This is a genomic window from Streptococcus sp. SS4, from assembly GCF_030440125.1.
Lineage (GTDB): Bacteria > Bacillota > Bacilli > Lactobacillales > Streptococcaceae > Streptococcus.
On sequence record NZ_JAQFJM010000014.1, the window covers coordinates 1 to 42095 of the forward strand.

37 protein-coding genes, 13 tRNA genes and 1 pseudogene are annotated in these 42095 nt (G+C 41.0%); 47 read left to right on the forward strand and 4 right to left on the reverse strand.

The window, feature by feature from the left end; genetic code table 11:
- The first annotated feature begins 50 nt into the window (after positions 1-50).
- The 27 genes from PCY16_RS10615 to purH all read left to right on the forward strand — a co-directional run bounded on the left by PCY16_RS10615 (position 51) and on the right by purH (position 18631).
- Positions 51-123: transfer RNA gene (locus PCY16_RS10615), tRNA-Thr, on the forward strand.
- A 6-nt stretch (positions 124-129) separates the two neighbouring features.
- A tRNA-Gly gene (locus PCY16_RS10620) sits at positions 130-201 on the forward strand.
- Positions 202-207: 6 nt separating this feature from the next.
- Positions 208-293, forward strand: a tRNA-Leu gene (locus PCY16_RS10625).
- Positions 294-307: 14 nt separating this feature from the next.
- Positions 308-381: transfer RNA gene (locus PCY16_RS10630), tRNA-Arg, on the forward strand.
- Between the two features lie 6 nt (positions 382-387).
- Positions 388-461 (forward strand) — tRNA-Pro (locus PCY16_RS10635).
- 5 nt (positions 462-466) lie between these two features.
- Positions 467-540: transfer RNA gene (locus PCY16_RS10640), tRNA-Met, on the forward strand.
- A 16-nt stretch (positions 541-556) separates the two neighbouring features.
- Positions 557-630, forward strand: a tRNA-Ile gene (locus tag PCY16_RS10645).
- Positions 631-649: 19 nt separating this feature from the next.
- Positions 650-739 (forward strand) — tRNA-Ser (locus PCY16_RS10650).
- A gap of 9 nt (positions 740-748) precedes the next feature.
- Positions 749-822, forward strand: a tRNA-Met gene (locus PCY16_RS10655).
- A 3-nt stretch (positions 823-825) separates the two neighbouring features.
- Positions 826-898 (forward strand) — tRNA-Phe (locus tag PCY16_RS10660).
- Positions 899-907: 9 nt separating this feature from the next.
- Positions 908-978: transfer RNA gene (locus tag PCY16_RS10665), tRNA-Gly, on the forward strand.
- 31 nt (positions 979-1009) lie between these two features.
- Positions 1010-1083, forward strand: a tRNA-Ile gene (locus tag PCY16_RS10670).
- Between the two features lie 4 nt (positions 1084-1087).
- Positions 1088-1175: transfer RNA gene (locus PCY16_RS10675), tRNA-Ser, on the forward strand.
- A 57-nt stretch (positions 1176-1232) separates the two neighbouring features.
- On the forward strand, positions 1233-2063 hold the full coding sequence (gene mreC, locus PCY16_RS10680) for a rod shape-determining protein MreC (protein WP_049545166.1): 831 nt from the start codon (positions 1233-1235) through the stop codon (positions 2061-2063).
- Position 2064: 1 nt separating this feature from the next.
- A complete protein-coding gene (gene mreD, locus PCY16_RS10685; protein WP_195414039.1) occupies positions 2065-2589 on the forward strand; it encodes a rod shape-determining protein MreD in 525 nt (174 codons plus the stop codon).
- Between the two features lie 84 nt (positions 2590-2673).
- On the forward strand, positions 2674-4200 hold the full coding sequence (locus PCY16_RS10690; RefSeq protein WP_195414038.1) for a CHAP domain-containing protein: 1527 nt from the start codon (positions 2674-2676) through the stop codon (positions 4198-4200).
- Positions 4201-4411: 211 nt separating this feature from the next.
- The gene (locus PCY16_RS10695; RefSeq protein ID WP_002886286.1) at positions 4412-5377 is read left to right on the forward strand and encodes a ribose-phosphate diphosphokinase; all 966 of its coding nucleotides are present in this window, start codon (positions 4412-4414) and stop codon (positions 5375-5377) included.
- Positions 5378-5468: 91 nt separating this feature from the next.
- Positions 5469-6644 (forward strand): pyridoxal phosphate-dependent aminotransferase, encoded by a 1176-nt coding sequence (locus PCY16_RS10700; protein ID WP_073685338.1) that lies wholly within the window; start codon positions 5469-5471, stop codon positions 6642-6644.
- Entirely contained in the window at positions 6631-7404 is a 774-nt protein-coding gene (recO, locus tag PCY16_RS10705; RefSeq protein WP_195414037.1) for a DNA repair protein RecO, read from the forward strand. The genes PCY16_RS10700 and recO overlap by 14 nt, the downstream gene beginning before the upstream one ends.
- A gap of 211 nt (positions 7405-7615) precedes the next feature.
- A complete protein-coding gene (gene plsX / locus PCY16_RS10710; RefSeq protein WP_195414036.1) occupies positions 7616-8620 on the forward strand; it encodes a phosphate acyltransferase PlsX in 1005 nt (334 codons plus the stop codon).
- Positions 8620-8865, forward strand: a complete 246-nt coding sequence (locus PCY16_RS10715) for a phosphopantetheine-binding protein (protein WP_002889565.1) — start codon at positions 8620-8622, stop codon at positions 8863-8865. The genes plsX and PCY16_RS10715 overlap by 1 nt, the downstream gene beginning before the upstream one ends.
- 262 nt (positions 8866-9127) lie before the next feature.
- Positions 9128-9835, forward strand: coding sequence for a phosphoribosylaminoimidazolesuccinocarboxamide synthase (gene purC, locus PCY16_RS10720; RefSeq protein ID WP_195414035.1), 708 nt, complete (start codon positions 9128-9130; stop codon positions 9833-9835).
- 66 nt (positions 9836-9901) lie between these two features.
- Complete coding sequence (locus tag PCY16_RS10725) at positions 9902-13627, forward strand: phosphoribosylformylglycinamidine synthase (protein ID WP_195414034.1); 3726 nt, start codon at positions 9902-9904, stop codon at positions 13625-13627.
- Positions 13628-13781: 154 nt separating this feature from the next.
- The gene (gene purF, locus PCY16_RS10730) at positions 13782-15221 is read left to right on the forward strand and encodes an amidophosphoribosyltransferase (protein ID WP_073951187.1); all 1440 of its coding nucleotides are present in this window, start codon (positions 13782-13784) and stop codon (positions 15219-15221) included.
- A gap of 210 nt (positions 15222-15431) precedes the next feature.
- A complete protein-coding gene (purM, locus tag PCY16_RS10735; protein WP_013989890.1) occupies positions 15432-16454 on the forward strand; it encodes a phosphoribosylformylglycinamidine cyclo-ligase in 1023 nt (340 codons plus the stop codon).
- Positions 16454-17008, forward strand: a complete 555-nt coding sequence (gene purN / locus PCY16_RS10740; protein ID WP_195414033.1) for a phosphoribosylglycinamide formyltransferase — start codon at positions 16454-16456, stop codon at positions 17006-17008. Before purM ends, purN begins: the two co-directional genes overlap by 1 nt.
- 75 nt (positions 17009-17083) lie before the next feature.
- A complete protein-coding gene (purH, locus tag PCY16_RS10745; protein WP_002889572.1) occupies positions 17084-18631 on the forward strand; it encodes a bifunctional phosphoribosylaminoimidazolecarboxamide formyltransferase/IMP cyclohydrolase in 1548 nt (515 codons plus the stop codon).
- Positions 18632-18823: 192 nt separating this feature from the next.
- Here the strand turns inward: purH and PCY16_RS10750 are convergent, their stop codons facing one another.
- Complete coding sequence (locus PCY16_RS10750) at positions 18824-19663, reverse strand: CHAP domain-containing protein (RefSeq protein ID WP_195414032.1); 840 nt, start codon at positions 19661-19663, stop codon at positions 18824-18826.
- Positions 19664-19969: 306 nt separating this feature from the next.
- On the opposite strand from PCY16_RS10750, the gene purD reads away from it, so the two are divergent.
- The 8 genes from purD to purB all read left to right on the forward strand — a co-directional run bounded on the left by purD (position 19970) and on the right by purB (position 26829).
- On the forward strand, positions 19970-21232 hold the full coding sequence (gene purD, locus PCY16_RS10755) for a phosphoribosylamine--glycine ligase (RefSeq protein WP_195414031.1): 1263 nt from the start codon (positions 19970-19972) through the stop codon (positions 21230-21232).
- A gap of 100 nt (positions 21233-21332) precedes the next feature.
- Entirely contained in the window at positions 21333-21824 is a 492-nt protein-coding gene (purE, locus tag PCY16_RS10760) for a 5-(carboxyamino)imidazole ribonucleotide mutase (RefSeq protein WP_006150912.1), read from the forward strand.
- Positions 21811-22902: a 5-(carboxyamino)imidazole ribonucleotide synthase gene (gene purK, locus PCY16_RS10765; RefSeq protein WP_195414030.1), complete on the forward strand. Its 1092-nt coding sequence runs from the start codon at positions 21811-21813 to the stop codon at positions 22900-22902. The genes purE and purK overlap by 14 nt, the downstream gene beginning before the upstream one ends.
- Positions 22903-23853 (forward strand): ketopantoate reductase family protein, encoded by a 951-nt coding sequence (locus PCY16_RS10770; protein WP_195414029.1) that lies wholly within the window; start codon positions 22903-22905, stop codon positions 23851-23853.
- An 8-nt stretch (positions 23854-23861) separates the two neighbouring features.
- Entirely contained in the window at positions 23862-24089 is a 228-nt protein-coding gene (locus PCY16_RS10775) for a phosphoribosylaminoimidazole carboxylase (RefSeq protein WP_195414028.1), read from the forward strand.
- A 125-nt stretch (positions 24090-24214) separates the two neighbouring features.
- Positions 24215-24463: a cell division protein MraZ gene (locus PCY16_RS10780; RefSeq protein ID WP_195414027.1), complete on the forward strand. Its 249-nt coding sequence runs from the start codon at positions 24215-24217 to the stop codon at positions 24461-24463.
- A 98-nt stretch (positions 24464-24561) separates the two neighbouring features.
- Complete coding sequence (locus PCY16_RS10785; protein ID WP_195414026.1) at positions 24562-25317, forward strand: DUF6710 family protein; 756 nt, start codon at positions 24562-24564, stop codon at positions 25315-25317.
- A 213-nt stretch (positions 25318-25530) separates the two neighbouring features.
- A complete protein-coding gene (purB, locus tag PCY16_RS10790) occupies positions 25531-26829 on the forward strand; it encodes an adenylosuccinate lyase (protein ID WP_195414025.1) in 1299 nt (432 codons plus the stop codon).
- Positions 26830-27705: 876 nt separating this feature from the next.
- Here the strand turns inward: purB and argS are convergent.
- Positions 27706-29397, reverse strand: a complete 1692-nt coding sequence (argS, locus tag PCY16_RS10795) for an arginine--tRNA ligase (RefSeq protein ID WP_195414024.1) — start codon at positions 29395-29397, stop codon at positions 27706-27708.
- Between the two features lie 154 nt (positions 29398-29551).
- Between argS and argR the strand changes: the two genes are divergently transcribed.
- The 3 genes from argR to mutS are packed head-to-tail and all read left to right on the forward strand — an operon-like array spanning position 29552 to position 32890.
- Entirely contained in the window at positions 29552-29980 is a 429-nt protein-coding gene (gene argR, locus PCY16_RS10800) for an arginine repressor (RefSeq protein ID WP_171963598.1), read from the forward strand.
- Positions 29980-30339, forward strand: a complete 360-nt coding sequence (locus PCY16_RS10805) for a YlbF family regulator (protein ID WP_195414023.1) — start codon at positions 29980-29982, stop codon at positions 30337-30339. The genes argR and PCY16_RS10805 overlap by 1 nt, the downstream gene beginning before the upstream one ends.
- Complete coding sequence (gene mutS / locus PCY16_RS10810; RefSeq protein ID WP_195414022.1) at positions 30332-32890, forward strand: DNA mismatch repair protein MutS; 2559 nt, start codon at positions 30332-30334, stop codon at positions 32888-32890. Before PCY16_RS10805 ends, mutS begins: the two co-directional genes overlap by 8 nt.
- 33 nt (positions 32891-32923) lie before the next feature.
- On the opposite strand, the gene PCY16_RS10815 is transcribed toward mutS, so the two are convergent.
- The gene (locus tag PCY16_RS10815; protein WP_060972120.1) at positions 32924-33379 is read right to left on the reverse strand and encodes a DUF3021 domain-containing protein; all 456 of its coding nucleotides are present in this window, start codon (positions 33377-33379) and stop codon (positions 32924-32926) included.
- The gene (locus PCY16_RS10820) at positions 33376-33813 is read right to left on the reverse strand and encodes a LytTR family DNA-binding domain-containing protein (RefSeq protein WP_013989911.1); all 438 of its coding nucleotides are present in this window, start codon (positions 33811-33813) and stop codon (positions 33376-33378) included. The genes PCY16_RS10815 and PCY16_RS10820 overlap by 4 nt, the downstream gene beginning before the upstream one ends.
- A 178-nt stretch (positions 33814-33991) precedes the next feature.
- Between PCY16_RS10820 and PCY16_RS10825 the strand changes: the two genes are divergently transcribed.
- The 9 genes and pseudogenes from PCY16_RS10825 to spx all read left to right on the forward strand — a co-directional run bounded on the left by PCY16_RS10825 (position 33992) and on the right by spx (position 41828).
- Positions 33992-34297: a hypothetical protein gene (locus PCY16_RS10825; protein ID WP_037603797.1), complete on the forward strand. Its 306-nt coding sequence runs from the start codon at positions 33992-33994 to the stop codon at positions 34295-34297.
- 51 nt (positions 34298-34348) lie between these two features.
- Positions 34349-36292 carry a DNA mismatch repair endonuclease MutL gene (gene mutL, locus PCY16_RS10830; RefSeq protein WP_195414021.1) on the forward strand — a complete coding sequence of 648 codons (1944 nt, stop codon included), beginning with the start codon at positions 34349-34351 and terminating at the stop codon, positions 36290-36292.
- 130 nt (positions 36293-36422) lie between these two features.
- On the forward strand, positions 36423-36644 hold the full coding sequence (locus PCY16_RS10835; protein WP_037597288.1) for a hypothetical protein: 222 nt from the start codon (positions 36423-36425) through the stop codon (positions 36642-36644).
- 156 nt (positions 36645-36800) lie between these two features.
- Positions 36801-37391: a Holliday junction branch migration protein RuvA gene (ruvA, locus tag PCY16_RS10840; RefSeq protein WP_195414020.1), complete on the forward strand. Its 591-nt coding sequence runs from the start codon at positions 36801-36803 to the stop codon at positions 37389-37391.
- Between the two features lie 8 nt (positions 37392-37399).
- Complete coding sequence (locus PCY16_RS10845; RefSeq protein WP_145517477.1) at positions 37400-37954, forward strand: DNA-3-methyladenine glycosylase I; 555 nt, start codon at positions 37400-37402, stop codon at positions 37952-37954.
- Between the two features lie 96 nt (positions 37955-38050).
- Entirely contained in the window at positions 38051-39316 is a 1266-nt protein-coding gene (locus PCY16_RS10850; RefSeq protein WP_195414019.1) for a competence/damage-inducible protein A, read from the forward strand.
- Between the two features lie 40 nt (positions 39317-39356).
- Positions 39357-40496, forward strand: coding sequence for a recombinase RecA (recA, locus tag PCY16_RS10855; RefSeq protein WP_002889600.1), 1140 nt, complete (start codon positions 39357-39359; stop codon positions 40494-40496).
- 195 nt (positions 40497-40691) lie between these two features.
- Positions 40692-41154, forward strand: a pseudogene (gene tnpA / locus PCY16_RS10860) (IS200/IS605 family transposase).
- A gap of 275 nt (positions 41155-41429) precedes the next feature.
- Positions 41430-41828 carry a transcriptional regulator Spx gene (gene spx, locus PCY16_RS10865; RefSeq protein WP_002886328.1) on the forward strand — a complete coding sequence of 133 codons (399 nt, stop codon included), beginning with the start codon at positions 41430-41432 and terminating at the stop codon, positions 41826-41828.
- Positions 41829-42095 lie beyond the last annotated feature (267 nt).

Sequence of the window (42095 nt, forward strand, 5' to 3'; positions counted from 1 at the left end):
CGCTTAACGGCGTGGGGGTTCAAGTCCCTTCACCCGCATTAGAAAAGTTAGCCGGCTTAGCTCAGTTGGTAGAGCATCTGATTTGTAATCAGAGGGTCGCGTGTTCAAGTCATGTAGCCGGCATAAAATGCGAACGTAGTTCAGTGGTAGAACATCACCTTGCCAAGGTGGGGGTCGCGGGTTCGAATCCCGTCGTTCGCTTGAGGAGCCGGGGTGGCGGAACTGGCAGACGCACAGGACTTAAAATCCTGCGAAAGGAAACTTTCGTACCGGTTCGATCCCGGTCCTCGGCATAATATAATAATGAGCACCCTTAGCTCAACTGGATAGAGTACCTGACTACGAATCAGGCGGTTAGAGGTTCGACTCCTCTAGGGTGCATTTTATCGGGAAGTAGCTCAGCTTGGTAGAGCACTTGGTTTGGGACCAAGGGGTCGCAGGTTCGAATCCTGTCTTCCCGATTTATGGCGGTGTAGCTCAGCTGGCTAGAGCGTCCGGTTCATACCCGGGAGGTCGGGGGTTCGATCCCCTTCGCCGCTATATATATGGATTTCTTGGACCTTTAGCTCAACTGGTTAGAGCACTCGGCTCATAACCGAGCGGTCGTAGGTTCGAGTCCTACAAGGTCCATATATTAATTATAATATTTGGAGGATTACCCAAGTCCGGCTGAAGGGAACGGTCTTGAAAACCGTCAGGCGTGTAAAAGCGTGCGTGGGTTCGAATCCCACATCCTCCTTATAATTAACGCGGGATGGAGCAGCTAGGTAGCTCGTCGGGCTCATAACCCGAAGGTCGTAGGTTCAAATCCTGCTCCCGCAATATGGCTCGGTAGCTCAGTTGGTAGAGCAATGGATTGAAGCTCCATGTGTCGGCGGTTCGATTCCGTCTCGCGCCATTTTATTAAGCGGGTGTAGTTTAGTGGTAAAACTACAGCCTTCCAAGCTGTTGTCGCGAGTTCGATTCTCGTCACCCGCTTTATTTGGATATTATAGCCAAGCATTTGCTTGGGCGCGTAGCTCAGATGGTTAGAGCGCACGCCTGATAAGCGTGAGGTCGGTGGTTCGATTCCACTCGTGCCCATATTGGAGAATTACTCAAGAGGCTGAAGAGGACGGTTTGCTAAATCGTTAGGTCGGGTAACTGGCGCGGGGGTTCGAATCCCCCATTCTCCGTAGTATTATGACGAATTATCTTTTAGATAATTCGTTTTCTTTTTTTGAGGTGACAAAATGAAAAATAGTTTTTATCGATTTCTTCTTTATGGGTTTATTATTATTCTATTTTTTGTAATGCTTTTTTCTTTTGTCTTTACTAATAAAAAATTAACGAAGGATATCTCTTTTAATGTATCTGGTTTAGTTACAAAAGTAGACTCTGTGGTTTCAGTTCCATTTACTGCACTATCAAAATCTCACAATGTTCTTTCTGATCTTTTATCAACTTATTCTGAGAATCGTGATTTAAAAAAATCTTTATCAAATTTAGAAAATCAATCGGCTATTATTTCTAACTTGCAAGAAGAGAATGATTCTTTAAGAGCATCGCTTAATCTTTCGGACAAGCTAAGTCGTGATAATGTTCTCACTGCTGAAGTTTCTATGAGACCTTCTGTGACTTGGTTAAAAGAGTTAACTATTAATGTGGGTAAGTCTAAGAATGTTAGTAAATCTATGCTAGCAACTTCTAATGGTGGAGTTATTGGCTTTGTAACTAAAGTTTATGATGATACAACAACTATTTCTTTACTTTCTAGTAGTTCTAGTGATAGCTACCTTGCATCTAGTGTTAAATCAGAGGACGATAATCAGATTTTCGGGATTATATCACGTTATGATAATAAAAAGAAGCTATTAGAGATGACACAACTCAATTCATCTTCTAACGTTAAGGTTGGCACTGAAGTAGTCACAAGTGGTCTTGATGATGTATCAGTAAAGGATGTTCCAATTGGTACTGTAGACTCTGTTATTGATTATGAAGGAAATCGTACGATTTTGGTAAAACCTTATGCTGATTTTGATAAAATTTCTTATGTTACTTTAGTTGGAGATGGTAAATAATATGAAATTATCCAAGTATTCTATTATTCCTTTCTTACTGAGTATTGTCCCTTTTCTATGGGATGGTCATATTTCTATGATACTTAATCATTATTTATCCCCTGAATTTTTTCTATCATCTCATCTTTTTATTATTTATATTTTCATCTTAACTCTTGATTTTCCAAATAAGTATGCATTTCTTTACCTTATTTGTTTTGGATTTCTTTATGATACCTATTATTTCAAAACAGTTGGTATAGTGATTCTAACTCTGCCACTGTTATGCTATCTGTTAACTCAGCTAGGACGAATTGTTAAGAGAAATACCTATGTTGATTTTTTGTTAATGTTTTTATTCTTATTTCTCTTTGATACCATAAATTTTGGCTTTGCCTTATTCTATGGTTTCTCCAATGAGTCTGTGACTGATTTTATTATTTATCAACTAAGTCCTAGTATAGTGTTTAATCTTTTGATCTTTATCTTTATTAAACCTATTCTTGAAAAATTATTTTTGTATATGTCAGTTGATAGATTTAAATAGAACTGTAATATTGGCGTAACAAAGTTTGCGCCATTTTTTGATACAATAAAAAGGTCTTATCGAAAAGGAGTAGTATTTTATATTATGAAAAAACGTATTCTTTCAGCAGTGTTGGTAAGTGGTGTAACCTTATCAGCAGCTGCATCAGTACATGCAGAGGATTATGATTCGCAAATCGCTGCTGCAGATAACGCAATTAGTAACCTTGCTTCTCAACAAGAGACTGCACAAGCGCAAGTTGCTACAATCCAATCTCAAGTATCTACACTTAGAACACAAAAATCAGAGTTGGAAACTAAAAATGCTGAACTTGAAAAAGTGTCAGCAGATTTGGAATCTGAAATTCAAGAATTATCAAGTAAAATTGTAGCTCGTCAAGATTCTTTGGCGAAACAAGCTCGTAGTGCTCAACAAAATAATACTGCGACTAGCTATATCAACTCTATCTTGAACTCTAAGTCAATCTCTGAAGCTATTACTCGTATCACAGCTATTTCAAAAGTTGTTACAGCTAATAATGACATGTTGACAAAACAAGAGTCTGATCAAAAAGAGCTTGCTGCAAAGCAAGAACAAAACCAAGCTGCTATTAATGAAATTGCAACTAATAAAGCTGAGCTTGAAACAACAGAAGCTGGTTTGACAACTCAACAAGCTGAACTAGAAGCAGCACAAGTTACTTTGGCTGCAGAATTGGCTACAGCACAAGATGAAAAAACATCACTTGTTTCTGCTAAATCAACTGCAGAAGCTGTGGCAGCTTCAACTGCAGCATCAGTTGCTCAGTCTCAAGCAATTGCAGAATCAGAGGCAGCAGCACAAGCAGTAGCATCTTCAGAAGCGGCAGCATTTGTAGCTCAATCAGAGGCGGCAGCAACTTCAGAAGCTGTAGCTCAACCTTCTGAAGCTACTGTTTCAGAAACAGCGACAGCCTCAGAAGTAGCACAAGAACCGGTTTCATCAGAAACTTCAGAAACTACTCAAGAGCCAACTGTTGCAACTTCAGAAGCAACACAAGAGCCTGCTGCTCCAGCAACATCTGAAGCACAACCAGAATCAGCTACGTCAGAGGCACAACAAGAGCCTGCTGCTCCAGTAACATCTGAAGTACAACCAGAATCAGCTGCTCCAGCTGCTCCAGCAGCTTCAGAAGCTCCTGCTCCTGCTAGCGAAGCACCTGCGGCAACTTCAGAAGCACCTGCAAGTCAAGCGCCAGCAGCTTCAGAAGCTCCAGCCCCTGCAGCTGAAACTCCTAAAGTATCAGCTGCATCAACTCCTAATACATATCCTGTTGGTCAATGTACTTGGGGTGCTAAATCATTAGCTTCATGGGTTGGTAATTACTGGGGTAATGCTAAAAACTGGATTGCTAGCGCACAAGCAGCTGGTCACTCAGTTGGTACAACTCCTGTAGCCGGTGCAATTGCGGTTTGGCCAAATGATGGTGGTGGTTATGGTCACGTAGCTTACGTCACATCAGCATCAGGTGCAAATTCAATTCAAGTTATGGAATCAAACTATGCTGGTAACATGTCAATCGGTAACTACCGTGGTACATTTGATCCAACATCATCAGCTCATGGTGGTTCTGTATACTATATTTACCCATAATGAATACAAAAAGGCGATTCGAATTTTCTCGAATCGTTTTTATTTTATGGCAAAATGTCTTTACTTTCTGGAACTGCTTTTAGACGGGAAAATGTCGAGGTTAAGGTTAAATCTTTTTAGTCTTGTTAAGTTACTGTGACACCATTTATTTTGCATTGAAAATCAATCTAAAAAAAGGTAGAATGGTTTAGTAGATATTTTGGAGGAAATCATGTCTTATACGAATTTGAAGTTGTTTGCTTTATCGTCTAACCAGGAATTAGCAGCAAAAGTTGCTGATAAAATGGGTATTGAACTCGGAAAATCAAGTGTTCGTGAATTTTCAGATGGTGAGATTCAAGTTAATATTGAAGAATCTATCCGTGGTCATCACGTTTTTATTCTTCAATCTACAAGCTCCCCTGTAAATGATAACTTGATGGAAATCTTGATTATGGTTGATGCACTAAAACGTGCAAGTGCAGAAACAATCAGTGTTGTTATGCCTTATTATGGTTATGCACGTCAAGACCGTAAGGCACGTTCACGTGAACCAATCACATCTAAGTTGGTTGCTAATATGCTTGAGGTTGCAGGTGTTGATCGACTTTTGACAGTTGACCTCCATGCTTCTCAAATTCAAGGATTCTTTGATATTCCTGTAGACCATTTGATGGGTGCACCACTTATCGCAGATTACTTTGATCGTGCTGGTCTTACTGGAGATGATGTTGTTGTTGTTTCTCCAGACCATGGTGGTGTGACTCGTGCACGAAAACTTGCTCAATGTTTGAAAACACCAATTGCAATCATTGATAAGCGTCGTAGTGTTGATAAAATGAACACTTCTGAGGTTATGAATATTATTGGTAACGTTGAAGGTAAAACATGTATCTTGATTGATGATATGATTGATACTGCGGGTACAATCTGTCATGCGGCGGATGCGCTTGCTGAAGCTGGTGCAACTCATGTTTATGCTTCATGTACTCACCCTGTATTGTCAGGTCCAGCACTTGATAATATTCAAAAATCTGCTATTGAGAAGCTTGTCGTATTGGACACGATTTATCTTCCAGAAGAACGTTTGATTGATAAAATTGAACAAATTTCAATTGCTGATTTGATTTCAGAGGCAATTATTCGTATTCATGAAAAACGTCCATTGTCACCTTTGTTTGAAATGGGCCATAAATAGACTAAAGCTAGCCTAGGCTAGCTTTTTTGGTGTTTAAATGAGTTTGAGTTTTTGATATAATGTAAGGCATAATTGCAAAGAGGTGACCGTGATGGATTTAACGCAACGTTTTAATAAAAATTTAGATAAGATTGAAGTTTCAATGATTCGTCAGTTTGACCAATCAATTTCAGATGTACCAGGGATCAAAAAGTTGACACTTGGTGAACCTGATTTTACAACTCCAGATCATGTAAAAGAGGCTGCTAAAGCTGCTATCGATGCTAACCAGTCGCACTATACAGGTATGGCAGGGCTTCCTGCCTTACGTCAGGCAGCTGCGGAGTTTGTTAAGGAAAAATACAATCTTACTTATAACCCAGAAAATGAAATATTGGTGACTATTGGAGCTACAGAAGCCCTTTCTGCAACTTTGACAGCGATTTTGGAGCCAGGTGATACGATTCTTTTACCTGCACCAGCCTATCCAGGATATGAGCCGATTGCAAATCTAGTTGGTGCTGAAATTGTCGAAATTGATACAACAGCTAATGATTTTGTTTTGACTCCGGAGATGTTAGAAAAGGCAATTTTGGAGCAGGGAGATAAGCTCAAAGCCGTTTTGCTTAACTACCCAACCAACCCAACTGGTGTGACCTACTCACGTCAACAGATTAAAGATCTGGCTGAAGTTCTGAAAAAATACGATATTTTTGTTGTTAGTGATGAAGTTTACTCTGAGCTAACTTATGTGGATCACCATGTATCTATTGCTGAGTATTTGCCGGAACAAACGATTTTGATTAATGGTTTGTCTAAATCTCATGCGATGACAGGGTGGCGTATTGGTTTGATTTTCGCACCTGCAGTCTTGACGGCTCAGTTGATTAAGAGTCACCAATATTTGGTAACAGCTGCAGCTACTATGGCACAATTTGCAGCTATTGAAGCCTTATCTGCTGGTAAGGATGATGCACAGCCAATGAAAGTTGAGTACTTGAAGCGTCGTGATTATATTCTTGAAAAAATGACTGAACTTGGTTTCAGAATTATTAAACCTGATGGTGCTTTCTACATCTTTGCTAAGATTCCTGAAGGGTATACTCAAGACTCCTTTAAGTTCTGCCAAGACTTTGCTCGTGAAAAAGCTATTGCGATTATCCCAGGGGTCGCTTTCGGGAAGTATGGCGAAGGCTTTGTTCGCTTGTCGTATGCGGCTAGCATGGATACTATTGAAACAGCTATGACTCGTTTGAAAGAGTTTATGGAAGAACATGCAGAAGCTTGAGAGTAGAGGGCTTGTCCTCTTCAATCGTAATTATCGTGAGAATGATAAACTAGTTAAAATTTTTACCGAGCAAGCTGGTAAACGGATGTTTTTTGTTAGAGGTGGTGGGGCAGGTAAATTAAGTGCTGTCATTCAACCTTTGACCATCGCTGAATTCATGATGACTGTAAATGATGAAGGTCTATCTTTCATAGAAGATTATAGCCAGGTAGAGTCCTTCAAGGAAATTACAAGCGATATTTTCAAGCTGTCTTATGCGACTTATTTGGCTGCATTGACAGATGCTACTATTGCTGATGGTGTGACAGATGCGCAATTATTTGTATTCTTGGAGAAGACGCTTGAATTAATGGAAGAAGGCTTGGATCATGAAATATTGACTAATATCTTTGAGATTCAGGTTTTAGACCGTTTCGGCGTACGCTTGAATTTTCACGAGTGTGTCTTTTGTCATCGTGTAGGCCTTCCTTTTGATTTCTCGTTTAAGTTCTCGGGGCTACTTTGTCCAAATCACTATGCAGAGGATGAAAGGCGTAGTCACTTGGACCCTAATGTGCCTTATCTTTTAGATCGTTTTCAGGGGCTTTCCTTTGAAGAATTGAGAAGCATATCTGTTAAGGATGACATGAAACGAAAGCTACGATATTTTATCGATGACCTCTATGATAATTATGTTGGAATACATCTTAAAAGTAAGAAGTTTATTGATAATCTAAATTCTTGGGGCCATATTATGAATAAAGAAGATAGTGCTGACTAGACATTATCTTCTTTTTGTTTCACGTGAAACAGGAAAGTAATGGTTTTCAGTCTCAGGGGTTAAAATGCAGGTCAGTTCGTGCTATAATAATAAGATAATAAGCTGAAAGACTCTGCTAGAAACAGTGAACTAGTCTATTTTAGTTACCTAATATTTTATTGAAAGAAATCTGAGTTTGTTTTTTATGGCAGAGGACGAGAGGGAGAATGCTATGCATGTAATTGCAGTAGATGCTATGGGTGGCGATAATGCGCCACAAGCAATTGTAGAGGGAGTCAACCAAGCTATAGCAGATTTCAAAGATATTGAAATCCAGCTTTATGGTGATGAAGCTAAAATCAAGACTTATTTGACAGCGAATGAACGTGTGAGCATTGTGCATACTGATGAAAAGATAAATTCGGATGATGAGCCAGCTAAAGCTATTCGCAAGAAGAAAAAAGCTTCAATGGTCTTAGGTGCACAAGCCGTTAAGGAGAAAAAAGCAGGTGCCGTGATTTCTGCGGGAAATACAGGTGCTCTTCTTGCCGCAGGTCTCTTCGTGGTCGGACGTATTAAGGGAGTTGAGCGTCCAGGTCTTATGTCAACAATGCCAAGTTTTACTGGTCAACCCTTTGATATGCTTGATTTAGGTGCAAATGCGGAAAATACAGCTAGTCATTTGCATCAATATGCTATTTTAGGCTCTTTCTATGCTAAAAATGTGCGTGGCATTGCCAACCCTCGTGTAGGTCTCCTTAATAATGGGACTGAGGAAACAAAGGGGGATAGTCTTCGTAAGGAGGCTTTTGAACTCCTATCTAAGGAGCCAAGTATTAACTTTGTTGGTAATGTTGAGGCGCGTGAAATTATGTCAGGAGCTGCTGATGTAGTAGTCGCTGATGGTTTCACAGGAAATGCAGTTCTTAAGGCAATTGAAGGAACGGGACTTGGTGCCATGAAGACTCTTAAGTTAGCTATCATGAATGGTGGTCTTAAAGCTAAGTTAGGTGCCTTCCTATTGAAGGATAGTCTAAAAGGTATGAAAGAGACTATGGATTACTCTAGCGCCGGAGGTGCGGTTCTCTTTGGTCTTAAAGCTCCCGTAGTAAAATGTCATGGATCTAGTGATGCTAAGGCAGTTTACTACACTATTAAGCAGGTTCGTACGATGCTTGATACTAAGGTTGTTGAGCAGCTAGTTGAAGCCTTTAGTCCGAAAGAGGAGGCTAACTGATGAGTAGAGTAGAAATTCTTCAGAAAATGCAGCTCGTGATTCAAGAGCAGATGGGTAAAGAGGATATTGTTTTAACCGAAGACACCAAATTAGATGACTTGGGTGTAGATTCAATAGAGCTTATGGAATTCATTATTAATTTGGAGGATGAGTTTGCTCTTGAGATTTCCGATGATACTATTGACCATATGGTTAAGGTAGCTGATTTGTTGGACTATTTGTCTGAGGAATTGAATAAAGAATAAGAAAGCTAGAGTTAGATAAGAGTATAATAGTTGTGTATTATATGATTGTTATTTTGTGGGAGTGAGGCAAGAAACTAAATGTTATATGGATTTAGTTCTGTCACACTCCTTTTTTCTATACATTTTTTATTAGGGAACTCTAAAAAAGAATCAAAAGACGAACGTTGTTTTTTTACTAAAGTAATAAAGTTTGCTATATATTGGTTTTTGGATTCTGGTGTGGTATAATTAGGAAGAATAAACTTGAAAGGCGAACAATACCATGTCAAACCAACTAATTTATACTGGTAAAGCTAAAGATATTTATAGTACAGAAGACGAAAATGTGATTAAGTCGGTCTATAAGGACCAAGCAACTATGCTTAATGGTGCTCGTAAGGAGACTATTAAGGGAAAGGGTGTGCTAAATAATCAGATTTCGTCTCTTATTTTTGAAAAATTGAATGCTGCGGGTGTAGCTACTCACTTTATCGAACGTATTTCTGACACAGAACAACTCAACAAGAAAGTGAAAATCATTCCTTTGGAGGTTGTTCTTCGTAACGTGACTGCGGGTTCTTTTTCTAAACGTTTTGGCGTGGAAGAAGGTTTGGACTTGAAAACTCCTATCGTTGAATTTTACTATAAGAACGATGATTTGGATGATCCATTCATCAATGATGAGCATGTGAAGTTCTTGGATATTGCCAATGATGAACAAATTGCTTATATCAAGGAAGAAACGCGTCGTATCAATGAATTGCTGAAAGATTGGTTTGCACAAATTGGTCTTCGTTTGATTGACTTCAAATTGGAATTCGGTTTTGATAAGGATAGCAAAATTATCTTGGCAGATGAATTTTCACCAGATAACTGCCGCCTTTGGGATGCTGAGGGGCACCATATGGACAAGGATGTCTTCCGCCGTGATCTTGGTAGCTTGACAGATGTTTATGAAGTTGTATTGGAAAAATTGCAAGGATTGAAGTAGCCTTTTACAAATAGAATACTTGGTCTTCACTACAATCTTTAAGTAGAAATAGATAAAGGAAATAAAATGGATAAACGTATTTTCGTTGAGAAAAAAGCTGATTTTCGTGTGAAATCTCACTCTTTAGTAAAAGAATTAAAGCATAATCTTCAGTTGAAAACTTTGAATGATCTTCGTATTGTTCAAGTTTACGATGTCTTTAATTTGGCAGAGGACTTGTTTGCACGTGCGGAAAAACACATCTTCTCTGAGCAAGTGACCGATACTGTTTTGGATGAAGCTGCGGTTAAGGCTGATCTTGAGAAGTGTGCTTTCTTTGCTATCGAAAGTTTGCCTGGTCAATTTGACCAACGTGCGGCATCTTCACAGGAAGCTTTGCTTTTGCTTGGTAGTTCAAATGATGTAACGGTGAACACAGCGCAACTTTACTTGGTTAACAAGGATATTGATGCGAATGAGTTGGAAGCTGTCAAAAACTACCTCTTGAACCCAGTGGATTCTCGTTTCAAAGACATCACTGTTGGCATTGCTAAACAGGATTTCTCTGAGTCTGACAAGACCATTCCAAGTTTGGATTTCTTTGAAACTTATACGGCAGAAGATTTTGCTAAGTATAAGGCAGAGCAAGGATTGGCAATGGAAGTGGATGACCTTCTATTCATTCAAGATTACTTCAAGTCTATTGGTCGTGTGCCAACTGAGACTGAGCTTAAGGTGTTGGATACTTACTGGTCTGACCACTGTCGTCACACAACTTTCGAGACTGAGTTGAAAAACATCGACTTCTCTGCTTCTAAATTTGAAAAACAATTGCAAGCGACTTATGACAAGTATATTGCCATGCGTGATGAGTTGGGACGTACCGAAAAACCTCAAACCTTGATGGATATGGCGACTATTTTTGGTCGTTATGAGCGTGCCAATGGTCGTTTGGACGACATGGAAGTGTCTGATGAAATCAATGCCTGCTCTGTTGAAATTGAAGTGGATGTCAATGGTGTCAAAGAGCCATGGCTTCTCATGTTCAAGAACGAAACCCACAACCACCCAACGGAGATTGAACCATTTGGTGGTGCAGCTACTTGTATTGGTGGAGCCATTCGTGACCCATTGTCAGGTCGTTCATACGTTTACCAAGCCATGCGTATCTCAGGTGCTGGTGATATTACAACACCAATTGCTGAAACTCGTGCTGGTAAATTACCACAACAAGTGATTTCTAAAACAGCAGCTCACGGTTATTCTTCATACGGTAACCAAATTGGTCTTGCAACAACCTATGTTCGTGAATACTTCCACCCAGGTTTCGTTGCTAAGCGTATGGAGCTAGGTGCCGTGGTTGGTGCGGCTCCTAAAGAAAATGTTGTCCGTGAAAAACCTGAAGCAGGTGATGTGATTATCTTGCTCGGAGGTAAGACTGGACGTGATGGTGTCGGTGGTGCGACAGGTTCTTCTAAAGTTCAAACGGTTGAATCTGTTGAAACAGCTGGTGCTGAGGTTCAAAAAGGGAATGCCATCGAAGAACGTAAGATTCAACGTCTTTTCCGTAATGGGGAAGTGACACGTCTTATCAAGAAATCAAATGACTTTGGTGCTGGTGGTGTCTGTGTGGCTATCGGTGAATTGGCAGATGGTCTTGAAATTGATCTAGACAAAGTGCCATTGAAATATCAAGGCTTGAACGGTACAGAAATTGCCATCTCTGAATCTCAAGAACGTATGGCCGTGGTGGTTCGTCCGGAAGATGTAGATGCCTTCGTTGCTGAATGTAATAAAGAAAATATTGATGCTGTTGTCGTTGCGACAGTGACTGAAAAACCAAATCTTGTTATGCACTGGAATGGCGAAACCATCGTTGATTTGGAACGTCGTTTCCTTGATACAAACGGTGTACGTGTAGTTGTGGATGCTAAGGTAGTTGACAAGGATGTCAAGCTTCCAGAAGAACGCCAAACATCTGCCGAAACCCTTGAAGCTGATACTATTGAAGTCTTGACTGACCTTAACCATGCCAGTCAAAAAGGGTTGCAAACTATCTTTGATAGCTCAGTTGGTCGTTCAACAGTCAATCACCCACTTGGTGGTCGCTACCAAATTACACCAACTGAAGCTTCTGTACAGAAATTGCCAGTCCAACATGGTGTGACAACAACTGCTTCTGTTATGGCGCAAGGGTTCAACCCTTATGTAGCAGAATGGTCTCCATATCATGGTGCTGCTTATGCGGTCATCGAAGCAACCGCTCGTTTGGTTGCTGCTGGTGCAAACTGGTCTAAGGCTCGTTTCTCTTATCAAGAATACTTCGAGCGTATGGATAAACAAGCAGAGCGTTTTGGTCAACCAGTATCAGCTCTTCTTGGATCAATTGAAGCTCAGATTCAACTTGGGTTGCCATCTATCGGTGGTAAAGACTCTATGTCTGGTACCTTTGAAGAATTGACAGTACCACCAACCTTGGTTGCTTTTGGTGTCACAACTGCAGATAGCCGTAAGGTCCTTTCTCCAGAATTTAAAGCTGCTGGTGAAAATATCTATTACATCCCAGGTCAAACTTTGGCACAAGAAATTGACTTTGATCTTATCAAGTCTAACTTTGCTAAGTTTGAAGGCATCCAAGCTGATTATAAAGTCACATCTGCATCAGCTGTCAAATATGGTGGTGTCCTTGAAGCTCTTGCCCTTGCAACATTTGGTAACCATATTGGTGCCACTGTAACCCTTGAAAATCTTGAGACTGCCTTGACAGCTCAATTGGGTGGATTCGTCTTCACATCTCCGGAAGATATTGCAGGGGTTGCCAAGATTGGACAAACAGCAGCTGACTTTACACTTACTGTCAATGGTGTAACGCTTGATGGACACAAACTTGACAGTGCCTTCCAAGGTAAATTGGAAGAGGTTTACCCAACGGAATTTGCACAAGCAACTGAGTTGGAAGAAGTACCTGCTGTGGCATCAGATGCTGTTATCAAAGCTAAAGAAACAGTTGAGACACCAGTGGTTTACATCCCAGTGTTCCCAGGTACTAACTCTGAGTACGATTCAGCTAAGGCCTTTGAAAAAGAAGGTGCAAAAGTCAACTTAGTACCATTTGTAACACTTAACGAAGAAGCTATTGTCAAGTCTGTTGACACCATGGTTGACAATATCGAAAAAGCCAACATTATCTTCTTTGCAGGTGGCTTCTCAGCAGCCGATGAACCAGATGGATCAGCTAAATTTATCGTTAACATCTTGCTCAATGAAAAAGTACGTGCAGCCATTGATCACTTCATCGAACGTGGTGGTTTGATTATCGGTATCTGTAACGGATTCCAAGCTCTTGTCAAATCAGGTCTTCTTCCATATGGTAACTTTGAAGATGCAAGCAGTACTAGTCCAACACTCTTCTACAATGATGCCAATCAACACGTGGCTAAGATGGTTGAAACACGTATTGCCAACACGAACTCACCATGGCTTGCTGGAGTAGAAGTTGGTGACATCCATGCCATCCCAGTATCACATGGTGAAGGTAAATTTGTCGTGACAGCTGAAGAATTTGCAGAGCTTCGTGACAATGGTCAAATCTTTACCCAATATGTTGACTTCGAAGGTAAACCAAGCATGGATTCAAAATACAATCCTAACGGATCTGTGAATGCTATCGAAGGTATCACAAGCAAGAATGGTCAAATTATTGGTAAGATGGGTCACTCAGAACGTTTCGAAGACGGTCTCTTCCAAAATATTCCAGGAAATAAAGACCAACACCTCTTTGCGTCAGCGGTTAAATACTTTACTGGAAAATAATAGAGTGCCAAGTGCACTCAGCAATGATATTTTTCTATATGCAGTGGTTATAAAGAGCTTGAAAACTTGAGTTCCAATTAGTGAAATGAGAGGGTAGAAACAGTTTTTCGTTCGCCTTGCATAAGGAAAATATCAAAAATAAAAGGTATAAAAAATGACATACGAAGTTAAATCTCTTAATGAAGAATGTGGTGTTTTTGGTATCTGGGGTCACCCAGATGCTGCAAAATTAACTTATTTCGGACTTCACAGTCTCCAACACCGTGGTCAAGAGGGAGCAGGAATTCTCTCAAATGATGCGGGTCAATTGAAGCGTCATCGTGATATGGGGCTTCTCTCAGAAGTTTTTCGTGATCCAGCCAACTTGGACAAGCTAACTGGAACGGCTGCTATCGGTCATGTTCGTTATGCGACTGCTGGTGAAGCTTCTGTAGACAATATTCAACCTTTCTTGTTTAAGTTTTATGACAATCAGTTTGGACTTGCCCACAACGGGAACTTGACTAATGCAGAGTCACTTAGACGTGAGTTGGAAAAAAATGGTGCAATCTTTAACTCGACTTCTGACTCAGAAATTTTGGCCCACTTGATTCGTCGTAGCCATAACCCATCCTTCATGGGTAAGGTGAAAGAAGCCTTGAACACTGTTAAAGGTGGATTTGCTTACCTCCTCATGCTTGAGGACAAGCTCATTGCAGCCTTGGATCCAAATGGTTTCCGTCCCCTTTCTATTGGTAAGATGGCCAATGGAGCTATTGTGGTTTCATCTGAAACCTGTGCCTTTGAAGTGGTTGGAGCAGAGTGGATTCGCGATGTGAATCCAGGTGAGGTTGTTATCATCGATGATAATGGCATTACTTACGATAACTATACAACGGACACCCAATTGGCTGTTTGCTCAATGGAGTATATTTACTTTGCTCGTCCTGATTCAAATATCCAAGGGGTCAATGTCCATACAGCTCGTAAACGTATGGGTGCTCAATTGGCACGTGAATTCAAACATGAAGCAGATATTGTAGTTGGTGTGCCTAATTCATCACTTAGCGCAGCCATGGGATTTGCAGAAGAATCAGGCTTGCCAAATGAAATGGGCTTGATTAAAAACCAATACACTCAACGTACCTTTATCCAACCAACACAAGAATTACGTGAGCAAGGGGTTCGTATGAAGCTCTCTGCCGTATCAGGTGTTGTTAAAGGCAAACGTGTGGTTATGATTGACGATTCTATTGTACGTGGGACGACCTCACGTCGTATCGTTAATTTGCTAAAAGAAGCAGGAGCAACAGAGGTTCACGTAGCAATCGGTAGTCCAGCCCTTGCCTATCCATGTTTCTACGGTATCGATATTCAAACACGTAAGGAATTGATTGCGGCCAATCATACAGTTGAGGAAACACGCGAAATCATTGGCGCGGATAGCTTGACTTACTTGTCTATTGATGGCTTGATTGATTCTATTGGAATTGACACAGATGCACCGAACGGTGGCCTTTGTGTGGCTTACTTTGATGGTGAATATCCAACACCATTGTATGACTACGAAGAACGCTATTTGGAAAGTTTGAAAGAACACACTTCTTTCTATTAAGAGCAGTGCAGAAGAAAAAAGAGGAAAAAATTATGTCTAAAAATGCTTACGCGCCACGTCTCACTACTGACTAAAAGCTAAAGCATTTGTCAGTAGACGCTTTTCCCTATGAGGCCAAAGCTAGGAACCTGACTAGTATTTTTAGATAAAAAGGTGGTTTATCTAAAAATACGTCGCAATCTTTCTCGAAAAAAGAAAAGGAATAAACAAATGACAAATAAAAATGCGTATGCCCAATCGGGTGTGGATGTTGAAGCAGGTTATGAAGTTGTTGAACGTATCAAAAAACACGTTGCCCGTACAGAGCGTGCAGGTGTCATGGGAGCTCTCGGTGGCTTCGGTGGTATGTTTGACCTTTCAAAAACAGGTGTCAAAGAGCCCGTTTTGATTTCAGGTACAGATGGTGTCGGGACTAAACTCATGCTTGCTATCAAGTACGATAAACACGATACTATCGGTCAAGACTGTGTGGCTATGTGTGTTAACGATATCATCGCTGCAGGTGCTGAGCCCCTTTACTTCCTTGACTACGTAGCAACTGGTAAAAATGAACCAGCTAAATTGGAACAGGTCGTTGCTGGTGTGGCTGAAGGTTGTGTGCAAGCTGGTGCTGCCCTCATTGGTGGTGAAACTGCTGAAATGCCTGGTATGTATGGAGAAGACGACTATGATTTGGCAGGTTTCGCGGTAGGTATCGCAGAAAAATCTCAAATCATTGACGGTTCAAAAGTGGCTGAAGGTGATGTGCTTCTTGGACTTGCCTCAAGCGGTATCCACTCAAATGGTTACTCACTCGTGCGTCGTGTCTTTGCTGATTACACAGGTGAAGAAGTTCTCCCAGAACTTGAAGGCAAAAAACTTAAAGACGTTCTTCTTGAACCAACTCGTATCTACGTTAAAGCAGCTTTGCCACTCATCAAAGAAGAATTGGTTAACGGTATTGCCCACATCACAGGTGGTGGTTTCATCGAAAATGTGCCACGTATGTTCTCAGATGACTTGGCTGCTGAAATTGACGAAAGCAAAGTGCCAGTTCTTCCAATTTTCAAAGCCCTTGAAAAATATGGTGAAATCAAACACGAAGAAATGTTTGAAATCTTCAACATGGGTATTGGTCTCATGCTTGCGGTTAAACCAGAAAATGTGGAACGTGTCAAAGAACTTCTTGACGAACCTGTTTATGAAATCGGTCGTATTGTGAAGAAAGATGGCGCAAGTGTGGTGATTAAATAATGGCTAAAAGGATTGCTGTTTTTGCCTCTGGCAACGGCTCAAACTTCCAGGTGATTGCAGAACAATTTCCAGTAGAATTTGTCTTTTCAGATCACCGTGATGCCTATGTCTTAGAACGTGCCAAAAACCTTGGTGTGGCTAGCCATGCCTTTGAACTCAAGGAATTTGACAATAAATCGGCTTATGAAGAGGCTATCGTCAAACTCTTGGATGATCACCAGATTGATTTGGTTTGTTTGGCCGGTTATATGAAAATCGTCGGCCCAACCTTGCTAGCAGCTTATGAAGGACGTATTATCAATATTCACCCGGCTTATCTCCCTGAATTTCCAGGGGCTCATGGTATTGAAGATGCTTGGAATGCGGGCGTGGCCCAGTCTGGTGTGACCATTCACTGGGTGGATTCTGGTGTGGACACAGGTAAGGTCATCAAACAAGTCCGTGTGCCACGCCTTGAAGGTGATACCCTTGATACTTTCGAAACTCGCATCCACGAAACAGAGTACAAGCTCTATCCAGAAGTCTTGGATAGTTTGGGTGTAGCGAGAAAATAAGAAAGCGCTAGAGGTGAAAGATAATTTTCGACTGTAGCAGATAAAGAACTTTTTTAAAAAAGGAAAAGAGAGAAAATGACTAAACGAGCACTTATTTCAGTCTCAGACAAAGCGGGCATCGTTGAATTTGCCCAAGAACTCAAAAAATTAGGTTGGGATATCATCTCAACAGGTGGTACCAAAGTTGCCCTTGACAATGCTGGGGTAGACACTATCGCCATCGACGATGTGACTGGTTTCCCAGAAATGATGGACGGACGTGTTAAGACCCTTCACCCAAATATCCACGGTGGTCTCCTCGCTCGTCGTGACCTCGATAGCCACCTTCAAGCGGCTAAGGACAATAATATCGAATTGATTGACCTTGTTGTGGTAAACCTTTATCCATTCAAGGAAACCATTCTCAAACCAGACGTGACTTACGCTGACGCAGTTGAAAACATCGATATCGGTGGTCCATCAATGCTTCGTTCAGCAGCTAAAAACCATGCTAGCGTGACAGTTGTTGTAGACCCTGCTGACTATGCTGTTGTTCTTGATGAATTGTCAGCAAACGGCGAAACAAGCTACGAAACTCGCCAACGTTTGGCAGCGAAAGTATACCGTCACACAGCTTCATACGACGCTTTGATTGCAGAATACTTCACAGCTCAAGTGGGTGAAACAAAACCTGAAAAACTCACTTTGACTTATGACCTCAAGCAACCTATGCGTTACGGTGAAAACCCTCAACAAGACGCAGACTTCTACCAAAAAGGTTTGCCAACGGCTTACTCAATTGCCTCAGCTAAACAGCTTAACGGTAAAGAATTGTCATTTAACAATATCCGTGACGCTGATGCCGCTATCCGTATCATCCGTGATTTCAAAGACCGTCCAACAGTTGTAGCTCTCAAACACATGAACCCATGTGGTATCGGTCAAGCTGATGACATTGAAACAGCTTGGGACTACGCTTATGAAGCTGACCCAGTGTCAATCTTCGGTGGTATTGTAGTCCTCAACCGTGAAGTTGATGCTGCGACAGCTAAGAAAATGCATGGTGTTTTCCTTGAAATCATCATTGCACCAAGCTACACAGACGAAGCGCTTGAAATCTTGACAACCAAGAAGAAAAACTTGCGTATCCTTGAGTTGCCATTTGACGCTCAAGATGCTAGCGAAGTGGAAGCAGAATACACTGGTGTTGTCGGTGGACTTCTCGTTCAAAACCAAGACGTTGTTAAAGAAAGTCCAGCTGACTGGCAAGTGGTTACTAAACGCCAACCAACTGAAACAGAAGCAACAGCTCTTGAGTTTGCTTGGAAAGCCATCAAGTACGTCAAATCAAACGGTATTATCGTGACTAACGACCACATGACACTTGGTGTTGGTCCTGGTCAAACTAACCGTGTGGCTTCTGTCCGTATCGCCATTGACCAAGCTAAAGACCGTCTTGACGGCGCTGTTCTTGCTTCAGATGCCTTCTTCCCATTTGCAGATAACGTGGAAGAAATCGCTAAAGCAGGTATCAAGGCTATCATCCAACCAGGTGGCTCAGTACGTGACCAAGAGTCAATCGAAGCGGCTGATAAACATGGTTTGACAATGATCTTTACAGGCGTTCGTCACTTCCGTCATTAAGAATTTTCAAAGCATCCAAGAAATTGGATGTTTTTTTGATGCCTTAAGTTTCATTTAAGCTCTCCAAGTTATACTCATACCATCCTAAAAAACTTTTCTTTTTCATAAATCTCCTAAGAGCTCAGCATCTGCTGGGCTTTTTTATTTCAGTGCATGAAAAAAAACAACCGTTCTCACGATTGTTCAATAGATTTAAACCTTTTCAAGGACAGACTGAGTTACCCAAGTCTTGCGATTGCCGATTTGGACGAGGACACCATCGCTTGGTGGGTCAATGGCAAGTACTTTGAAGTTACCTGGAATAGTAAAGGTCTCGCCAGGATTGAGGTACTGGTCTGAAGTTGGATTGCCTTGTCCATCAACTTCAAGAACCGGTCCAGGATCAACGATATTGTGTTTAGTTGGTGTACCTCCAGCTAAATCTTGACTGGTGATGGTATTTCCTGACACAGACGTGACACGGAAGGTTCCTGTGAAGCGGATGGTATCGCCAACCTTGATAGGAGAGTTAGTAGGATTTCCATTTTGAGCTCCTGGTTCGAGGTCTTTAAAATGGATATAGCCAGACACTTGACTCTTATGGAAACTGCGTTTATGGTATTTCTCAGGCCCTTGTCCCGCATCGTAGTTGTACTCTTCAATGGTCACCTGATCACCATGAACTTCCGCAACCCAAGCGACATGCCCCATATGACCAGCTCCATTGACACCGGCTGAAAACCAAGCGATACTTCCAACAGCAGGATTCATGTCAACACGGTGACCATTGGCACGTGCGATACTGCCCCAAGTGATGGCATTTCCATAACCTACAGGCAGAGTGAAACCGTTGGTGTTACTGAGGCGATAGGCCGCAAAGGATGTGCACTGACGCCAGTACATGGTCCATGGATCGACACCGAAGCCACCGTATTTCCAAGAGGAAGGATAGTCATCTCCGAGGACAGCCGCCTGAGCAGAGCTACCACACGAAACCGAAACAGTCGCTAGACAAGCTAGCGGTAAGAGACAATTTAGTAATTTTTTCTTCATTTTAACCTCCACCTACCTATTCGCAGTTTTTCAGGAAAATGAAGATATTTTTGCGTTTAAGCCTCCCTTAAGCTGTTTAGACTATACTATCATTAATCCTAAATAACTTTTTTCATTTTCATAATCTCCCAAGAGGTGGTCCAAGTGGCCGCCTTTTTTATGCCCAAATTTGGATACATACCCATATCTCCGAACAAATATGTTATAATGGTTATGTATAATTCGTGAAAATTGCTAATTTTTCCGAATGATTGTCGTTAACGGGCATTTGCCCCTAGTCTTATTTGATATTGAGGTATCTTTCAAATGAAACTTTTGGTTGTTGGTTCTGGTGGTCGTGAACATGCGATTGCCAAGAAATTATTGGAGTCTAAAGACGTTGAGCAAGTTTTCGTAGCTCCTGGTAATGACGGGATGACATTGGACGGTCTTGATTTGATCAATATCGGAATTTCCGAACATTCTAAGCTGATTGACTTCGCAAAGGCGAACGATATTGCTTGGACCTTTATCGGTCCAGATGATGCGCTTGCGGCTGGAATTGTGGATGATTTCAATTCAGCTGGTCTTAAGGCTTTTGGTCCGACCAAGGCTGCGGCTGAGCTGGAGTGGTCTAAGGATTTCGCTAAGGAAATCATGGTCAAATACGACGTTCCGACAGCAGCCTATGGCACATTTTCAGATTTCGAGGAAGCCAAGACTTACATCGAGGAAAAAGGCGCTCCAATCGTCGTCAAGGCAGACGGCTTGGCCCTAGGTAAAGGTGTCGTCGTTGCTGAAACGATTGAGCAAGCCGTCGAAGCTGCTCACGAGATGCTTTTGGACAATAAATTCGGTGATTCAGGTGCGCGAGTGGTCATCGAGGAATTTCTTGACGGGGAAGAGTTTTCTCTCTTTGCCTTTGTCAATGGAGATAAATTCTACATTATGCCAACGGCTCAGGACCACAAACGTGCTTATGATGGGGACAAGGGCCCTAACACTGGTGGGATGGGTGCCTATGCGCCGGTTCCTCACTTGCCACAGAGCGTGGTTGACACAGCGGTTGACACTATTGTCAAGCCAGTCCTTGAAGGTATGATTAAAGAAGGTCGTCCTTACACTGGTATCCTTTACGCTGGTCTTATTTTGACAGTTGACGGCCCTAAAGTCATCGAGTTCAACTCACGTTTTGGCGATCCTGAAACGCAAATCATCTTGCCTCGTTTGACATCTGACTTTGCACAAAATATCACCGATATTTTGGATGGCCAAGAGCCAGCTATTACTTGGACGGACAAGGGTGTGACACTTGGCGTGGTTGTAGCCTCAAACGGCTACCCACTCGCTTATGAGAAGGGTGTCAAGCTTCCAGCAAAGACAGAGGGAGATATCATCACATACTATGCTGGAGCTAAATTTGCTGAAAATGGCCAAGACCTCCTCTCAAACGGAGGACGTGTTTACATGTTGGTCACAACAGCAGATACCGTCAAAGACGGCCAAAACATCATCTATAACGAACTCAACAAACAAAACACAGAAGGCCTCTTCTACCGAAACGATATCGGTAGCAAAGCAAACAAATAATCAGCGACCGTAGGTCGTAAAAGGCAAGCAAAAGCGAGCCAAACTAAGATAATGGTCGTCGTGGTGAGAAGACCATTATCAAAAAAGAAAAGGAAAAATTATGACTAAACCAGTAATTTCCATTATCATGGGCTCAAAATCCGACTGGGCAACCATGCAAAAAGCTGCTGAAGTCCTCGACAACTTCGGCGTCGCTTACGAAAAGAAAGTTGTTTCCGCCCACCGTACACCGGACCTCATGTTCAAACATGCCGAAGAAGCACGTAGCCGTGGCATCAAGGTCATCATCGCTGGTGCTGGTGGCGCTGCTCACTTGCCAGGGATGGTTGCTGCTAAAACAACCCTTCCAGTCATCGGTGTGCCAGTCAAATCACGTGCTCTTAGCGGTGTAGATTCGCTCTATTCTATCGTTCAGATGCCTGGTGGGGTTCCTGTCGCAACCATGGCTATCGGTGAAGCTGGTGCGACTAACGCTGCCCTCTTTGCCCTCCGTCTCCTCTCAGTAGAAGACAAGGCCATTGCAGATGCGCTTGCTAACTTTGCTGAAGAACAAGGAAAAATCGCAGAGGAGTCTACAAATGAGCTCAACTAAAACCATTGGTATCATCGGTGGTGGCCAGCTCGGTCAGATGATGGCTATCTCAGCTATCTACATGGGTCACAAGGTTATCACCCTTGATCCTGCAGCAGATTGTCCATCTTCTCGTGTGTCTGAGGTTATCGTTGCACCCTATGATGACGTAGATGCCCTTCGTCAGTTGGCGGACCGCTGTGATGTTCTCACTTATGAATTTGAAAATGTTGATGCTGACGGCCTTGACGCTGTTATCAAAGACGGTCAGCTCCCACAAGGAACAGACCTGCTTCGCATTTCGCAAAACCGTATCTTTGAGAAGGACTTTCTCTCAAACAAGGCTAAAGTGAGAGTTGTTCCTTACAAGGTCGTGACATCTAGCCTTGATTTGGAAGATATTGACCTTTCTAAAAAATACGTCCTCAAGACAGCGACAGGTGGTTACGATGGCCACGGTCAAAAAGTCATCACGTCATCTGACGATTTGGAAGAGGCAAATGCCCTTGCTAACTCAGCTGAGTGTGTCTTGGAAGAGTTCGTCAACTTTGATCTTGAAATTTCTGTCATCGTGTCTGGTAACGGCAAGGACGTGACAGTCTTCCCTGTTCAGGAAAATATCCACCGCAACAACATTCTTTCAAAAACCATTGTGCCTGCTCGCATTTCAGGAAGTTTAGCTGAAAAAGCCAAAGCCATGGCAGTGCGAATCGCTGAACAACTGAACCTTTCTGGAACTCTTTGCGTGGAAATGTTTGCGACCGCTGACGACATCATCGTCAATGAAATTGCGCCACGTCCACACAATTCTGGCCACTACTCCATCGAAGCCTGTGACTTCTCGCAGTTTGATACCCATATTCTCGGTGTTCTGGGAGCACCACTTCCAGCAATTCACCTCCATGCACCTGCTGTCATGCTCAACGTCCTCGGTCAACACGTCGAAGCAGCTGAGCGTTATGTCACAGAAAATCCAAGCGCCCACCTCCACATGTATGGTAAACTAGAAGCGAAGCACAACCGCAAAATGGGGCATGTGACTTTGTTTAGTGATGAACCAGATAGTGTGGTTGAGTTCGGGAAAGGAATTGATTTTTAGGTGAGAATAGCAATCCTAGGACTCGGAGTTATCGGGACCACTTACGCCTACGCTTTTCAAAAAGTAGGTCATAAAGTAGAACATGTCCTTAGAGATAGTAAGCGGAACAATGCTCCAAAATCTCTCTCAGTTGATTTGCTAGATGGTCGCTATCATTCCAAAGGTGAAAACAAACACGACACCTATGATGTTCATGTGGCGAAAGCTGATTCGGAATATGATTTTATTTTTCTGAGTGTGCGTCATGGTTTTGTCAAAGAAGCTGTGGAAACCTTGCGAAAAAATAATATCAAAGGCACCCTCGTTTTCTTCTGCAATTTCTGGAATACTCGAAAAGAGGTCCAAGAGTGGGCAGGAGATTACGACTATATTCTGGCTTTTCCGACAGCGGGCGGTCATATGCAGGAGGACCATTTGGATGGTGTCTTGTTCGACCATTTAATGTTAGAAGGTGAGCAAAAAGCAGACATTCCTAACTATGCTAATCTGACAGATTTATTGACTTCTGCAGATTTGAAGTGGGAAGTTCCTCATGATATGGTCGAGTGGATTTGGATTCACATGGCGATTAATGCGGGTGTTACTTCGACAGCTGCTCGTTCAGGAAATTTGGAAAATCCAGAACAGCTGGCTCTGAATTTGATGAATAGTTCTTCGGAATTATCATTGGCCATCAAGGCCATTCGAGAGGCTTTGAAAGTCGTAGAAGCGCGTGGCGTAAATTTGAAGCTTTATAAGGCAGAACTCTTGCCATACAAAATTCCCGCTTGGATTGCAGGAAAAGCCATGAAAGTCATGTTTGCGAAAAATGAGCTGACACGAAAAATTATGACCTTGCACAATGATAAACAGGACATCTTCTACTGTTGTCAAAGTGTTTATCAGACCGGTCAGGAGTTAGGTGTGAAGATGCCTATTCTGGAAGTAAATATGAAGGGCATTTCGATTTAGGAGGTTTTATGATTCAACTCATCGTTAATGCATTTGTTGAAAAAGATAAGACTGGAGCAGTCGTCGAAGTCTTGTATGCTAGTAGCAATCACGAAAAAGTGAGAGCAAAGTATGAAGAGCTAGTTGCACAATATCCTGAAAACTATTTAGCTATCTATGATGCCCCGCTGGATACAGATTTGAATACACTAGATCATTATCCATCTGTGTGGATTGGGAAAGAAGAATTTGAGTGAGCTCAGACTAAATTATTTGATAGATAGAAAAAGGGAGGGTGTATTCAAATAGTAAATAGTAATGAGAGGTAGAAAAAGGCTTATTATTGCAGAGATTGTCATGAAACAAGATAGGAGAATTTTATATGACGGGTTTTTGGGAAGATATGCGGGAAAGAATTATAGCAAATCAACAAGCTAAGCTAGATGATGCAGCATATAATGAGCGATTAGATAACATTGGAAAGGCTGCAACAGCTCTTTTGGAAGCTGGAATTGACGAGGAAAGAACAAAGGCACTACTTCAAAAGCATTGGGATCTTCGTCCCAGTGAGGCCCAAGATTTTATTGATTTTGTATATAAATATGTCCTAAAAACTAAAAAGGAAAAGTAGAATTGAGATTTCCTATGACATTATGATTAGAGAATTTATCACAGACTCAATCAGAATGTCATTATGTCATAGAAAAATTAAGTGTAAAGGAAGTGTTGATGCTAAGTTTTGTTAGGAGATTCTTTGAAATTGAGTCAGTAAAAGAGGATGCGGTTGATTATCAAAGTAGATTTCTCAATTATAAAAATATAGTTGAGAAATCTAATACATCTGAAAAAATAGTAGTAGTTAAAAATCTCTTATCGATTATAATAGAGTATTTAAATTTTGATGAAGCTATTCAAACTATTGAAACAATTCATGATGCACAAGATAATTCGTCAATTGAGACAATTTATAATATGCTTGCAGATAGAAATGATGTGACTATTGATGAAATAATTTGCGAAAAAATTCATCCGGATGATTTGAAGTTCTATCGTGATAAAACGATTAGAGAAGATGGTCCGATAAAAATAGCTATTAGAGAGTTTCCTATTTTATTGAATACTTGGAATTCTGATAGGATAATAAGAAACTTCAAAGACATAAATGATAACAATGTTTTTGATGGGGAACGTTACAGTAGTAATATAGAAAATCATTATATTTATCCTATGGATATTGCAGTTTGTAATGGAGCCAATCACTCACAATTTGCTGCGAGATTTCAACATGAAGGACAGACTGTTATAAAGGCTGTCTATAATTATTCAAATTTGTATGAAAATATATATTTTGATGGTTTAAATTATAGAAAGAAATTGGATGATTCAACTATTGCATTATCCTATGATAAAAAGCTAATTTTTTATTCGGGAGTTATTTTTGAACTTGGAAGATATTTATTGGAAGCTGAGTACCATAGGTTTTAGAAATATACACGGATATTCAGCATTAGTCCCATACTCCCAATCTTTACATAGAAAAATATAAATAAAAAGAAAGGAACAAGGGTACTCGTATTCACAAAAACTGAATACGGGCTACGGACTTGGTCAAAAAGATAGTTTTTCCTAGAAGCTGACGCTTCTTCGTCTAAACTCCTATTTTGACTTTGTCCGCTTAACGCCCTTAATATCTTAATTATGATCGAACGTTATTCACGCCCTGAGATGGCGAACATTTGGAGTGAAGAAAATAAATACCGTGCTTGGCTTGAGGTGGAAATCTTGTCTGACGAAGCATGGGCTGAATTGGGGGAAATCCCTAAAGAAGATGTGGCTTTGATTCGTGAAAAAGCGGGCTTTGACATCGACCGTATTTTGGAAATCGAGCAACAAACTCGTCACGATGTGGTTGCCTTCACACGTGCGGTTTCTGAGACTCTTGGTGAAGAGCGCAAGTGGGTTCACTATGGTTTGACGTCTACTGACGTGGTCGATACTGCCTATGGTTACCTCTACAAACAAGCCAACGATATCATCCGCAAGGATCTTGAAAACTTCCTCAACATCATCGCTGACAAAGCGAAAGAACACAAGTTCACTATCATGATGGGTCGTACCCACGGTGTGCACGCTGAGCCGACAACTTTTGGTCTTAAATTGGCGACTTGGTATAGCGAAATGAAACGAAACATCGAGCGTTTCGAGCATGCGGCTGCTGGTGTGGAAGCTGGTAAGATTTCTGGTGCAGTTGGTAACTTTGCCAACATCCCACCATTCGTTGAAAAATATGTCTGCGACAAGCTTGGTATCCGTGCCCAAGAAATCTCTACACAGGTGCTTCCTCGTGACCTTCACGCTGAGTACTTTGCGGTTCTTGCTAGCATCGCAACTTCTATCGAGCGTATGGCGACTGAGATCCGTGGTCTTCAAAAATCTGAACAACGTGAAGTGGAAGAGTTCTTTGCCAAAGGTCAAAAAGGATCTTCAGCAATGCCTCACAAACGTAACCCTATCGGTTCTGAAAACATGACAGGTCTTGCACGTGTTATCCGTGGTCACATGGTAACAGCCTATGAAAATGTTGCTCTTTGGCATGAACGTGATATCTCTCACTCATCAGCTGAGCGTATCATCACACCAGATACAACCATCTTGATTGACTACATGCTTAACCGTTTTGGAAATATCGTCAAGAACTTGACGGTCTTCCCAGAAAACATGATTCGCAACATGAACTCTACATTTGGTTTGATCTTCAGCCAACGTGCGATGCTTACTTTGATTGAAAAAGGCATGACGCGTGAGCAAGCTTACGACCTTGTTCAACCAAAGACTGCCCAATCATGGGATAACCAAGTAGACTTCAAACCACTTCTTGAAGCAGATCCAGAAGTAACATCACGTCTCACTCAAGAAGAAATCGACGAGATTTTCAACCCTGTTTACTATACTAAACGTGTTGATGAAATCTTCGAACGCATCGGTTTGGGTGACTAACCTAAACAAAATAGCAAAAAGCAGGTCTAGCCTGCTTTTTTTTTTTGATGGTGACATTTATGTCACTATTTTTGATTCCTTTTTAGCCTTATAATAGGGTCATCAAAGAAAACTATCAGAAAGGAGAAGTTAGCCATCTTAAAAGGACGACTTAGCTATTTACCGGAACTTAGTCTCTTAATAGTAAGTGTTGCTTATAATATCATCCGGATTATGAATGATATTGGTAGTCTTAAAGCACCGTCTTGGTTTTTAGATATGGATATTCCTAATGGGTGCTTACTATTACTTATTTTACTTATCGTTTTAAAAAGTGATGCAAGATAATAATTTCTTAAGTTACCTTTAAGCTTATTAAGATATATTATAACCATCCTAATAAAGCAGCTAGCTTTTGTGAGCTAGAGGTAAACATAATTTTTTCATAACAAATCTCCCCGAAGAAAGTCTTGAAATCTAGGCTTTTTTTGTTTTTTGAGTTTTATTAGGGTATTTTAAGAAAACACTTGAAAACCCTTCCAAAACAAGGTAATATAGTTATATAAAGATTCTATTGGACAAGCGGTCACCTTGGAGGATTAGGAAGAAGAGGTTGGGAAGCCTGTACAATCGTATCTTTTCAGTGGTCTCTGGACTGCTGTGAAAATCCCTTTGGGGATTTTTTTCTGCGATTTAAGGTTTCTTTAAGGTAGGGAGGTTATACTTTAAGTCTCCTAAATAACTTTTACTGAACCTTGTTCAGTAAGTCTCGTTGGCTTACACTTTTTGTAGAACAACGAACTTTTCTTTTTCATAATCTCCAAAAGAGCTCAACACCATGTGTTGGGTTCTTTTTTTGGTCACTAAAAAAACGCCCTTAGGCGTTTTAAATATGGCTTACATCTCGTCTGGAGCTTCAACACCGAGAAGGCGAAGGGCTTCTTTGAGGACTGTTGCTGTTGCGTAGCAAAGAGCCAAACGGCTGTCACGTTCTGGGCTTTCGTCCAAGATACGTATATGCGCATAGTATTTGTTGAAGGCTTGAGCCAAGCTGATAGCAAATTTAGCAACGATAGATGGTTCAAAGTTATCTGATGCACGGTTGATGATACGTGGGAAGTCTTGGATGAGTTTGATGATTTCCCAGCTTTCAACGTCGTTTAGGCTGTATGTGGCATCTGCAGATGGCGTGAAGTCAGCCTTGCGCAAGATAGATTGGATACGAGCGTGAGCATACTGTACGTAAGGTCCAGTTTCCCCCTCGAAGGATACCATGGCATCAAGGTCGAAGTCATAACCATTCATGCGGTCTGTTTTAAGGTCGTAGAACTTGATAGCTCCGACACCAACAGCGTGGGCAACAGCTTCCTTGTTAGGCAAGTTTGGATTCTTAGCTTCGATTTGAGCTTGAGCACGGTTAACAGCTTCAGCGATAGTTGGCTCAAGTAAGATAACGTTACCCTTACGAGTTGACAATTTCTTACCGTTCTTAGTTACAAGACCAAAGGCAACATGAGTCATATCGTCAGACCAGTCGTAGCCCATTTCTTTAAGAACAGCTTTCAACTGTTTGAAGTGGGCAGATTGTTCATTACCAACCACATAGATGGCTTTGGCAAAGTCGTAAGTACGTTTACGGTAGAGGGCAGCAGCCAAGTCACGTGTAATGTAGAGTGTTGCACCATCTGATTTTTTGATGAGGGCTGGGTGTTCGATACCGTATTTTTCAAGGTTAACCACTTGGGCACCTTGAGATTCTTGGAGAAGTCCTTTTTCTGTCAAGATGTCAACGACTTCGTCCATCTTATCATTGTAGAAAGCTTCACCGTTGTAGCTATCAAATGAAACACCAAGTTCATCATAGAGACGGTTGAATTCTACTAAGCTTTCGTCACGGAACCATTGCCAGAGGGCAGTTGCTTCCTCGTCACCAGCTTCCAATTTACGGAACCATTCACGAGCTTCTTCATCTACAGATGGGTCTTTTTCAGCTTCGGCATTGATACGCACATAAAGTTGAAGGAGTTCATTGATAGGGTTAGCTTTGACAGCTTCCTCGCTACCCCATTTCTTATAGGCAACAATCAGCATACCAAACTGTTTACCCCAGTCACCCAAGTGATTGATGCGGACTGGTTTGTAGCCTTGTTTAGCTACGATGTTGGCAAGAGCGTCAGCGATAACTGTTGAACGTAAGTGACCGATAGAGAAAGGTTTAGCGATGTTAGGACTAGACATATCAAAGGCAATGTTACGTCCGTGACCGATGTTTTGGTCAGCGTAGTGGCTGCCTTGAGCGATGACTTGTCCAAGAACGTCCGCTGAGATTTTTGATTTATCAAGGAAGAAGTTGATGTAAGGACCAACAGCTTCAACTTTTTCAAAGTTTGAAGCATCAATTTTTTCAGCGATGTCTGCTGCAATCATTTGAGGGGCCTTGCGCAAGACTTTAGCCAATGAGAAGGCAGGAAAGGCGAGGTCCCCCATGTCAGCATTTTTAGGGGTTTCAAGCAGATTTTGAATGTTTTCTTGTTCCAATTCGGGAACAACTTTGCCAATTTCTGCTGCAATGAGTTCTTTAGTATTCATAGGTACTCCATTTCAAATCTTGTCATTCATACCTATTTTACCATTATTTTAGTTAATAGGGTAGGGACAAGAAAGTATCTCTCAAGAAGTATTTCATGAAAAAATACAAAAATTCTGTTATAATATGCAAGGAATATACATAAAAAGAGGAAAGATAATGAAGAGAGATCGTCAAGCTGTTATCAAACAGATGATTTCAAGAGATAAGATTGGGACACAAGAGGAAATTAAGCAACGCCTAGAGGCGGAAGGTATCACGGTTACACAGGCTACCTTGTCACGTGATTTGCGTGAGATTGGCCTGTTGAAGCTTCGTGATGAGGAAGGTAAACTTTACTATAGTTTGTCTGAGCATGTGCTTTCAAGTTTGGATCCTACGGTTAAGGACTATGTCAAATCAGTTTCCCGTGCCCAGTTTATGCTGGTTCTCCATACAGAATTGGGTGAAGCAGATGTTTTGGCTAACCTGATTGATAGTGACGGCAATCCTGAAATTTTAGGAACCGTTGCTGGCGCAGATACCCTATTGGTAATCTGTAAGGACGCAGTGGTTGCTGAAAGATTGGAAAGTGAGTTTCACTGATGAAGACTCCTCATCAGAATTTCCAAAAAGCCAAAGAAGAGTTAATCGACCTCCTCAAAAACCATGAGGCGGTTCTTGCTTTTCAAGAGGCTGAGAAAGCTATTGGACAGATTCCTCAGATTAGTTATCTGGCTGGACAGATGAAGGCCTATCAACAAGAAGCGGTGCTTTTTCAAAAAATTGAGAAACAACGTGCCTATGAGGAGGCAGGTGAGCAGGCAGATTTGATTCAGAATGAGTTGGAAAATTTGCCCATTGTTCAGGATTACCGTCAAAAGATGCAGGATGCCAGTGACTTGATTCAATATGTGACCAAGTCTATCGAAGAAAAGATTAACGAGGAGTTAAGACATGGCTAAGGAAAAAATATCTCCAGGAATGCAGCAGTATTTGGATATCAAGGAAAATTATCCAGATGCTTTTTTGCTGTTTCGGATGGGGGATTTTTACGAATTATTTTACGATGATGCCGTTAAGGCTGCTCAAATTTTGGAAATTAGCCTAACCAGTCGTAATAAGAACGCAGATAATCCCATTCCTATGGCAGGTGTTCCTTATCATTCGGCTCAAGCATATATTGATGTCTTGGTTGAGATGGGCTACAAAGTAGCCATTGCTGAGCAGATGGAGGACCCTAAACAGGCTGTTGGCGTGGTTAAGCGTGAGGTAGTTCAGGTTATCACGCCAGGGACAGTGGTTGACAGCTCTAAACCTGATAATGCCAACAATTTCTTAGTAGCCATTGACAAGGCTGGAAGTCGATTCGGCCTGGCCTATATGGATGTGTCAACGGGTGAATTTTTTGCGACAGAGTTGGATGATTTTAGTTCAGTTTGCAGTGAAATTCAGAATCTTAAGGCACGTGAAGTAGTCGTTGGGTATGATTTACCTGAAGCTGATGAACAAGTTTTGGTGAAGCAACTCAACCTGCTTCTCTCCAAGGAAACAGAGGTTTACGATGATGTCCACTTGATTGACACTAGCTTGACAGATTTGGAAAGCAGTGTGGCTGGTAAACTTCTCCAGTATGTGCACCGTACTCAGATGCGAGAGCTCAGTCATTTACAAAAGGCTCAGCACTATGAGATTAAGGATTACTTGCAGATGTCCTATGCGACCAAGTCAAGTTTGGATTTACTTGAAAATGCTAGAACGGGCAAGAAACACGGATCTCTTTTCTGGCTCTTGGATGAAACCAAGACAGCTATGGGAATGCGTCTCTTGCGAACTTGGATTGATCGTCCTTTAGTGAATCAAGCCACTATCACCGAGCGTCAGAATATTATCCAAGTTTTCTTGGACAATTTCTTTGAGCGTAGTGACTTGACTGAGAGTCTAAAAGGTGTTTACGATATTGAGCGCCTGGCCAGTCGTGTTTCCTTTGGCAAGGCTAATCCAAAAGATTTGATTCAGCTATGTCATACTTTGGCTCAAGTACCGGTGATTAAGGCGATTTTGGAGTCTTTTAATGACGATGCCTTGTCACGTCTTTTACAAGAGTTAGATGCTCTGCCAGAATTAGAGAGTTTGATTCGGTCGGCTATTGATCCTGATGCCCCTGCAACCATTACAGAAGGTGGCATTATCCGTGCTGGTTTTGATGAGACCTTGGACAAGTATCGCAAGGTGATGAGTGAGGGAACGTCATGGATCGCAGATATCGAAGCCAAGGAACGTGAAGCGTCTGGTATTACAACACTAAAGATTGATTATAACCGTAAAGATGGTTATTACTTCCATGTGACCAACTCTAACCTTAGCTTGGTTCCTGACCATTTCTTCCGCAAGGCAACCCTGAAAAATTCAGAGCGCTTTGGAACTGCTGAGTTGGCTAAGATAGAAGGTGAAATGCTTGAGGCGCGTGAAAAATCATCAACGCTGGAATATGATATTTTCATGCGTGTCCGTGAGCAGGTTGAACGCTATATTGACCGTTTGCAATCTTTGGCTAAGGCTATTGCGACAGTCGATGTGCTTCAGAGTCTAGCTGTTGTAGCAGAGACTAATCATTATGTTCGTCCTGTGTTCAATGATGAGCATCGTATTGTTATTGATCAAGGCCGTCATGCAGTGGTTGAGAAGGTTATGGGCGTTCAAGAATACATTCCAAACACCATTACCTTTGACAGTCAGACCAATATTCAGCTCATCACAGGACCAAATATGAGTGGTAAATCCACCTATATGCGTCAGTTAGCCTTGTCAGTAGTTATGGCTCAGATGGGGTCTTACGTGCCAGCAGATAGTATTGACTTGCCAGTTTTTGATGCTATCTATACACGTATTGGTGCTGCAGATGATCTGATTTCAGGTCAGTCGACCTTCATGGTTGAGATGATGGAGGCTAATCAGGCCATTAAGCGGGCGACACCTAATTCCTTGATTATTTTTGATGAGTTGGGACGTGGGACAGCTACCTATGATGGTATGGCCTTAGCTCAGTCTATTATTGAGTTTATTCATGACAAGGTGGGGGCTAAGACCATGTTTGCTACCCATTATCATGAGTTGACAGCCCTGTCAAACAGTTTGACACACCTTGTAAACGTTCATGTGGCGACACTTGAAAAGGACGGTGAAGTGACTTTCCTTCACAAGATTGTCGATGGACCAGCCGACAAATCTTATGGTATTCATGTAGCTAAGATTGCAGGTTTACCAGCAGATTTACTGGAACGTGCTGACACCATCTTGACACAACTAGAGGGCGATACAGTTACCATCCAACCTCAGGAAAAGGTATCGCCTCAAGAGAAATCTGCCACTGAAACGCATGTCAACGAGCAAATCTCTCTCTTTGATGATTTTACTGAAAATCCAGTTCTTCAAGAGTTGCGTGATTTAGATATTTACAACATGACACCTATGCAGGTCATGATGGCTGTAGCAGATTTAAAACAGAAACTATAAAAGAAGCTTGTCAATTGACAGGCTTCTTGTCTTTTATAGGTGTTTCAATTCTTGGTTGAGTTGTTCAATATCCTTTTTCATTTTCCAATAAGAGAAGACCCAAACGAGGAGATAGATAAGGCTGAATTCAATGACTAGCTCCAAGTAGAAAGTTAAACGTAGAGGGAACCATCCGCTGAGGGTAGCTAGTGGAATGAAACCTAGACAGGTCAAGGCGTAGTGAGTGAGGGTTGCACGAAGCAAACTCCATTCAGCTTTACGGAAAATATAACTAGCGATTTCAAAAAGAATACCGATAGCAAACCAAGTGATGAGGCAGTAGGCCAATACTATAGATCCGTGAACCTGATGTGACGTCATCCATTGTCCAATGGCTGAGTGAGGATTTAGAGGCATGTAGCTTGGTGCCCAGATAAGGGACATAATCATAGATACAGCTAATCCAATAAGGATGCCACTTGTGCCTGATTTAAAAAATTGTTTTTTCATTGTAATTTCTCCTTTATTGCTTTGAGGTAACGGCGTGATGAGTAGGTAGTTTCCTTGTTTTTAAGGTGAATTTCTACGAGGCCGTTAGGGGTGATGTTGAAGCGTTCAATTTCTTTGAGGTTGACAATCTCTGATTGTGAAATTTTGATAAAGTAAGATGGCAGTTTTTCTAAAACTTGATAGAGACGTAAGCCTAAGGGGTACTCTCCTTGAATAGTTTCAGCTAGAACTTGTCGATTTTCGATGTAAATTCTGGAAATAGCTTTGGGTTCGATAAGATAAGTTTCTCCATCTTTTTTTCCTTTGAGTCGGTGGTTGTCATCCAAACTTTCGACAAACTCGACGACTTGCTGAATCTTTGGCGTCCGACTAGGTGCCTGAATCTGCAACGTCTCTTCTTGAAATACCGAGTCAATCTGAACTTTTATTTTCATAACTATCCTTTCTTGTTTGTAATTGAGGAGGCCTCCTCCCTTTCACACCTTTATTAAACACTATTTACTAGTCCACAGCAATAGCGTTTGTCTATGTGGTCCCATATGGTGTCTAAGTGGTTGAAAATATTTTAGAAAACCCCTATACTTAATGAAAACGTACTGACGAGGTAATCACATGAAATCTATAATGAAATGGTTAGCAGGAATTTTTCTTGCCTGCAGTCTGATTTTGAGTTTTTTTACACCTTTTGAAAAGGCACTAACACTGAACCTGCTCTTGCTTTATTTCTTTGTTAAGCAGTTTATGGATTCTACAAGCTCGCCTAAAACCTACCAATGGATTTTCCAAATCATCTACCTCTTGATTTTTTCTGGGCTCATTTGGTTCAACCTTCGTCATGGGGATATGATTGTTATAGCCACAGCCTTATCTTGGCTAACAGTTGTGTGTGAGTTGTGGCTTTATAGTAAGCATAAGTAACAGTCAGCACCAGTGAATGTATCAACCTTTTAGAAGGGAGAAAAAATAATTATGCCAAAAATCATCGAATTGCCTGAAGTTCTAGCCAATCAGATTGCTGCTGGAGAGGTCGTAGAGCGACCAGCTAGTGTAGTTAAAGAGCTGGTGGAAAATGCTATTGATGCAGGCAGCACCCAGATTACTATTGAAGTTGAAGAATCAGGCCTCTCAAAAATTCAAATTACAGACAATGGCGAAGGAATGGCTCAATCTGATGTAGCTATGAGTTTGCGCCGTCATGCAACAAGTAAAATTAAAAATCAAGGAGACCTCTTTCGTATTCGAACTCTTGGTTTTCGAGGTGAGGCCCTGCCATCAATAGCTTCTATCAGTCATCTTACCATTGTGACGGCGGCTGATGGAGAAGCCTATGGGACTAAACTGGTTGCCAAGGGTGGGGAAATTGAGAGTCAGGATCCTATTTCAACACCAGTTGGAACAAAGATTACCGTTGAAAACTTATTTTATAATACCCCAGCTCGTCTCAAGTATATGAAGAGTTTACAGGCTGAGTTGGCTCATATTGTCGATGTTGTCAATCGTCTGAGTCTAGCTCATCCCGAAGTTGCCTTCACCTTGCTTAATGACGGTCGTCAGTTGACACAGACCTCAGGTACTGGAGACCTCCGTCAAGCGATTGCTGGGATTTATGGTTTGACAACGGCTAAAAAAATGATGGAAATTTCAAATTCTGACCTTGATTTTGAAGTTTCTGGCTATGTTAGTCTCCCTGAGTTGACCCGTGCGAATCGTAACTACATCACGATTCTCATTAACGGACGTTATATAAAAAACTTCCTACTTAACCGTGCTATTTTTGATGGTTATGGTTCTAAACTCATGGTAGGGCGCTTCCCTATTGCGGTTATTGATATTCAGATTGATCCCTACTTGGCTGATGTCAATGTTCACCCAACAAAGCAGGAAGTACGTATCTCTAAAGAAAAAGAGCTCATGGCTCTTATCAGCTCTGCCATTGCTCAAAGCCTTAGAGAGCAGGATTTGATTCCTGATGCCCTTGAAAATCTAGCCAAGTCTAGTACTAGAGGTGCAACTAAGCCGGTTCAAACCAGTCTTCCACTCAAACAAACCAATCTTTACTATGATAGCAGTCGTAATGATTTCTTTGTCAAACCAGAGACAGTTCAAGAGGATATCAAACCTCTTGTATCAGAGTCAGAGTCTCCAGTTTCATCGGTAGAAAACAAACCGCAACCATCTGTTAAACAAGCACAACGTTCAGCAGATGAAAGTGATAGTGAACACGAAAAACTTGATTATAAAAACAAGTCGAAAATGAAGCGCATGCTTGAAAATCTGGACAATGAGGAAACCTCAACCTTCCCTGAGTTGGAGTTTTTTGGTCAAATGCATGGAACCTATCTCTTTGCTCAAGGACAAGGTGGACTTTACATCATTGACCAGCATGCTGCCCAAGAACGTGTTAAGTATGAGTACTATCGCGAAAAGATTGGTGAGGTTGACAGTAGTTTACAACAGCTCTTGGTTCCCTATCTCTTTGAATTTTCAGGGGCAGATTACATTAGTTTACAAGAAAAAATGCCTCTTCTTAACCAGGTTGGTATCTATTTGGAGCCTTATGGGAATAACACCTTCATTCTTCGTGAACATCCTATCTGGATGAAGGAAGAAGAGATTGAATCTGCAGTCTATGAGATGTGCGACATGCTTCTTTTGACGAATGAAGTGTCTGTCAAAACCTACCGTGCTGAGTTAGCCATCATGATGAGTTGTAAACGTTCAATCAAGGCCAATCATGCTCTCGATGATTACTCTGCGCGTGACCTTCTAGTACAGCTTGCACAGTGTAAAAACCCCTACAATTGTCCTCACGGACGTCCTGTACTTGTCAACTTTACAAAGTCTGATATGGAAAAAATGTTCCGTCGAATTCAAGAAAATCATACCAGTCTACGTGACCTAGGGAAGTATTAAAACTTTTTTTCGTCTTACTTTACGAATAGGAACGTTAGATTTATAATAGTGATGAAGACAAGGAATCTTCTAATGTTTTAGCACATCATTGTAGGATGATTGACTGATTTTTAAGTTAGGAGGTAGAGTGATGAGACACCTAACAAAAACTAATAAACACTTTTTACTTGTTGGCTTAACATTTTTAGCGACTAGCTTGATTTTCTATATTTTGGCTTGGTTAGGTCGACCAAGTTTGGAGAATGCCCTAGTAAATGTTTCTAGCATTGCCTTTACTTTAGGCGTTGTAACATATATTCTATTAGGTCTAAAGATGATTACAGATACTTTAAAGACGAGTAGTCATCCTTAAAATGGAGCAAACAGAATCCACTTTCGAGTGGATTTTTTGTTACAATAGTACAGCAGTGCTTGAGATGACAAATAAACACTCAAGACAATTATCTTATAAGTATAAAATAACAAAGCAATCCATTGAAGATACTAACGAGAAAGGAAATCACACGCTATGTATGATTACATCAAGGGAACTCTAGTGAAAATTACTGCCAAGTATATTGTTATAGAAGCAAACGGCCTAGGTTATATTGTCACTGTAGCGAACCCATATAGTTTTTCTGACCAGATGAATCAGACTATCCAAGTTTACCTTCATCAGGTTATTAGGGATGACGCCCACCTTCTTTTTGGTTTCCATACTGAAGATGAAAAAGAAGTCTTCCTTAGGCTTATTTCAGTTTCTGGAATAGGTCCGACGACTGCTCTAGCCATTGTTGCTGTAGATGATAATCAAGGCTTGGTGGCTGCCATTGATAATAGTGACATCAAGTACCTGATGAAGTTTCCAAAGATTGGTAAAAAGACAGCCCAGCAAATGGTTTTGGACTTGGCAGGGAAATTTGCAGAGTTACCAACAGAAACGACCAAGACGACACCAAGTCAACCTGAAGGAAATCATCAGTTGGATGAGGCTATGGAAGCTTTGCTTGCTCTAGGTTATAAAGCTGCAGAACTTAAGAAAATCAAAGCCTTCTTCGAAGGTACTAATGAAACGGCAGAGCAATACATTAAATCAGCTCTTAAGATGTTGATGAAATGAGGTAAGCAATGGTCAATCGTTGTCGTTGGGTTCCAACAAACAATAAATTATATTGTGATTATCATGACAAGGAGTGGGGAAAGCCTATTGGTGACGATCAAAAACTTTTTGAGCTACTTTGCTTAGAAAGTTATCAGTCAGGACTTTCTTGGTTAACTGTTTTAAATAAACGTCAGGCCTTTAATCGTGTTTTTCATAACTATGATATTGAGCGTGTTGCCCAGTTTAGCCTAAGTGAACTTGAAGAAGCGCTTCAAAATCCGGATATTATTCGTCACAAACTTAAGCTAGAAGCAACCGTAAATAATGCCAAACAAGTACTAAAACTCCAAGATGAATTTGGCTCCTTGTCCCATTATTTTTGGCAGTTCTTTGACGGAAAGCCCTTGGTAAATAATGTTCCCACATATAAGGACGTCCCATCATCGACTGATTTATCCCAACAGATTGCCAAAAATCTAAAAAAGAGAGGGTTCAAATTTTTAGGACCGACTACTATATATTCATTTTTACAAGCCGCAGGATTTGTGAATGATCATGAAAATAACTGTGACTTCAAATAAATGAGTGGATTTGATTGACAAGACGAGGAAAACATGTTAGTTTATAAACGAACATGTTTTTGAGATTATTTTACGAATAGTAATATAGGTGAACCAATGAAAGCTGAATTGATTGCAGTAGGAACCGAAATCCTAACCGGGCAAATCACCAATACCAATGCCCAATTTTTATCTGAGAAACTAGCTGAACTAGGAATCGATGTATATTTTCACACCGCAGTAGGTGATAATGAAAACCGCCTACTCTCAGTTCTTGATCAGGCTAGTCAACGTAGTGATTTAGTTATTCTTTGTGGTGGACTTGGCCCTACTGAGGATGACTTAACCAAGCAAACCCTAGCTAAGTTCTTAGGAAAAAAACTTGTTTTTGATGAGGAGGCAAGTAAAAAGCTGGACAGTTTCTTTGCTACTCGCCCTAAACACACACGAACGCCTAATAATGAACGTCAAGCGCAAATTGTTGAGGGGGCTATCCCCTTGCAAAATCCTACAGGTCTTGCAGTTGGAGGCGTCATTACTGCTCAAGGGGTGACCTATGTAGTCTTACCTGGTCCACCAAGTGAACTCAAACCTATGGTGAATCAGGAACTTGTTCCAGCACTTACTGAGAATCACGCAAGTCTTTATTCGAGAGTCCTAAGATTCTTTGGCGTTGGAGAAAGTCAATTGGTGACTATTCTGAAGGATTTTATTGTTAACCAAACAGATCCAACCATAGCTCCATACGCTAAAGTGGGGGAAGTAACACTTCGCTTGTCTACAAAGGCTTCTTCACGAGAAGAAGCAGATCAAAAACTAGATGTTTTAGAAAAACAAATTCGTTCTACTAAAACTCTAGATGGCAAATCCTTATCTGATTTTATTTATGGGTATGGAGAGTCTAATAGTTTAGCCTTTGAAGCTTTTCGTTTGCTTAAGAACCATGGCAAGACTATCACTGCAGCTGAAAGCCTAACAGCAGGTTTATTTCAGGCTAGTATTGCTGATTTTTCAGGAGCCTCACAAGTATTTAAAGGCGGCTTTGTTACTTACAGCATTGAAGAAAAATCTAAAATGTTGGATATTCCCTTGTCGCAACTAGAAAAACATGGTGTTGTCAGTCATTTTACTGCAGAAAAAATGGCTGAAGGTGCCCGAGCTAAAACAGATAGCGATTACGGAATTGCACTTACCGGTGTAGCTGGACCAGATTCATTAGAAGGACACCCAGCAGGTACAGTATTTATTGGTATTGCTGATAGGAATCAAGTAAGGTCAATCAAGGTTGTTATAGGTGGAAGAAGTCGTTCTGACGTTAGATATATTAGTACCCTCTATGCCTTTAACCTAGTTCGCCAAGCTTTATTACAAGAGACAACTTGATTTAAGTTTGTCTTTAACTATAGAAAGAAGAGGAAAATAAGTGGCTAAGAAAACAAAGAAAACAGAAGAAATTACAAAGAAATTTGGAGATGAGCGTCGTAAAGCACTTGATGATGCTTTGAAGAATATTGAAAAAGATTTTGGTAAGGGTGCAGTTATGCGTCTTGGTGAGCGTGCAGAGCAGAAGGTTCAGGTTATGAGCTCAGGCTCGCTAGCTTTGGATATTGCTCTTGGTGCAGGTGGTTATCCTAAAGGTCGTATTATCGAAATTTACGGACCAGAATCATCAGGTAAAACGACTGTAGCCCTCCATGCTGTTGCTCAGACGCAAAAAGAAGGCGGAATCGCTGCCTTTATCGATGCAGAGCATGCCCTTGACCCTGCTTATGCGGCAGCACTAGGTGTTAATATCGATGAGCTTCTTTTGTCACAACCTGATTCAGGTGAGCAAGGTCTCGAAATTGCAGGTAAGCTGATTGACTCTGGTGCAGTTGATTTGGTTGTTGTTGACTCAGTTGCGGCCTTGGTACCACGTGCAGAAATTGATGGAGATATTGGTGACAGTCATGTTGGGCTTCAAGCGCGTATGATGAGTCAAGCCATGCGTAAGCTATCTGCATCTATTAATAAAACAAAAACAATTGCTATCTTCATTAACCAATTGCGTGAAAAAGTTGGTATTATGTTTGGTAATCCAGAAACAACACCTGGTGGACGTGCTCTGAAATTCTATGCATCAGTACGTCTTGATGTACGTGGAAATACGCAAATCAAAGGGACTGGTGATAAAAAAGACCAAAATGTTGGTAAGGAAACTAAAATCAAGGTTGTCAAAAACAAGGTTGCCCCACCATTTAAAGAAGCCTTTGTCGAAATTATGTATGGTGAAGGGATTTCACAAACAGGTGAGCTTGTAAAAATCGCTAGTGATTTAGGAATTATTCAAAAAGCCGGAGCATGGTTCTCATATAATGGAGAGAAGATTGGTCAAGGATCTGAAAATGCGAAAAAATATTTGGCAGATCATCCAGATATTTTTGAAGAAATTGATCATAAAGTACGTGTACACTATGGTTTGATTGAACCAGATGAAGAGGATAGTGTTGAAGAAGCACAAGTTGAAGAAACATCTGATGAACTTGTTTTAGACCTTGATTCAACCATTGAAATTGAAGAATAAGTGTAAAAGAGCCGAAGAGCTCTTTTTTTCTTTGATTTTATGTGACTTTAAGTCCGTTTCGCTCCGAAGGTGCGAAACAGATAAACCACCCGCTATGCGGGTGCGCATCGAAGGTTATACCGTCATAACAAAAAACTCCAAACGAGTTACAATATAGGTGTTCAAGCCAATTGTAAAGCGGAAGGAGTTAAGGCTATGGCGCAAAAAGCTCACAGTTTATCACATACAAAATGGATGTGTAAGTACCACATTGTATTTACACCTAAGTATAGACGAAAAATAATCTATAATCAATATAGGAGTAGTCTGGGAGAGATTTTTCATAGACTATGCCAATATAAAGGCGTTGAAATAATAGAAGGCCACTTAATGCCAGATCATGTCCATATGTTAGTAAGTATTCCACCACGAATGAGTAGCTAGTTTTATGGGATATTTAAAAGGTAAAAGTGCATTAATGATGTTTGATAAACACGCCAATTTAAAATATAAATTTGGGAACAGACATTTTTGGGCAGAAGGTTATTATGTAAGTACGGTAGGACTTAATGAAGCCACAATTAAGAAATATATTCAGGAACAAGAGAAGCATGATGTCGCTTTGGATAAATTAAGCGTGAAAGAATATGAAAATCCCTTTAGGGATAATGGTAAGTAATGCGAATGCCTCTTTGAGAGGCTTGTGACGAGTCAAAAGCAATAAGGCTTGAACAAAGTGAAAGCCAGCGTCTTTAGGCGCTGGCTGGTATTATGGGCTTATAGCCCTTGATCAAACCACCCGTTAGACGGGTGGTTTTGACTTTAATCTAAGTAAAAAAAATCTATGATAATTGAAAAAGTCCCCTTAGATTCAAAATAGGTCGCTAGACCGATTTCTTAAACTAAGGACAATGATAAGATAATAGTATCATGTGACAGAAAGAGAGAATTAACATGATTAAGATTTATACAATCTCAAGTTGTACAAGTTGTAAAAAAGCAAAAACATGGTTGAACAACCATCAACTTCCTTATAAAGAACAAAACCTTGGTAAAGAACCACTTACAAAAGAAGAAATCTTAAACATCCTATCAAAAACAGAGAATGGTGTTGAGAGCATTGTTTCATCAAAAAATCGCTATGCTAAAGCTCTAAATTGTGATATCGACGAGCTCAGTGTTAGTGAAGTGATTGATTTGATTCAAGAAAACCCAAGAATCTTGAAAAGTCCAATCTTAATTGATGATAAGAGATTGCAAGTGGGTTATAAAGAAGATGACATCCGTGCGTTCTTACCGCGCTCAATACGAAATGTCGAAAATTCACAAGCACGCATGCGAGCAGCTCTATAAAAAATGAAAAAAGGAGATACTAGAGATCTTCTTTTTGCTTTCACTTATTGCATAGAAAATAAGTATTGACATTGGTTCACAAACTTGATAGACTAATAAAGTCTCAAGGAAATTGTTCAGTAACTGAAAAAAGTTTGAAAAAAACTTTAAAAAAGTTATTGACAAGACAAGTCAGAGATGATATTATAGATTAGCTGTTTCGGAAGGAGCAGCCAACACCAAGAAGTGAAAAAAACTTCGAAAAAAGTGTTGACAAGTCATTCTAGA

Excerpts from the sequence above, each read along its gene's own strand:
- mreC (WP_049545166.1), top strand. The coding sequence starts at position 1,233 with ATGAAAAATAGTTTTTATCGATTTCTTCTTTATGGGTTTATTATTATT.
- mreD (WP_195414039.1), top strand. The coding sequence starts at position 2,065 with ATGAAATTATCCAAGTATTCTATTATTCCTTTCTTACTGAGTATTGTC.
- PCY16_RS10690 (WP_195414038.1), top strand. The coding sequence starts at position 2,674 with ATGAAAAAACGTATTCTTTCAGCAGTGTTGGTAAGTGGTGTAACCTTA.
- PCY16_RS10695 (WP_002886286.1), top strand. The coding sequence starts at position 4,412 with ATGTCTTATACGAATTTGAAGTTGTTTGCTTTATCGTCTAACCAGGAA.
- PCY16_RS10700 (WP_073685338.1), top strand. The coding sequence starts at position 5,469 with ATGGATTTAACGCAACGTTTTAATAAAAATTTAGATAAGATTGAAGTT.
- recO (WP_195414037.1), top strand. The coding sequence starts at position 6,631 with ATGCAGAAGCTTGAGAGTAGAGGGCTTGTCCTCTTCAATCGTAATTAT.
- plsX (WP_195414036.1), top strand. The coding sequence starts at position 7,616 with ATGCATGTAATTGCAGTAGATGCTATGGGTGGCGATAATGCGCCACAA.
- PCY16_RS10715 (WP_002889565.1), top strand. The coding sequence starts at position 8,620 with ATGAGTAGAGTAGAAATTCTTCAGAAAATGCAGCTCGTGATTCAAGAG.
- purC (WP_195414035.1), top strand. The coding sequence starts at position 9,128 with ATGTCAAACCAACTAATTTATACTGGTAAAGCTAAAGATATTTATAGT.
- PCY16_RS10725 (WP_195414034.1), top strand. The coding sequence starts at position 9,902 with ATGGATAAACGTATTTTCGTTGAGAAAAAAGCTGATTTTCGTGTGAAA.
- purF (WP_073951187.1), top strand. The coding sequence starts at position 13,782 with ATGACATACGAAGTTAAATCTCTTAATGAAGAATGTGGTGTTTTTGGT.
- purM (WP_013989890.1), top strand. The coding sequence starts at position 15,432 with ATGACAAATAAAAATGCGTATGCCCAATCGGGTGTGGATGTTGAAGCA.
- purN (WP_195414033.1), top strand. The coding sequence starts at position 16,454 with ATGGCTAAAAGGATTGCTGTTTTTGCCTCTGGCAACGGCTCAAACTTC.
- purH (WP_002889572.1), top strand. The coding sequence starts at position 17,084 with ATGACTAAACGAGCACTTATTTCAGTCTCAGACAAAGCGGGCATCGTT.
- PCY16_RS10750 (WP_195414032.1), bottom strand. The coding sequence starts at position 19,663 with ATGAAGAAAAAATTACTAAATTGTCTCTTACCGCTAGCTTGTCTAGCG.
- purD (WP_195414031.1), top strand. The coding sequence starts at position 19,970 with ATGAAACTTTTGGTTGTTGGTTCTGGTGGTCGTGAACATGCGATTGCC.
- purE (WP_006150912.1), top strand. The coding sequence starts at position 21,333 with ATGACTAAACCAGTAATTTCCATTATCATGGGCTCAAAATCCGACTGG.
- purK (WP_195414030.1), top strand. The coding sequence starts at position 21,811 with ATGAGCTCAACTAAAACCATTGGTATCATCGGTGGTGGCCAGCTCGGT.
- PCY16_RS10775 (WP_195414028.1), top strand. The coding sequence starts at position 23,862 with ATGATTCAACTCATCGTTAATGCATTTGTTGAAAAAGATAAGACTGGA.
- PCY16_RS10780 (WP_195414027.1), top strand. The coding sequence starts at position 24,215 with ATGACGGGTTTTTGGGAAGATATGCGGGAAAGAATTATAGCAAATCAA.
- PCY16_RS10785 (WP_195414026.1), top strand. The coding sequence starts at position 24,562 with ATGCTAAGTTTTGTTAGGAGATTCTTTGAAATTGAGTCAGTAAAAGAG.
- purB (WP_195414025.1), top strand. The coding sequence starts at position 25,531 with ATGATCGAACGTTATTCACGCCCTGAGATGGCGAACATTTGGAGTGAA.
- argS (WP_195414024.1), bottom strand. The coding sequence starts at position 29,397 with ATGAATACTAAAGAACTCATTGCAGCAGAAATTGGCAAAGTTGTTCCC.
- PCY16_RS10805 (WP_195414023.1), top strand. The coding sequence starts at position 29,980 with ATGAAGACTCCTCATCAGAATTTCCAAAAAGCCAAAGAAGAGTTAATC.
- mutS (WP_195414022.1), top strand. The coding sequence starts at position 30,332 with ATGGCTAAGGAAAAAATATCTCCAGGAATGCAGCAGTATTTGGATATC.
- PCY16_RS10815 (WP_060972120.1), bottom strand. The coding sequence starts at position 33,379 with ATGAAAAAACAATTTTTTAAATCAGGCACAAGTGGCATCCTTATTGGA.
- PCY16_RS10820 (WP_013989911.1), bottom strand. The coding sequence starts at position 33,813 with ATGAAAATAAAAGTTCAGATTGACTCGGTATTTCAAGAAGAGACGTTG.
- PCY16_RS10825 (WP_037603797.1), top strand. The coding sequence starts at position 33,992 with ATGAAATCTATAATGAAATGGTTAGCAGGAATTTTTCTTGCCTGCAGT.
- mutL (WP_195414021.1), top strand. The coding sequence starts at position 34,349 with ATGCCAAAAATCATCGAATTGCCTGAAGTTCTAGCCAATCAGATTGCT.
- PCY16_RS10835 (WP_037597288.1), top strand. The coding sequence starts at position 36,423 with ATGAGACACCTAACAAAAACTAATAAACACTTTTTACTTGTTGGCTTA.
- ruvA (WP_195414020.1), top strand. The coding sequence starts at position 36,801 with ATGTATGATTACATCAAGGGAACTCTAGTGAAAATTACTGCCAAGTAT.
- PCY16_RS10845 (WP_145517477.1), top strand. The coding sequence starts at position 37,400 with ATGGTCAATCGTTGTCGTTGGGTTCCAACAAACAATAAATTATATTGT.
- PCY16_RS10850 (WP_195414019.1), top strand. The coding sequence starts at position 38,051 with ATGAAAGCTGAATTGATTGCAGTAGGAACCGAAATCCTAACCGGGCAA.
- spx (WP_002886328.1), top strand. The coding sequence starts at position 41,430 with ATGATTAAGATTTATACAATCTCAAGTTGTACAAGTTGTAAAAAAGCA.